Annotated in this window: 45 protein-coding genes and 2 tRNA genes; 28 read left to right on the top strand and 19 right to left on the bottom strand. The window is 64.8% G+C overall.

What is annotated here, in order from left to right:
- Positions 1-317 precede the first annotated feature (317 nt).
- The 4 genes from yjgA to mdh form a co-directional block, all read right to left on the bottom strand.
- Entirely contained in the window at positions 318-911 is a 594-nt protein-coding gene (yjgA, locus tag EA346_RS09865; protein ID WP_296758100.1) for a ribosome biogenesis factor YjgA, read from the bottom strand.
- Positions 889-1,359, bottom strand: coding sequence for a hemerythrin domain-containing protein (locus EA346_RS09860; RefSeq protein ID WP_296758098.1), 471 nt, complete (start codon positions 1,357-1,359; stop codon positions 889-891). Before EA346_RS09860 ends, yjgA begins: the two co-directional genes overlap by 23 nt.
- A 166-nt stretch (positions 1,360-1,525) precedes the next feature.
- A complete protein-coding gene (locus EA346_RS09855; RefSeq protein ID WP_296748938.1) occupies positions 1,526-1,729 on the bottom strand; it encodes a cold-shock protein in 204 nt (67 codons plus the stop codon).
- Positions 1,730-2,059: 330 nt separating this feature from the next.
- Complete coding sequence (gene mdh, locus EA346_RS09850) at positions 2,060-3,016, bottom strand: malate dehydrogenase (RefSeq protein ID WP_296758096.1); 957 nt, start codon at positions 3,014-3,016, stop codon at positions 2,060-2,062.
- A gap of 270 nt (positions 3,017-3,286) precedes the next feature.
- Here mdh and EA346_RS09845 point away from each other — a divergent pair, with 270 nt between their 5' ends.
- Positions 3,287-4,273: a serine/threonine protein kinase gene (locus EA346_RS09845; protein ID WP_296758093.1), complete on the top strand. Its 987-nt coding sequence runs from the start codon at positions 3,287-3,289 to the stop codon at positions 4,271-4,273.
- Here EA346_RS09845 and EA346_RS09840 read toward each other — a convergent pair.
- The 3 genes from EA346_RS09840 to EA346_RS09830 all read right to left on the bottom strand — a co-directional run bounded on the left by EA346_RS09840 (position 4,258) and on the right by EA346_RS09830 (position 7,452).
- The gene (locus EA346_RS09840) at positions 4,258-5,193 is read right to left on the bottom strand and encodes a DUF3179 domain-containing protein (protein ID WP_296758091.1); all 936 of its coding nucleotides are present in this window, start codon (positions 5,191-5,193) and stop codon (positions 4,258-4,260) included. The two genes, EA346_RS09845 and EA346_RS09840, sit on opposite strands and share 16 nt — an antisense overlap.
- 422 nt (positions 5,194-5,615) lie before the next feature.
- Positions 5,616-6,380, bottom strand: a complete 765-nt coding sequence (locus tag EA346_RS09835; protein ID WP_296758090.1) for a rhomboid family intramembrane serine protease — start codon at positions 6,378-6,380, stop codon at positions 5,616-5,618.
- Between the two features lie 217 nt (positions 6,381-6,597).
- Complete coding sequence (locus EA346_RS09830) at positions 6,598-7,452, bottom strand: dihydrofolate reductase family protein (RefSeq protein ID WP_296758089.1); 855 nt, start codon at positions 7,450-7,452, stop codon at positions 6,598-6,600.
- A gap of 142 nt (positions 7,453-7,594) precedes the next feature.
- Between EA346_RS09830 and EA346_RS09825 the strand changes: the two genes are divergently transcribed.
- On the top strand, positions 7,595-8,575 hold the full coding sequence (locus EA346_RS09825) for a glutathione S-transferase family protein (protein WP_296758088.1): 981 nt from the start codon (positions 7,595-7,597) through the stop codon (positions 8,573-8,575).
- A 13-nt stretch (positions 8,576-8,588) separates the two neighbouring features.
- Here the strand turns inward: EA346_RS09825 and EA346_RS09820 are convergent, their stop codons facing one another.
- Complete coding sequence (locus EA346_RS09820) at positions 8,589-9,473, bottom strand: TIGR01777 family oxidoreductase (protein ID WP_296758086.1); 885 nt, start codon at positions 9,471-9,473, stop codon at positions 8,589-8,591.
- Between the two features lie 221 nt (positions 9,474-9,694).
- On the opposite strand from EA346_RS09820, the gene EA346_RS09815 reads away from it, so the two are divergent.
- Positions 9,695-9,771 (top strand) — tRNA-Val (locus EA346_RS09815).
- Between the two features lie 142 nt (positions 9,772-9,913).
- Here EA346_RS09815 and EA346_RS09810 read toward each other — a convergent pair.
- A complete protein-coding gene (locus EA346_RS09810) occupies positions 9,914-10,381 on the bottom strand; it encodes a NapC/NirT family cytochrome c (RefSeq protein ID WP_296758083.1) in 468 nt (155 codons plus the stop codon).
- 64 nt (positions 10,382-10,445) lie between these two features.
- Positions 10,446-11,936 (bottom strand): ammonia-forming cytochrome c nitrite reductase subunit c552, encoded by a 1,491-nt coding sequence (locus EA346_RS09805; RefSeq protein WP_296758081.1) that lies wholly within the window; start codon positions 11,934-11,936, stop codon positions 10,446-10,448.
- Positions 11,937-12,388: 452 nt separating this feature from the next.
- Here EA346_RS09805 and ppk2 point away from each other — a divergent pair, with 452 nt between their 5' ends.
- The 3 genes from ppk2 (at position 12,389) to EA346_RS09790 (ending at position 15,677) form a co-directional block, all read left to right on the top strand.
- Complete coding sequence (gene ppk2, locus EA346_RS09800; protein ID WP_296758079.1) at positions 12,389-13,477, top strand: polyphosphate kinase 2; 1,089 nt, start codon at positions 12,389-12,391, stop codon at positions 13,475-13,477.
- 248 nt (positions 13,478-13,725) lie between these two features.
- Positions 13,726-15,063, top strand: coding sequence for an MFS transporter (locus EA346_RS09795; RefSeq protein WP_296758076.1), 1,338 nt, complete (start codon positions 13,726-13,728; stop codon positions 15,061-15,063).
- Between the two features lie 200 nt (positions 15,064-15,263).
- Positions 15,264-15,677: a phosphate-starvation-inducible PsiE family protein gene (locus tag EA346_RS09790; RefSeq protein ID WP_296758072.1), complete on the top strand. Its 414-nt coding sequence runs from the start codon at positions 15,264-15,266 to the stop codon at positions 15,675-15,677.
- A 16-nt stretch (positions 15,678-15,693) separates the two neighbouring features.
- Here EA346_RS09790 and moaB read toward each other — a convergent pair whose 3' ends face one another.
- Entirely contained in the window at positions 15,694-16,206 is a 513-nt protein-coding gene (gene moaB / locus EA346_RS09785) for a molybdenum cofactor biosynthesis protein B (RefSeq protein WP_296758071.1), read from the bottom strand.
- 61 nt (positions 16,207-16,267) lie between these two features.
- Between moaB and rluB the strand changes: the two genes are divergently transcribed.
- From rluB to EA346_RS09755, 6 genes are all read left to right on the top strand, one after another.
- Positions 16,268-17,080 carry a 23S rRNA pseudouridine(2605) synthase RluB gene (rluB, locus tag EA346_RS09780; RefSeq protein ID WP_296758069.1) on the top strand — a complete coding sequence of 271 codons (813 nt, stop codon included), beginning with the start codon at positions 16,268-16,270 and terminating at the stop codon, positions 17,078-17,080.
- 231 nt (positions 17,081-17,311) lie between these two features.
- Positions 17,312-17,740, top strand: coding sequence for a phosphate-starvation-inducible PsiE family protein (locus EA346_RS09775; RefSeq protein WP_296758067.1), 429 nt, complete (start codon positions 17,312-17,314; stop codon positions 17,738-17,740).
- Positions 17,737-18,675, top strand: a complete 939-nt coding sequence (locus EA346_RS09770) for a hypothetical protein (protein WP_296758065.1) — start codon at positions 17,737-17,739, stop codon at positions 18,673-18,675. The genes EA346_RS09775 and EA346_RS09770 overlap by 4 nt, the downstream gene beginning before the upstream one ends.
- 100 nt (positions 18,676-18,775) lie before the next feature.
- Positions 18,776-19,871, top strand: a protein-coding gene (prfB, locus tag EA346_RS09765) for a peptide chain release factor 2 (RefSeq protein WP_296758064.1) whose coding sequence is annotated in 2 segments (ribosomal slippage) — positions 18,776-18,847 and positions 18,849-19,871 — 1,095 coding nt in all. Because the reading frame shifts where the segments join, the coding sequence is not laid out codon by codon here.
- A 6-nt stretch (positions 19,872-19,877) separates the two neighbouring features.
- A complete protein-coding gene (lysS, locus tag EA346_RS09760; protein WP_296758062.1) occupies positions 19,878-21,371 on the top strand; it encodes a lysine--tRNA ligase in 1,494 nt (497 codons plus the stop codon).
- A gap of 473 nt (positions 21,372-21,844) precedes the next feature.
- Positions 21,845-22,582 carry an HAD-IA family hydrolase gene (locus EA346_RS09755; RefSeq protein WP_296758060.1) on the top strand — a complete coding sequence of 246 codons (738 nt, stop codon included), beginning with the start codon at positions 21,845-21,847 and terminating at the stop codon, positions 22,580-22,582.
- A 136-nt stretch (positions 22,583-22,718) separates the two neighbouring features.
- Here the strand turns inward: EA346_RS09755 and fusA are convergent, their stop codons facing one another.
- The 3 genes from fusA to EA346_RS09740 all read right to left on the bottom strand — a co-directional run bounded on the left by fusA (position 22,719) and on the right by EA346_RS09740 (position 26,143).
- A complete protein-coding gene (gene fusA, locus EA346_RS09750; protein ID WP_296758059.1) occupies positions 22,719-24,767 on the bottom strand; it encodes an elongation factor G in 2,049 nt (682 codons plus the stop codon).
- 156 nt (positions 24,768-24,923) lie between these two features.
- Entirely contained in the window at positions 24,924-25,088 is a 165-nt protein-coding gene (locus tag EA346_RS09745; protein WP_296758057.1) for a hypothetical protein, read from the bottom strand.
- Positions 25,089-25,093: 5 nt separating this feature from the next.
- Positions 25,094-26,143, bottom strand: coding sequence for a folate-binding protein (locus EA346_RS09740; protein ID WP_296758055.1), 1,050 nt, complete (start codon positions 26,141-26,143; stop codon positions 25,094-25,096).
- A gap of 114 nt (positions 26,144-26,257) precedes the next feature.
- On the opposite strand from EA346_RS09740, the gene sdhC reads away from it, so the two are divergent.
- From sdhC to EA346_RS09710, 6 genes are all read left to right on the top strand, one after another.
- Positions 26,258-26,635, top strand: a complete 378-nt coding sequence (gene sdhC, locus EA346_RS09735) for a succinate dehydrogenase, cytochrome b556 subunit (RefSeq protein ID WP_296758054.1) — start codon at positions 26,258-26,260, stop codon at positions 26,633-26,635.
- Positions 26,632-26,970 (top strand): succinate dehydrogenase, hydrophobic membrane anchor protein, encoded by a 339-nt coding sequence (sdhD, locus tag EA346_RS09730; RefSeq protein ID WP_296758052.1) that lies wholly within the window; start codon positions 26,632-26,634, stop codon positions 26,968-26,970. Before sdhC ends, sdhD begins: the two co-directional genes overlap by 4 nt.
- Entirely contained in the window at positions 26,967-28,730 is a 1,764-nt protein-coding gene (gene sdhA / locus EA346_RS09725; protein ID WP_296758049.1) for a succinate dehydrogenase flavoprotein subunit, read from the top strand. The genes sdhD and sdhA overlap by 4 nt, the downstream gene beginning before the upstream one ends.
- Positions 28,731-28,803: 73 nt before the next feature.
- Entirely contained in the window at positions 28,804-29,505 is a 702-nt protein-coding gene (locus EA346_RS09720) for a succinate dehydrogenase iron-sulfur subunit (RefSeq protein ID WP_296758045.1), read from the top strand.
- A 31-nt stretch (positions 29,506-29,536) separates the two neighbouring features.
- Positions 29,537-29,791 (top strand): succinate dehydrogenase assembly factor 2, encoded by a 255-nt coding sequence (locus tag EA346_RS09715; RefSeq protein ID WP_296758103.1) that lies wholly within the window; start codon positions 29,537-29,539, stop codon positions 29,789-29,791.
- Positions 29,745-30,689, top strand: a complete 945-nt coding sequence (locus EA346_RS09710; RefSeq protein WP_296758043.1) for a NifU family protein — start codon at positions 29,745-29,747, stop codon at positions 30,687-30,689. The genes EA346_RS09715 and EA346_RS09710 overlap by 47 nt, the downstream gene beginning before the upstream one ends.
- 10 nt (positions 30,690-30,699) lie before the next feature.
- On the opposite strand, the gene EA346_RS09705 is transcribed toward EA346_RS09710, so the two are convergent.
- Complete coding sequence (locus tag EA346_RS09705) at positions 30,700-32,334, bottom strand: alpha-D-glucose phosphate-specific phosphoglucomutase (protein WP_296758040.1); 1,635 nt, start codon at positions 32,332-32,334, stop codon at positions 30,700-30,702.
- Positions 32,335-32,518: 184 nt separating this feature from the next.
- On the opposite strand from EA346_RS09705, the gene EA346_RS09700 reads away from it, so the two are divergent.
- Complete coding sequence (locus EA346_RS09700) at positions 32,519-33,013, top strand: DUF1249 domain-containing protein (RefSeq protein WP_296758101.1); 495 nt, start codon at positions 32,519-32,521, stop codon at positions 33,011-33,013.
- A 108-nt stretch (positions 33,014-33,121) separates the two neighbouring features.
- On the opposite strand, the gene fdxA is transcribed toward EA346_RS09700, so the two are convergent.
- The gene (gene fdxA, locus EA346_RS09695; protein WP_296758038.1) at positions 33,122-33,445 is read right to left on the bottom strand and encodes a ferredoxin FdxA; all 324 of its coding nucleotides are present in this window, start codon (positions 33,443-33,445) and stop codon (positions 33,122-33,124) included.
- Between the two features lie 130 nt (positions 33,446-33,575).
- Positions 33,576-36,146, bottom strand: coding sequence for a DNA mismatch repair protein MutS (gene mutS, locus EA346_RS09690; RefSeq protein ID WP_296758035.1), 2,571 nt, complete (start codon positions 36,144-36,146; stop codon positions 33,576-33,578).
- A 169-nt stretch (positions 36,147-36,315) separates the two neighbouring features.
- On the opposite strand from mutS, the gene EA346_RS09685 reads away from it, so the two are divergent.
- From EA346_RS09685 to EA346_RS09655, 7 genes are all read left to right on the top strand, one after another.
- Entirely contained in the window at positions 36,316-36,813 is a 498-nt protein-coding gene (locus EA346_RS09685) for a CinA family protein (protein ID WP_296758032.1), read from the top strand.
- A gap of 135 nt (positions 36,814-36,948) precedes the next feature.
- The gene (gene recA / locus EA346_RS09680) at positions 36,949-37,980 is read left to right on the top strand and encodes a recombinase RecA (protein WP_296758029.1); all 1,032 of its coding nucleotides are present in this window, start codon (positions 36,949-36,951) and stop codon (positions 37,978-37,980) included.
- A complete protein-coding gene (locus EA346_RS09675) occupies positions 37,952-38,428 on the top strand; it encodes a regulatory protein RecX (RefSeq protein ID WP_296758028.1) in 477 nt (158 codons plus the stop codon). Before recA ends, EA346_RS09675 begins: the two co-directional genes overlap by 29 nt.
- A gap of 75 nt (positions 38,429-38,503) precedes the next feature.
- A complete protein-coding gene (gene alaS / locus EA346_RS09670; RefSeq protein ID WP_296758026.1) occupies positions 38,504-41,119 on the top strand; it encodes an alanine--tRNA ligase in 2,616 nt (871 codons plus the stop codon).
- A gap of 124 nt (positions 41,120-41,243) precedes the next feature.
- Positions 41,244-42,482 (top strand): aspartate kinase, encoded by a 1,239-nt coding sequence (locus tag EA346_RS09665; protein ID WP_296758025.1) that lies wholly within the window; start codon positions 41,244-41,246, stop codon positions 42,480-42,482.
- Between the two features lie 77 nt (positions 42,483-42,559).
- Entirely contained in the window at positions 42,560-42,772 is a 213-nt protein-coding gene (gene csrA, locus EA346_RS09660) for a carbon storage regulator CsrA (RefSeq protein WP_296758023.1), read from the top strand.
- A gap of 130 nt (positions 42,773-42,902) precedes the next feature.
- Positions 42,903-42,993 (top strand) — tRNA-Ser (locus EA346_RS09655).
- 137 nt (positions 42,994-43,130) lie between these two features.
- Here the strand turns inward: EA346_RS09655 and EA346_RS09650 are convergent.
- The gene (locus EA346_RS09650; protein ID WP_296758022.1) at positions 43,131-43,439 is read right to left on the bottom strand and encodes a chaperone modulator CbpM; all 309 of its coding nucleotides are present in this window, start codon (positions 43,437-43,439) and stop codon (positions 43,131-43,133) included.
- Between the two features lie 2 nt (positions 43,440-43,441).
- Positions 43,442-44,395 (bottom strand): DnaJ C-terminal domain-containing protein, encoded by a 954-nt coding sequence (locus EA346_RS09645; RefSeq protein WP_296757990.1) that lies wholly within the window; start codon positions 44,393-44,395, stop codon positions 43,442-43,444.
- A gap of 312 nt (positions 44,396-44,707) precedes the next feature.
- Between EA346_RS09645 and EA346_RS09640 the strand changes: the two genes are divergently transcribed.
- Positions 44,708-45,145, top strand: a complete 438-nt coding sequence (locus tag EA346_RS09640) for an Hsp20/alpha crystallin family protein (protein ID WP_296757989.1) — start codon at positions 44,708-44,710, stop codon at positions 45,143-45,145.
- Positions 45,146-45,159: 14 nt separating this feature from the next.
- Complete coding sequence (locus tag EA346_RS09635) at positions 45,160-45,567, top strand: Hsp20/alpha crystallin family protein (protein ID WP_296757987.1); 408 nt, start codon at positions 45,160-45,162, stop codon at positions 45,565-45,567.
- Positions 45,568-45,742: the final 175 nt, after the last annotated feature.

The raw sequence follows: 45,742 nt of genomic DNA, 5'->3' as shown, positions 1-45,742 counted from the left end.
TTGCGGGATTCCGTGGCCTTTGGAACAGAAAAGCCTACCGAGGAAGCCGTTTAATGCCCATGGCCGCGGAGCGCGGTGTCGCGAGTGATGAAAGCGCAAGCGCCTGTCGAGTGCGGCGGCTTGCCGCCGCTGTGGGCACTGGATCATCGCCGAAGCCGCATAGCGGGAGGAAGCTCCCGCACTCCATGAGTCCTTCCCGGCTCGTCGGGTTACGCTACGCTAACCCGACCTACAGCCTCGCACCCCACCCATGGGCGCAAAATAGCGTCGTCCCCGGCACGTCGTCGGGTTACGCTGCGCTAACCCGACCTACAGGACTATCCCGATTCCGTATCGTCGCCCTGAGACGCGTCGCTGGCCTGCGCCAGCATGCGGAACAGTGCGCGGCTGGAACGCGGGGGATTGCCCTGGGCAGCCTCCTTGCGGGCGTTCCGTATCAATTGACGCAGTTGCTGGATGTCACATTCCGGGTGGCGGGCCAGCCACTCGGTGAGTGCCTGATCATCGGCCAGCAGTCGGTCCCGCCAGTGTTCCAGCGCGTGAAACGCCGCCTTGGCGCGATCGGATGTGCCGCGGATCTCTGCGAGCTGACCGGCAATCGGATCGGCATCGACATCGCGCATCAGCTTCCCGATGTATTGCATCTGCCGACGCAATGCGCCGTGGCTCTGGATGCGCTGGGCCTCCAGCACGGCAACGCGCAGCGCGTCGGGTAGGTCCAGCCGCCTGACGCGCTCCTCGGGAAGTTTCACCAGCGCCCGGCCGAGATCCTGCAGCGCGTTGCTTTCCCGCTTGCGCTGGGACTTGCTGGGGAGCGCCGGGGCGTCGTCGATGTCGTGATCGTCCATGTCCTGGAAGGTGGCTCTCGTGTCGAGGTGCCGGGGTCGCTCAGTTGGCCGGGCCGCGGCCATGCGGGGTTCCGGGCAGAGGCGTGAAATGCATCACGGCATCGAGTTGCTCGGGCGTGAACAGCGATTCGACCAGAGGCAACAGCTCCTCCTCCTCGGCCACGGTGTGCTTCCTCAGGATGTCGGCGAAGGCCGGCAGATCCCTTTGCGCGGTCTCGAGGCGCATGCCCGTGGCCATGGTCCGCAAGAGTCCGTGCTCGGTGCCCAATCGGACGCAAAGGGAAAAATGCTCCCGATGAAACTGCACGATCGGCGCGAAGATCGTCTGCTCCTCGTGCTGCAGATGCTGTTCCAGTTCTTCCTGGTAGTACGCCTGGACCAGCCTGACTCCCTCCGCAAGGCTCTCCTCGCTGCCATCGCTGGCCAGCTCGGAGATCCGGTCCGCAAAGGCCATCCCCTCGTCGTGCTCGCGGGACAGTTGCTCCATCTGCCTGCAGCGTTCGTTGGGCATCGTATACCTCGTTGATCGGTGGTGACTTTTGGCGTGAGGGTCAGGACGGGGACCCGGACTCATGCACCCGGCAACGTGCATGAAAGCAGACGCAAGGGCTGCATAAAAAAGTCCCGCACAGGGCGGGACTTTCCACTCCAGGCGTCATGCGCCCGGACTGCCCGGTTTACTCGGGCTTGACGTTGGCAGCGCTGGGACCCTTGGGACCCTGCTCGACGTCGAAGGACACGGTCTGGCCTTCCGCCAGCGACTTGAAGCCGCTGCCCTGGATGGCGCTATGGTGAACAAAGACGTCTTTCGAACCATCGGACGGGGAGATGAAACCAAAACCCTTTTCGTCACTGAACCACTTCACTGTACCTGTAGCCATTTCTTTTACCTGTGCTGTGTAATTGTTGTCGATCGATTGCGAGGAAATACTGAAGGGCTACCAGGTCGACAAGGGCTGTATGCCCTCATTCCGTAATGCCTGGAACAGACGAAGGATTGGAATCTGCAAGACCATGCCTGAACTGTCGCCTAACGCGATATAGCGCCCGATACTGTTACCTCGCCCCCATTATCAACCGGAATTCACCCAAACTACCAGTTTTTTCTGCGTTTTCCTCCAGGACGGGGTCTGCCGACCCTGCCCTGAACGGGTAATCGAGGCGTTTTTCGGTCCCTGGAGACGACCTGAAGAGCCCCGGCACCGCGGCCGTCAGAACTGCATCAAGCGTCCGAGGTCCTCGAATGAGCGGCGCACGTCCTGGGCCGACGTCTCGAGCAGCGCCTTCTCGTCCGCGTCGAGCTCCAGTTCCAGTATCTGCTTGATTCCGCCCTTGCCCAGCTTGACCGGCACACCCACGAACAGGTCTTTCAGGCCGTACTGTCCGGTCAACCAGGCGGCGCAGGGGAAGATCCGGTTCTGGTCCAGGGCGATCGCTTCCGCCATCTGCGCCGCCGCCGCGCCGGGTGCGTACCAGGCGGAGGTGCCCATGATGCCGACGAATTCCCCACCGCCGAACTTTGTCCGTTCGATGATGGCGTCCAGTTTCTCCCCGCTGATCAGTTGCGTGACCGGGATGCCGGCCACGGTCGTGTAACGGGGCAGGGGCACCATCGTGTCACCGTGGCCACCCAGGATCTGCGTCTGGATGTCTTTCGGCGAGACCGCGAGTTCTTCGGCGAGAAAGGCGCGGAAGCGGGCCGTATCCAGCAGACCGGCCATGCCCATGACCCGCTCCGCCGGCAGACCGCTCGCCCTGTAGGCGACATAGGTCATGGCATCGAGCGGGTTCGACACCACAATGAGGATGGTCCCGGGTGAGTAATGGGCCAGTTTTTCCGCCACCGGTCTGACGATTTCGGCATTGGTGCTGAGCAGGTCGTCGCGGCTCATCCCGGGCCGGCGCGGCACGCCGGCGGTAATGATGCAGATGTCGGAATCGCTGGTGGCGGCGTAGTCGGTCGTGCCATGGACCCGGGTGTCGAAGAGGTGGATTGGTGACGTGTGCCACTGGTCCAGGGCGCGGCCTTTGGCGGGATTGAAGGTTCGGTCCTCCCGCTTTATTTCGAGATCGATGGCCACGACCTCCTGGGCGAAATCGCGTTGGGCAATGGTCAGCGCCGCGGCTGCGCCGACGTTGCCCCCGGCTCCTACGACTGAAATCTTCATGATCTCTTCCCCGTTGAATGGTTCGTGGGCAGCAGGCGTGGCGCCTTTGCGCTGCCGTCTCCGGTTGCGGCACGCGAAGGGGGCGACGACGCAAGGCTGGGTAATTCCTGTTGCGCTGTTGGGGTAGTGTATGCGTATCGCCGGCCTGGGTGAATCCGGAGGCGCGGCTCCGCCCGACCCGGATCGAGGCAGCGTCCACTGTGGGCACGGGTCAGCGGAGCGGGGTGAGTATTTCGCGCACCTGGGGGGCGCGCAACGTAGACTGTGCGTATGAGCGTCCATCCCTATGCCCGTCTGAAGCCGGAAGTCATTCTGGACGCCGTGGAGTCCACCGGGCTGCGCGCAGACGGTCGGTTGCTGGCGCTCAACAGCTACGAGAACCGGGTCTATCAGGTCGGCATCGAGGATGCCGCGCCGGTGGTCGTAAAGTTCTATCGACCGGGGCGCTGGTCCGAGGCGGCCATCCGTGAGGAACACGCCTTCGCGCTGGAACTCGCGGCCCAGGAGGTTCCTGTCGTCGCGCCGATGGCCGATGCCGTGGGGGAGACGCTGCACCCCCACCAGGGCTTTCTGTTCGCCCTATATCCCCGGCAGGGCGGGCGTACTCCCGACCTGGAGCAGCGCGAGAACCTCGTGCGCATCGGACGCTTCATCGCGCGCATCCATGCGGTTGGCCGCGCCGGACACTTCGAGGCTCGTGAGCGCCTGGACGCCGATGAACTGGGCGAAATCGCACGCGAAGACGTTCTCGCCAGCGAGCGTCTCCCCGTCGAGCTGGAATCGGTCTACGACGACCTCAGTGCGGACGTCCTCGATCGCATCGTGCGCCGGATTGCCGAGGCAGGCCCCGTGCCGCAGATCCGCCTCCATGGCGACACGCACCCCGGTAACATCCTGTGGACCGAGACCGGCCCCCACTTCGTGGACCTCGATGACGCCTGTACCGGGCCTGCGGTACAGGATCTCTGGATGTTTCTGTCCGGCGACGCGATGGAGATGTCCTCCCAGATGCTGGCGCTGCTGGAGGGTTACGAGACCTTCGTGCGATTTGACCGCCGCGAGCTGGCGCTGATCACGCCGCTGCGTACACTGCGCATCCTGCGCCACGCAGCCTGGCTTGCACGCCGCGCCGACGATCCCGCTTTCGTCCAGGCGTTTCCGGTCTTCTACACCACGCGGTATTGGGAGGACCATATCCTGACCCTGCGTGAACAGGCCGCCGCCCTTGACGAGCCCCCCATTTACCTCGACGTCTGATCCGTATCGGGGAGCGACGGGGCGCGGGTGACGTCGGGCAGCGGCAGCGGTGCCGGGTCGCCAGTGTAGCGTTCGGTGTGCGGGTGAAAAGCGAACCAGGCGAACCAGTAGGCGATCATGCTCGGCATCTCCTCGCCCCGGGCATCGAGGACCCGACCGCTCTGCGCATCGGCGTCGATCAGCAGCGTGATTTCCTGGCCAGCCAGGGTGTCCTCCAGGCGGTGGCGTCCGGTTTCGGGGAAGGCGGGGAAGGGGTAGGCGCGGGCCTGGTCTTCGATGCGCACGCCCAGCACCGGGGTCTTCGGATGCTTGCCCTGCATGCGGAATGCCACCGGGAACATCAGGGCATCGTCCTCCGCGTAGGCGGCATAGGGATCGCGGTCGTAGTTGCGTGCGTAATTGGTGTTCCGGGACAGCACCTGGGTGTCCGGGTGTTCGCGCCGCCACGCACTCCAGGTGGTGTTGTCCACCGGAACCATCGTCAGTTGCTCACCGATCCTGGGGCCGGTCACGGCCGTTGCGGAGATCTGGGACCAGAGAGACTCGCTGTCGCGGTCGTAGAGCAGGACCGCGGAGTTGTACAGTAGCCCGGATACACCGAACAGGCGCCGCGAGCCGTCGTCGGTCCTTGCCTCGAAGGCCACTCCGGTGAAGCAAAGCGGGCAATAGGTCACGGTGATCGCCTCGCCGGCGACGAAATCGTTCACGACCTCATGGTAGTTCATGATGCCAAGCGGGTAGGCCTTGCTGACGCCGTTTCGGTGGAGTCCCAGGATGCGATCGTCCGGTTGCAGGCCATGGGCGGACGTGGCCGCCACGAATTCGGGGTCGGTCAGGGCGGGGATGCCGTCGCGCGGCGGCCCGCCGCGATGGATTTCAGCCAGCGGAATGTCCCGCTGGGAGACGTCGAAACCGTTCATCGTCTGTCCTGTCGCCACCGGTGAGCACCCGGCGAGACCGAGCGCGAGCAGGAGTGTGCAGCCCGCGATGGTTCTACAAAGGATTCTCCCGCGGAGGCGCGGGCCGGGTGGCCCGGCCAGGGGCCATCGACAGGCCGGGATCCGGTGAGCGGGTCGGATGGGAGTGGGCCGGGTACCGAAGGTATTCATGATGATCCCCATGGTGACGGGCGGTTGGGGTCTTCCGGTTGGAGGTCGGAATGCGGGTCCTGGCGCAGTGCCGAGACCGGGTCGCCAGCGAATGGACTGACCATGAGTACAGCACGCGGTAGCGGGAAACGCCCTACGTGAGAATGCGTAGGTGCGACGCGGATTGTTTCCCCCTGCTGCTCTGGCGGGCGCGGGAACCGCGACCCAGCCCGGTTCCAACTGCGGTCGGCCCACTAGCCTCGGTCTGGGGGGTCTTCGGGTGATTCGAGCCCTCGCCGCGGTGTCTCCTGCGCCTGGCCGCCGGCTCCAGCGTCGAGGTCGATGACCCGCCCGCCACTCAGCGTGTGCGAATCCGGGCCGTCCTCCTCCTCGTCTTCCCAGTCATAGCGCCTGTAGACCGGGAACGGATCCTGGCGGTAGAGGAACCAGCCGCACAGCGCACCGGTGACGGCGCCGGCCAGGTGGGCCTCGAAGGAGATGCCGGGGCTGCTGGGGATCACGCCCCAGAGCATGCTCCCGTACAGAAACAGCACAATGAGCGCCAGTGCGATCGACAGGGCGTCGCGGCGCCGGATCCCGATCACGACTGCGAAGAACATCAGCCCGTGGGTCAGGCCGCTGGCACCGATGTGGAAGGCTTCGCGCGCGAACAGCCAGACGCCGAGGCCGCCCATCACCCAGATCAACGGCAGCGCGATGCGGGTTGCTTTGGGAAAGCCATACAGGCTGAGGGCAGCAAGAACCCACAGGGCGGGTACGTTGGCCATCAGGTGGCCCCATGAGCCGTGGATCAGGGGCGAGGTGATGATGCCCAGCACGCCGGTAGGGTCGCGCGGCAGGATGCCCAGGCGCAGGAAGTCCCCACTCAGCAGGCCCTGAAGCAATTGGATGGCCACCAGGATGCCGACGCCGACCAGGGGCAGTACCAGCGCTCGCCGGATACGCTCGCGTTCCTCTTCCGGATCCCTCGGGAGCGCGGGTCGTCGCAGATTGAACATGGCTCTACCTTGCCACGGCAGCTGGGTCCGTCCAATTGCCCGGAATCCTGACCGTGAAAGTCCTGGTCACGCCTGTGCTATGGCCCACGCCGCCGGGGCGGATGACGGCTTGCACCTCAGCTTATGGAGTGCGGAAGCTTGCTCCCGCTATTCGATGCCGGATCATCCAGCTCCCCACAGCGGCGGCGAGCCCCCGCACTCCCCAGGCGCTTCCGCGTCAACGCAGGTCGGAATCTTCAGGGAGCAGGTCATACGTGGCGAAGAACTGGCCGACGTCCTTCTCAGCTACGGGATCGTAGTACAGGGATCCGACGGCGAACGATGCCGGTGTCGCCAGCGGATCGCCTTCCAGCAGGGTGTCGAAGGAACGGCCGCCCAGCACGCGATGGAAATGCGTGAGGTACAGGCGGTGGAGGACCCGGTCCCGCAGCAGCGTGTGCAGGACCCTGGGTCCCGCCATGGAATAGATGCGCCGAAACCCTGCGTTGCCCAGTGCATCGATCAGGGCCTTGCCCTCGACCGTGTCACCGGACCCGGCAGTCAGGACACGGAGTCCGGTTTTCTCAGCCGCCTTCAGATCCTGCTGGTCCACCCGTTGTCCGACCGCGAGATAGACCGGACGGTCGGTGATCCTGCCGAGTTCCGCGAGCGGCACGTCCAGGCTGCGGCTGAGAATCACCAATGCCGGTTGCGGCGTCATGCCCTGGTTCCTGCGCCAGTCGTGGAGGTCGGCAAAGATCGGATCGTCGCTCAGCGGCAGCTTGTCCTGGGCGGTGCCTGCGGCCAGGTTGCGCAGGAAGCTGGCGCTCACGATCAGTGCGTCGGCACGCGCGGCGAGTTCCTGGAACAGGCGCCAATCCCGGGCATTGGTGATGGCCTTCGGCGCCGCGAGACGCCGCTCTCTTGGGTGCTCCACGGCGATTCTGCCATCCAGGCTGGAGACGAAGTTGGTGTAGACAAAGGGCTCGTCACGCTGGTCCGGGTGGCCCATCGGATGCTCGAGATACAGTCCTTCGAGCGCGCACTCGCGGTGCGGGGGCGGGTAGAGTTGCAGTACCGTTGGAGTGGTCATCAATTTTCTCCGGCAGAGTTCATGGGGATCTTAGATGATCGTCCCACCGGGGCGCGGCCCGGGGCTTGAACCAGCGCGCAGGCATGCGGGTCCGTAAAGAGTAGGCGCAGCAGCTGCGCCGCGAGTACAAAGGGGAGAGGACATGAGCCTGATGATCGACGGACGTCTTCAAAGCAACTGGTTGGACGAGGAGAGCGAAGCGGGGGAGTTCGTTCGCAAGGACTCGCAGTTCCGCCACTGGGTCACCCCCGACGGTTCCCCCGGGCCCAGCGGGGCGGGCGGGTTTCCGGCACAGGCCGGGCGCTATCACCTGTACGTGTCCCTGGCCTGCCCCTGGGCGCATCGTACGCTGGTTTTCCGGGCGCTGAAGGGGCTGGAGGATCTGATCACGGTCTCCGTGGTCAGTCCGTACATGCTGGAGCCCGGCTGGAGCTTCCACCCCTACCCGGGCAGTACGGAAGACCACCTCCATGGCTTCGAATACCTGCACCAGGCCTACACGCTCGCCGACCCCGAATACACCGGGATCGTCACGGTGCCGGTGCTGTGGGACCGTGAGCGGCGCACCATCGTGAACAACGAGTCCGCCGAGATCATCCGCATGTTCAACAGCGCCTTCGACGACCTGACCGACCGGCGGGAGGATTACTACCCCGAGACGCTGCGCGGGGAGATCGACGCGGTGAACGAACGCGTCTACGAAACCCTGAACAACGGGGTCTATCGCGCCGGGTTCGCCAGCGAGCAGGCGGCGTACGATCGCGCCTACGAGCGTCTGTTCGAAACCATGGACTGGCTGGAGGAACGCCTGGAATACCAACGTTATCTGGTGGGCGACCGGCTTACCGAGGCCGACTGGCGCCTGTTCACCACACTGGTGCGCTTCGACGCCGTGTATTACAGCCACTTCAAGTGCAACCGGCGACGGCTGGTCGACTACCCGAACCTGTGGGCCTACACGCGTGAGCTTTACCAGGTGCCGGGGATTGCGCAGACGCTGAATCTGGAGCACATCAAGACGCACTACTTCGGGAGCCACGAGCACCTCAACCCGAGCGGCATCATCCCCCGTGGTCCGGATCTCGATTTCAACGCGCCGCACGGCCGCGGTGCCCGACACTAGCGGGCTATGCGGCTCACCCCAAAATGGCGTGAAGCGCCTGTTTCAGTTCCGGGTAACGGAACTCGAAACCTTCATCCAGCAGGCGTTTCGGCATCATGCGGTTGCTGACGAGCAGCAGTTCGGACATCTCGCCGAACAGGAGGCGCAGTACCGGTTCGGGCATCGGGAGCAGGGTGGGGCGTTTCAGCGCCCTGCCCAGCGCGCGGGTGAATTCGGCGTTGGTCACCGGCTTCGGGGCGCTCGCATTGTAGGCCCCCGAGGCCTGTTCGTTCTCCACCAGCCACTGGTAGATGCCGACGATGTCTGCCCGGTGGATCCACGGGAAATAGTGTTCCCCGGAACCCAGGCGCCCTCCGGTGCCCAGTTTGAAGGGAAGCAGCATCTTCGCCAGGGCTCCGCCGTCGCGGTCGAGCACAACGCCGGTCCGTACCAGGCAGACGCGTACGCCCAGTGCCTCCGCCTTGAGCGCCTCGTTCTCCCACTGATCGCAGAGATCATGCGTGAAACCGGACGTCGGTGGCGTGTCCTCGGTGATCACGCGGTCACCCTGCTCGCCGTAGTAGCCGACGGCAGAGGCAGAAATCAGAGCCTTGGGTGGGCTCTCCATTGCGCGCATCCATTCCACCAGCTTTCCGGTCGTTTCCAAGCGTGAGTCCACCAGGAGGCGCTTGCGTGCCTCCGTCCAGCGGCCGTCCGCGATCGACGCCCCGGCCAGATTGATGACCGCATCCGGATCCGGGCCCGATAGTTCGTCGAGCCGCTGAATGGCGGAGACGCCTTCGGCGACATCCGGGTTCGCCTGACGACTCCAGACAACGACGTCGTGGCCTTCTTGTGCCAGTTGCGGACACAAGGCCTGCCCGATGAAACCCGTGCCGCCGGAAACCAGAATACGCATAGAACCACCTGTCGATTGGAAGGAAAGAGCCAGGGACACGCAGAATCCGGCTGCATAGCAACTCCAGGACCCGCGGGGCCGGGGGTCAACGCATCCCTGCCCGCTGACGGAAGCCATTGTCAGGCTTTCTGCCGTGTTTGGGAAAATGGACGAAGATCATAAGCTTATAAAATCTTTGACAGCGCAGGCCAAGACTGTAGAATACGCCCTTCGAACGATCCAGGCGCGTAGCTCAGCTGGTTAGAGCACCACCTTGACATGGTGGGGGTCGTTGGTTCGAGTCCAATCGCGCCTACCAGATGCCATCAGACAAAAACGGCCGCACGGGGAGACTCGGCGGCCGTTTCTGTTTCCGATACAGACAGGTCGCATGCGCGAGTGCGACGGTCGACCTTGCTTCCCGGGCCCACGAAGGATATTCGTGGGCCCAGGCGGCGCCGTCACTGCTCCCCGCGCCGGACGGCCAGGTAGCGCTTGTCCCGGATCTCCTGCACATGGCCTCCCTCGTGGCACGCGATGCAGTTCTCGGCAGCCACGAGATACTCCGAGTGACGTTCCATGTAGATCGGGTTTTTCTCGGCGACCTCCTCGGTCATATGGCAGCCGATGCAGTTGGACATGGTCTTGTCCGGGTAGCTGGGCAGTCTGTCGTGGTGGGGGTCCACTTGCCCGGTGAAGACCAGGTAGACCTTGCGCGAACCTTGGGTCTTGTCGCGAACGAACCCGCCGGTGTGGCAGTCCAGGCAGCCGACACTGTGGTGGACGCCATGGTCCCAGGATGCCTTTTCGTAGGCATGGCAGGAACTGCAGAACGCGTCCGTGGTGGTCACTTGGTGTCCGGCCGTTCCGCCCAGCGCCAAAAGCGCCAGCACGGCGGCAATGAGGACAACGATCCAGATCTTTTTCATTTCCTCTTACTCCCCGAATGGACTTTGACGACGCCCCGGCGGGCGTGGCGCCCGCCGGGAATCCTCAACGCAGCCGCTCGTTGCCGTCCCAGACCAATTCGGCCTCGGGCAGCAGGGGCAGATACTGCAGCCAAACATGGGAGTCGAGGTGCTCCTGGCTTTGCTGGAGCTTGCGGCTGTGTTCGCGGATCGGGGGCACGAGCTCCTTGATGGGCTTGTCCATCGACTCGGCGATCTCGTAGTTGGTCGAGCGGATGGCGAGCTGCACGGCCTCGTCGCTGTACTGCTGCGAGGCGGCGAGCGTGTCCAGCGCTTTGACCGGGTTGTGCGCGCCCGCGCTGTTCTCGGCCGATACGTAGTCCCAGAACCACTGTCCCTTGCGCACCTTCTCCCGGGCCTGGTCCAGGATCTCCTCGTCCGCGAAGCCGTGCTCCATCGCCTGGCGCACCGCCTCGTGGGCGCGGACCGACTTCTCCTGCGCGATGTTGAGCTGTTTCCAGACACGTTCCTGGTTGTACACGGTCCGATCGCGAAGATCAGCAGGGGAGCGATCGGCATGGCAGCCCATGCACGCGTTGCGGATCATCTGGTCGGTCTTCAGCGGGGAGGTCCAATGGTGTGAACTGGTCCGGATGGGTCCTTCCGTGACGCGGGCCATGTGGCAGTCGGCGCAACTCACCCCGGCCTGGGCATGGACACTGTCATGGAACATCTCGTATTCCGGGTGCTGGACCTTGATCATCGGGGTCTTCGACACGGCGTGCACCCAGTCGGTGAACTGGCCCTCGAAGCCGTCGCGCTCGGGGTCTCCATCCGCCTTGAAGCGATAGATGTCCTCGGCGTTCATGCCCTTGTCCCAGGGGAAGTGCGGTTTGGCCGCGACACCATGCTCAGCCGTCTCGAAGTAATACTCGACGTGGCACTGGGCGCAGACCAGGGAACGCATCTCGTCTCGCGAGGCGTTGCGCCAGTCCTTTCCCTGCCGCTCGAGGGCCTCGGCGAGCGGGACGCTGGTGATCGCCAGGCGCATCTGATTGGCGGGATCGTGGCAGTTGGTGCAGCCGATGCTGTGTCGCGCCGGATCGTGCATCTTCCGGAAGTCATGGAAGTTCATGGACCACAGGGCGTCGCCGTGCTCCTCCAGCAATTGGGGCATCGTGTTGGTCTTGCAATTCCAGCAGGTGGTCGGCAAGTCGGCCTGCTCGCTGTATCGGTTGATGCGGTCAATGTGGGTCACGTCCTCGATCGAGTACACGTGGCCGCGTGCCCGGTCGTACTCGTAGCTGAAGGGGTACCCGAGCCAGAGGTTCTTCAGGTAAGGCTGCGCGTGTTTGTACCCCTTCGGCAACGGATTGAAGTCGTCATGCTTGCGGTGCGGTACGGATCCACCGTATTCCGTCATCTGCGTATCGTCGTAATTCTTCAGATACGATTGATACTGCGGCAGATGCTGGAAGGCCTTGTTGCCTTCACCCAGTTCCCACTCCTCGGCACCTGCAGTCAGCACAGTCCCGAAGAGGATCGCGCTTGCGGCAAGAACAACGATGTGGCGCATGATTCGCTCCTTGTTTTCGCGTCCGGGCCCGTCAGGGGCCCGGAGCCTGGTTGAGTCCTGGTAAACCCCGGCGCCGCGGGAAAGACGACCGGTCGGGAAGGGATTTTTTTGGAGGCGGTGGGCGCGGCAACCATGGGTCATGGGGCCAAAGGCACAGTAAAACAGGCAATCCCGATCCTTAAAATAAAGGATAGGGAATCCGGAAAGTGTCAGCCAATCAAAGCTGGTTATTCGCAGCCATTAGTGGAGTTTCTATACAGCAGGGATGGTAGAAGCATGCCCAAAACGGAGTACATGGGTCTGCACGCAGCGCGCGAATCCCCCGCCAAGTTGCTCTGGTGGCCTTTCCCGTGGTTTGAGAAGGAGTCCCGTGGCCGGCGGATGGCCGTACTTTCGTCTATAATCGAATGTTTATTCTTTCAGCATGTGTGCCTCAATTCGAGGGGGAGACGATGGCCAAGATCGATAAGGAAGGTGACCGTACCAAGGACGACAGCACGCTCGCCGCCAGCAGCGTGGAGGCGTACACCGTGACCCAGCAGAGTTCCGAGGCGCAGGACGCGCAGTTCAGCGCCGCCGAGGATATCCTGGAGCATTCAGACCCGAAGCCGGCCGATTACGATGCCGCGCTGAAGACCCTCGAGGCCATCCTCGAAGGCGCGTCGCCCGATGATGCCGCCGCCCTGAAGTCGGCCCTGATGCGCTGGCAGAAATTCGAAACCAGGCTGCCGGTGAGTCCGGATGACGAGCTCGTGGATGACTGGCGCAGCGCGGTCTATCCGTACAAGAACCGCCTCTCGCGCAAGAACTATGAGCGCCAGAAATACCACCTGCAGGTGGAACTGCTGAAGCTGCAGGCCTGGGTCAAGGAGACCGGGCAACGGGTGGTGATCCTGTTCGAAGGCCGCGATGCGGCGGGCAAGGGCGGGACGATCAAGCGTTTCATGGAGCATCTGAACCCACGCGGAGCGCGGGTGGTGGCGCTGGAGAAACCCACCACGGAGGAACTGGGTCAGTGGTATTTCCAGCGCTATCTGAAGCATCTGCCGACCAGTGGTGAGATCGTGCTGTTCGACCGCTCCTGGTACAACCGGTCCGGGGTCGAACGGGTGATGGGATTCTGCACCGACGAGGAATACGCGACCTTCATGCACCAGGCGCCGGAAATGGAGCGCCACCTGGTGAACAGCGGGATCCACCTGATCAAGCTGTGGTTCTCGGTCAGCCAGACCGAGCAGCGGCGCCGATTCAAGGAGCGCAAGCTGCACCCGCTGAAGCAGTGGAAGCTGAGCCCGATCGACCTTGCATCGCTGGACAAGTGGGACGAGTACACCACGGCCAAAGAGGCGATGTTCTTCCACACCGATCACTCGGAATGTCCGTGGATCGTGGTCAAATCCGACTGCAAGAAGCGTGCGCGACTCAATGCGATGCGCTACGTTCTCAACTCGATGGATTACACGGACAAGGACTTGCGCAACGTGGGGCAGACCGACCCGCTGATCGTGGGACGGGCGAGCTTCACCGGCAACATGGGCTAGCAGCCTGTCGGACTTGGGTGCCCGTAGCGAGCCGGGTGGGAGAGCGAGCGCAGTTTTTCATGATTTCGAGGCGCATAGTGGTTCTATGTAACGAGAAATCAGGGAAAAATGCACCGCTCCCTCCGCCGGCGCAGTAGGGGCAGCCCAAGTCCGACAGGCTGCTAGGCCGCGCGCCCCGTTCCAGGGGGAGAAGGGGCGTCGGCTGAACGCGGAGCCCCGTCCCGCCGTCGCCCGCAAGCCTTGTTTCTTTGCAGGAGTTCGCCATTACCAAGGCCAGGCGTGTGCGCAAGCGGGAGGTGTTCGGGTGGGCGATGTTCGACTTCGCCAACCAGGCCTACACGCTGCTGATCATCACCGTCATCTTCGGTGACCTGTTCACCCGAGTGATCGTCGGTGACGGGCCGGACTACCGCCTGGGCAACCTGCTGTGGAGCATTGCGCTGGCCATCAGCTATCTGCTGGTGCTGGTCGCCGCGCCGGTCGCCGGGTCGATCATGGATGCGACGCGTTCGCGCAAACGCTTCCTGATGGCCTCCTGGCTCCTCACCGTCTTCACGACCGCAACGCTGTACTGGGTGGAACCGGGTCTGATCATCCTGGGGATGGTGCTGATCGTGATCTCGAATTTCGGGTATGCGATTGGCGAGTCCTTCATCGCGAGTTTCCTGCCGGATCTGGGTCCGCCCGAGCGTTTGGGGTGGATCTCGGGTCTCGGGTGGGCGCTGGGCTACGTGGGCGGACTCGTGGCCACGGCCTTTGCGCTGGGTCTCCTGGGCGACGTCTCGGCCGAGAACTTCGAGCGCATCCGCTGGGTGGGGCCCTTCGCTGCCGCCTTCTTCCTGCTCTCGGCGCTTCCCACCTTCCTGTTCCTGCGGGAGCGGGGCCCGCGCCGGAACGTGGCCGGCCGACTGCAGTTGAGCATGGGCTTCCGGCGCGTGGCCAAGAGCCTCGTCACCCTGCGTCAGCGACCGGAACTCCGGGACCTGTTCGTGTCGATCTTCTTCTTGATGGCGGGCATCTACATCGTCATCTCGTTCACCTTCATCTACGGATCCCAGGTCATCCAGTGGGACGAGTCGACCCGTGTCGCCATGTTCATCGTCACGCAGATCATGGCCGCGATCGGAGCACTGGGATTCGGCTGGCTGCAGGACCGGATTGGTGCTGTGCCCGTGTACCGGTTCACCCTGCTGTTCTGGACCTTGGCGGTATTGGGGATCTTCCTGACACCCTGGCTGGCGGAGCGACTGACGGGAATCCTCGGGCGCCCGGTGGAGGCGCAGCAGGTATTTCTGTTCGTGGGAGCCCTGGCCGGTCTGTGCCTCGGTTCAGCCCAGTCGGCGGGCCGTGCACTGGTCGCGATGATGGTACCCGTCGGCGAGGCAGGGCGCTGGTTTGGCTTCTGGGGTCTGTCCGGTCGTGCGGCCGCCATCTTTGGGCTGATGGGGATCGGTCTGCTGCAGATGTGGCTGGGGCTGGCCAACGCCATCCTGTTCTGCCTGCTCCTGTTTTTCGCCGCGTTCGTGGCGACCTGGCGCGTGCGTCTGCCTGATCGGTCCGGCACCCCGAGGTCTCTTGTTCCGTAACAGTCCTGGCTTCGGGGGGGGCGGTGGCACCGGCTGCGGGATCGCGAATTCGCGTTCTGTCTCAAAACCCGCCATCTTCAACTATATTCACCGCATTGTGCAGCGTGCCTGCGCAAGGGTTCGTGAGCGGTACCGCGCTCAGGGGGTTGCCTTGAGTCGCGCGCCATTTCCAGTCGATGTCTCCGGAGGATGCCAAGGGCATGTCGGACAAGATCTTCGCAGTGAGCAAGATGGCCGGGGTCAAGATGGCCGAGACTTTCCAGCTGCTGCTGCTGTTCCTGGCCGGGTTCGGCATCCTCTGGGCGACCGTCATCGAGGTGTTCGCGGTCGTGGGCAAGGGTGGCCCGAACCTCGGCGACGTGCTGATGCTGTTCCTGCTGATCGAGCTGGCGGCGATGGTGGCGATCTATTTCAAGACGAACCGTCTGTCGGTCCGGTTCCTGGTCTACATCGCGATCACTGCCCTGACCCGGGTGCTCGTGGTGGATGCCAAGACGATGGAAAACACTACGGTCCTTACCCTGGTGGGTGCGATCTTCGTCCTGACCCTGGGCGTGCTGATTCTCCGCTGGTGCGAGGTCTGGTTCGGCGAGGACGACGAACAGAAGGAGTAGTGGACCGCGGACGTGCTCATTCCTTCAGGCGTGGCATCAGCATGGTCAGGTTGCAGGGCTGCGTGCGCGAGTCGAGCTGGGCCTCGATGACGCGGGTCCATGCCGTGCGACAGGCGTTGCTCGAGCCGGGCAGGACAAAGATGAAAGTGCGGTTGGCGACGCCGGACAGTGCCCGCGACTGCAGGCTGGACGTCCCGATTTCCTCGTACGAAAGATATCGAAAGAGTTCGCCAAAGCCACTGATTTCCTTGTCTAGAAGTGGCGCTACCGCCTCGGGTGTCCCGTCCCGCCCCGTGATCCCCGTGCCCCCCGTCGTGAGGACGCAGTCCACGGCTGGGTCGGCGATCCAGCGTGAGACCTCTGCCCGGATCTGGTAGATGTCGTCCTTCACGATCCGGCGCTCGGCGAGCCGGTGACCGGCAGCCTCCAGAAGTGCGACCAAGGCGGCCCCCGAGCTGTCCTCGCTCAGCGAGCGGCTGTCGGAAACGGTAAGTACGGCGATGTTGAGGGGTGTGGCCTGATCGGTCATGTAGGCATCCTTTTGGTGTATCGTCGGCAGCCATCATAGACAGCCCAAGCGAGCCTTGAAAATGGCAGATCGTCTGCAGAAATACCTGGCGGCCCGCGGCCTTGGTTCCCGGCGTGAGATCGAGGGCTGGATCGAACGAGGCGAGATCCAGGTAAATGGCCGGGTTGCGAAGCTCGGTGACCAGGTGGATTCCGGGGACACGATCCTCGTGCGGGGCAAGCCGGTGAAGAGCGACGAGCGCGCTCACCGCTGGGTGGCCTACCACAAGCCCGAGGGCGAGATCTGCACCCGCTCGGATCCCGAGGGCCGCAGCAGCGTTTTTGCGAGTCTCCCGCGGCTGCGCGGCCAGCGTTGGGTCTCCGTGGGGCGCCTGGACCTCAATACCTCGGGGCTGCTGCTGTTCACGACCGATGGCGGGCTCGCGCACGGATTGATGCACCCCTCGCGGGGGCTCGAGCGCGAGTATGCCGTGCGTGTGCTCGGGGAGGTGCCGGAGGAGATTCAGCACAGCCTGCTGCGGGGTGTCGAACTCGAGGATGGACTGGCCCGCTTCGAGTCCCTGGCCGAGGCCGGTGGCGAGGGTGCCAATCACTGGTTTCACGTCACCGTCAGCGAGGGCAGGAACCGCCTGGTCCGCCGCCTTTGGGACGCCGTTGGTGTCACGGTGAGCCGCCTGATCCGAATCCGCTACGGGCCGGTCGATCTTGGCCGCGGGCTGAAGGCCGGCCACTTCCGCGACCTCGATCCACGTGAGGTGCGGGCGCTGTATACCGCGGCGGAGATGAGCCCACCCCGGTCGGCACGGCCCACCGGCAAGCGGCCCGGGCGGGGCGGTTCCCGGCCCGCCCCCGGCAAACCGCGCCGGACCCGCTGAGGCGGGGGTGGGCGCGCCACGGAAGAGCACGGACACCACGGAAAACGAAGGGCTTTCAAACTTTTTTCCGTGTGTTTCTGTGTTCTTCCGTGGCCATATTTCCGCGTTAACGAGTAGCGGCCTGCGGCGGGCGGGCGGCGAGAAGGATACACTAGCAACCCTTATGTCCGGCGCCATTTCCCTGCCTGTGCCGGTCTGGCCGGTGCAATTCTTGACAGTGATGGGGGCTACATGAATTTCGACAAGGCGAGCAGAAAGGCGCTGCACGGCACGGAGATCGCTGTTTTGATCGTGATCGCGATCGCGACCGTGGTGGCGATTCTTCAGGAGATCGCTTTGATGATCGCCAACCTGGAGGTCACGCTCGCGGATCTGCTGCTGCTGTTCATTTTCCTGGAGGTGCTGGCCATGGTCGGCATCTACTACAAGTCGGGCCGATTGCCGGTGCGCCTGCCGCTGTATATCGCCATCGTGGCCCTGGCGCGTTACATCATCATCGACATGAAGGCGATGGACTTCTGGGTCATGGTCGGTATCGCGATTGCCATTCTCTTGATCACGATTTCCATTCTCATCCTGCGCTTTGGGCATATCCGCTTCCCGTACACCGACGAAGCAGGGCATGCCGAGGGTCCGAAGCGGGGGCCCGGGCCCGCGTGACGAGCGCCATTTTCGAGGTGCTGGTGCCGGGTCTCTGGCGGATCCCCGGGCAGGACCCCGATCCCGCCACCCCCGCGCTGCTGGCCCGCATGCTGGGCCGCGGTCACCTCGTCGGCAGCACAAGCCCGGGTTGGGAGGCGGCCGCTGCCGATCTCCTCGGCTTTCAACGCGTGAGCTCGGGGCGTCGACGCTGGCTGGCTTTGCCGGTCTCCCTGGCGGCTGGCATGACCGACCTGGTCGCCACCCGGGTCGAGGACGTGGCTCCGGACGAGTGGGAATCCCTGCGGGCAGCCATTCTGCCGGAACTCGAGCAGGCCGGCGCGACTTGGCATACTGAGGTCGGGGGCTTGCCCACGCTGGACCTCGAAGGCGAGGGCGATTGGGAAGGGCCGCCGCCCTCGGTCGCTCTTGGAAGACCCATGCGCGTGCCCAAGCTGGACAGCCCGGTTGCCCGGCGCCTGCAGGTACTGGGCAACATGGTCCAGATGCTCTGGTTCGAGCACCCGGTGAACCGGGAACGGTTGCGCTTGGGTCGCATGCCCGTGCAGGGGCTCTGGTTCTGGTCGCCCGGCGTGCCGGCCGCAGCCCCCTCGGTGCAACGGATCGCCGGGGGGGGAAGCCTTGCACGGTGGCTCGCCGAAGGCGCGGGGGTTTCGTGGTCTGCCGATCCCTTCGATTCCGAGGCCGAATTGGCGGTGATCGATGTCTTTTCCCGCGCAGAGCATGAGGATCGGCGCGATGTGCTGCTCGAGTCGTTTTGCAGCGACGTGCTCGCGCCTCGGATTGCGCGTCTTCGCAGCGGGCAGTTGGCGGAGGTCCGCCTCCATGATCCCGGTGCGGCCCGGTTGCGGCTGCGACGGGCGGACTGGCGCCGCTTCTGGCGCCGAGGCCGCCCACTGGTGCCGAGGGGCGGCGGCACCGCCTCTCCTCGCTGAGAAGAGGGAAGCGGGCGCACACTCTGGCGTTCGTAGGCCGGTGGCTTTGGCTGGCGGACCCTTAGTATACTGTCGGGCTTTGCCGTCGGGATGCATCGCCATGGAACTCAACCCCTACTACTCCAATATTACCGACCTCCAAGGCCGCCTCGAAGGCCTTAGGGGGTATCTTTGACTTCGCTGCCCGGGAAGAGCGGCTGGAAGAGATCCTGCGTGAACTCGAGGCACCCGACGTCTGGAACGACCCGGAGCGTGCGCAGGCGCTAGGACGGGAGCGCGCACAGCTGGAGGCCGTGGTCCTCAACATTCGCGAGATCGAGGGCCAGCTCAATGACAGCCTGGGTCTGCTGGAACTCGCCGAGGCCGATGACGACAGCGAGACCGTGGCCGCGATCGATACCGACCTGGCCAGGCTGAACGCGCGCGTCGAGGAGCTCGAGTTTCGGCGCATGTTCGCCGGCGAGATGGATCCGGCGAACGCCTTTCTGGACATCCAGGCAGGCTCCGGCGGCACCGAGGCACAGGACTGGGCGAACATTCTGCTGCGCATGTACCTGCGCTGGGGCGAGCGCCGCGGTTTCAAGACCGAAGTGATCGAGCTCTCCGAGGGTGAGGTGGCCGGGATCAAGAGTGCGACCGTGCGCTTCGAGGGTGAATACGCCTTCGGCTGGCTGCGCACCGAGACCGGCGTACACCGCCTGGTGCGCAAGTCGCCTTTCGATTCGGGTAATCGGCGCCATACTTCTTTTGCCGCGGTCTTCGTTTCGCCCGAGGTCGACGATTCCTTCGAGATCGAGATCAACCCGGCGGACCTGAAGGTGGACACCTACCGCGCGAGCGGCGCTGGCGGCCAGCACGTGAACCGCACCGAGTCCGCGATCCGGATCACGCACATGCCGTCGGGCGTCGTTGTTGCGTGTCAGAACGACCGCTCCCAGCACAAGAACCGCGACACGGCGATGAAGCAGCTCAAGGCCAAGCTCTACGAGCTGGAGATCCAGAAGCGCAACGCCGAGAAGCAGGCGGAGGAAGATGCCAAATCGGATATCGGTTGGGGCAGCCAGATCCGTTCCTACGTGTTGGACCAATCAAGAATCAAGGACCTACGCACGGGTATTGAAGTGGGAAATACACAGGCGGTGCTGGATGGCGACCTCGACCAGTTCATCGAAGCCAGCCTCAAGAGCGGACTCTGACACAGAATGAATGCGCCGGAACTTGACGAGAATCGGCTGATCGCGCAACGGCGCGACAAGCTCTCCGCGCTACGCCAGGAGGGGTCTGCGTATCCAAACGACTTCCGTCGGGACGCACTGGCCGCCGATCTGCATGGCAAACATGACGATACGGAACCCGGTGAACTGCAGGCGGCGGGGATCGAGGTCGCGGTGGCCGGGCGCATGCTCGGCAAACGCGTGATGGGCAAGGCCAGCTTCGCAACCCTGCGCGACATGTCCGGGGACATCCAGCTGTTCGTGCAGCGCGATGCCCTGCCGGAGGGCGTGTACCCCGCGTTCAAGCAGTGGGATCTCGGCGACGTGCTCGGCGCGCGGGGAACGCTGTTCAAAACCCGCACCGGGGAGTTGTCGATCCAGGTGCAGGAGTTGCGGCTGCTGACCAAGAGTTTGCGTCCGCTGCCGGAGAAATTCCACGGCCTGTCCGACCTGGAGACACGCTACCGTCAGCGCTATGTCGATCTGATCACTTCCGAGGAGACCCGGGCGCTGTTCCGCAGGCGCACCCGGATCATCGACTACATCCGCGACTACTTCACCGACGCCGGATTCCTGGAGGTCGAGACGCCAATGATGCAGGCGATCCCCGGGGGCGCCACGGCACGTCCGTTCGTGACCCACCACAACGCCCTGGGGATGGATCTGTTTCTGCGCATCGCCCCGGAGCTGTACCTGAAAAGGCTCGTCGTCGGCGGCTTCGAGAAGGTCTTCGAGATCAACCGCAACTTCCGGAACGAGGGTCTCTCCACCCGGCACAATCCCGAGTTCACGATGCTCGAATTCTACGAGGCCTTCGTGACCCATCACGAACTGATGGACCGCACGGAGGAACTGGTGCGCGGTCTGTGCGCGGACGTGCTCGGAACCACGGTGATCGAATACCAGGGTGAGAGCCACGATTTCGGGCGGCCGTTCACGCGCATGACCGTGCGCGAGGCCATCGTCGCCTTCAACCCGGAGATCGCGGATGCGGAGCTGGACGATGCGGAGCGTATGCGCGCCCACTGCGAACGACTCGGCATCCCGCTGAAGCCGGGTTACGGTCTCGGCAAGCTGTGGATCGAGGTCTTCGAGAAGACCGTGGAGACGGGGCTGCGGGATCCGACCTTCATCACCGCCTATCCCACCGAGGTTTCACCGCTGGCCCGGCGCAGTGACGCCGATCCCTTCGTGACCGACCGGTTCGAGTTCTTCGTCGGCGGACGCGAGATCGCCAACGGCTTCTCCGAATTGAACGACCCGGAAGATCAGGCGGAGCGTTTCCGCAGCCAGGTCGTGGAGAAGGAAGCCGGCGACCTGGAGGCGATGCATTACGATGCCGACTACATCCGGGCGCTGGAATACGGATTGCCCCCGACGGCGGGCGAGGGTATCGGCATCGACCGCCTCGTGATGCTGCTCACCGATTCCCCGTCGATCCGCGACGTTCTGCTGTTCCCGCATCTGCGTCCCGAGACCTGACGCTCCATCGCGGCTCCGTGCTTGAGTCCGGGGTTGCTTTGCTTGTCGGAGCACGGTGGCTTGTCAGCGCTTTGGGAACGAGGTCGGGTCGCAGGGTGAAAAGCGGGAGCATGCTCCCGCAGTCCAGATGAGCGCCCTTGTTTTCACGGTAAACTGGGCGGCAAATCCTCTCGGGAGTCGAGGCATGGGTGGGTGGGGGTGTCCGCACGAAGTTCGTGGTGAATGCCAGCGGGTGCTGGGCAGGACCTGCGAGCCCGGAATGAAGGGGTGCGTACTGGCGGGCCGCTTCCTGTTCAGCGATGCGGCGAGGAACACGCCGCGGGTGTTGCGGGAGAAGGACGGTTCACAGGGGCCGCGGGATCCCGTTCCGGGCCGTAAGCGCCACCGGCAATGACAGGTGGGACAGGTTCGATTGGAGGCGGGTTGCCGAGCGAGATTTCCCGTTTTGGCCAACCAATGCGGCAGCGGCAATCATGAACATTCTCGCCGATCGTCCCCCGCGGTTGATCTGCCTCGATGCGGCAGGGACGCTGTTCCGCGTGCGGGGATCGGTAGGCGCCATCTATGCCGAGATCGCCGTGGCCTATGGGCTGCCCGATCGGGAAGACCTCGCGCAGGTACTTGAGGAACGGTTCAGGACCGCATTTCCGGCCATGCCTGCGCCCGTCTATCGGTTCGGTGACCGGACTTATAATGACAGCGTCGATCGCGAGTGGTGGCGCCTGCTGGTGGCCCGCGTGCTGGAGGGGCTGGGACCCCTGTCGTTCACGGACTTCTTCGATCAGGTCTACGCCGTCTTTGCCGATCCGTCAGTCTGGGAGACTTATCCGGAGGCGGCAGGGGTCCTGGAGGATCTGCGGCGAAGGGGGCTGCGGCTCGCCATCGTCTCGAACTTCGATGCCCGGCTGCTCCCGGTTTGTGAGGGACTGGGGCTGACTGCAGCGGTGGACGCCATCGTGATCGCAGCCGAGGTGGGGGTGGCCAAGCCTGGGGCGGGGATCTTCCATGCCGCAGTACAGCGGTTCGGGCTGTCGCCGTCAGCGGCCCTGCATGTGGGTGACTCGCTCAGCGAGGATGCGGAGGGGGCGCTGTCCGCCGGCCTGCTTGCGGTGCATCTGCAGCGGGACGGGGACGACGGTTCCGGAGCGCTTCCGCCCGGCGTCAAGGTGATCCGGGATCTGCGCGAGCTACCCGCCATGACCGGGGTGTGACCCGCGCCGCGCCCCGCTCCCGGCAGCGGCAGCGCTGGCTCTGGAGTGCGGTGGCTTGCCACCGCTTTGGATCTGGGCCGGGATCGGTGCCGAAAGCGGGAGCAAGCTCCCGCACTCCATATGGCGGGGGTGCTCGTCAATGCGCCTCGGCACGTCCATTGTAGGCCTGTGCAAGCCGGGTCTGGACATCGTGGGGTGCCGGCTCGTAGTCGCCTCCCGACACCACGAACTCGCTGTCCCCGGCGCAGATCGACTTCAGCCGGGCCTCGAAGCCGTCCATTTCGGCCAGCGGCACCAGCGCATGGATCTCGGTCCAGCCGGGACTCGGGCTGTCCGTTCCGGTGACACGGCCGCGTCGGCTGGAGAATTCCGCGCTGATCTCGCCGAAGTGACGGTCGGCCGCCTTGACGCTGACGTTCACGAGCGGTTCCAGCACCACCGGCCGGGCGCCTCGCGCAGCCTCGAGCGTGGCGTGCTTCGCGGCGAGAGAGAACGAGATTTCGTTGGAATCCACCGCATGGTGCTTGCCGTCGAAGACGGTCACGCGCAGATCCTGGATCGGGTAACCGGCCAGGGCACCGTCTTCCAGCGCCTGAATCACCCCTTTCTGCACCGCGCTCATGAAGTTTCCGGGGATCGCGCCGCCTTTGACCTCGTCCTGGAAATCGAAACCCGCACCACGCGGTAACGGTTCCACGCGCAGCGCGACCTCGCCGAACTGCCCGGAACCGCCACTCTGCTTCTTGTGACGGTAACGGGCTTCGGCGGAGCCGATGATCGTCTCGCGGTACGGCACCTCGGGCGCCGCGGTGTCGAGCTGAAGGTTCCAGCGCCCCGAGAGCTGATCCAGCAGCAGCTTCAGGTGCAGTTCCCCCAGGCCGCGGACCACAGTCTGGCGCGTCTGGGGCTCGAAACCCACCTCCAGGCAGGGATCCTCGTCGAGCATGCGCGGCAGGGCTTCGGAGAGCTTCTGCTCGTCACCGTGCTTGCGCGGCAGCAGCGCCAGCCCGAAGACGGGTTTCGGAAAGGGCGGCGGGACCAGATGGAAGTAGTCCTCGTCATGGGAATCATGCAATACCGCATCCCGGTGGAGTTCGTCGACCCGGGCCACCGCGCAGATGTCTCCGGGAACGCCGCGCGCCGTCTCGTTCTGGTTGCGTCCCTGCAGGCGCAGCAGGTGGGAAACCTTGAACGGCTTTCTGGCATCTCCGATCAACAGCTGGGTGTTCGGGGTCACGGTGCCCTGGTGAATGCGAAACAGCGCGAGGTGGCCGCGGAAGGGGTCGTTCTGCACCTGGAACACGTGGGCGATGACGTGCCGGTCCGGGTCCGGGACGACCTCGACGGGCTTGGCGGCTGCGCCCTCGCCCTTGACGAAGTGCGGCAGGTTGCCCTCGGTGGGGTCGGGCATCAGGCGCCCGAGGATATCCAGCAGCTCGCGGATTCCGGCACCGGTCTGCGCGGACACGAAGCAGACCGGGATCAGGTGACCCTCGCGCAGCGCCTGTTCGAAGGGGTCGTGCAGCTGTTCAGGATCCAGGGACTGCCCCTGTTCCAGGTAGCGCGCCATCAGATCCTCGTCCAGCTCGACGACCTGGTCCACGATCGCTTCGTGGGCATCCGCGACGCTCGAAAATGCGGTGGCGGCGGATTCGTCGGGATTGAAGAAGCAGTCGATCACGCCGGCACCACCCGGGGCCGGCAGGTTGATCGGCAGGCACACCGGACCGAAGCTGTCGGTGATGCTGCGCATGAGTTCGCCGAGATCCTCGCCGGCGGCGTCGATGCGGTTGACGATGATCATGCGGCATTTGTCGTCGGCAGCGTCCATCACCTTGCGGCTGACGGCCTCGATCCCGGCCGAGGCGTTGATCACCAGGGCCGCGGTTTCCACGGCGGGCAGGGCGAGCAGGGCCCGGCCGAGCAGATCCGGCAGTCCGGGGGTGTCCAGGAGATTGATCCAATGCCCGGCCCATTCCATGTGGGCGAGGGTGGTGCTCAGCGAATGCCCCATGGCCTTTTCCAGGGGATCCTGGTCGCTCAGCGTGTCGCCCCGCTCGACCTGCCCGGGGGTCTTGATTTCCCCGGTGGCCGCGAGAAGGGCCTCCAGCAGGGTGGTCTTGCCGCTGCCGGCGTGGCCTAGGAGGGCGACATTACGAATGTCGTGTACTGCGGTCGGAGTCATCAGACGCTTCCGTTTGGATGAATGAGGCGAATTCTGGCGTGTCGCTCATGCGCTGACAACGGGAACGGCGCTTCCCCGGTACATCGATGGGGAGAAAGCGCCGATGGAGAGCCCCGGAGCCGGACCGATGGCGCGGGCTAACCGCACGCCCGCACGTCAGAAATAGCCGTCGAGGCGCAGGTAGCCGATCACGAACAGCAGGGAGAGCACGCCGGCGATCACGTAAAGGATATTCGAGAGCTTCCGGTTGTTGGGTCGGCTGAAGAAGGCGGCCCAAAGCGACAGAAGGATCAATACGACAAAGAAGAACAGGAAACGCATGGTTCTCAGGCACTCCCGGGGATCGTGTAGGGAAGGGGAATCACGTGCGCGGCGGAGCCGTCGGGGCTGCTCCAGCGAAGCGGTTCCTCGGATGCGGCGATCTGCACCACCGCCAGCGCGGCGTAGAGGCCGTCAGGGTGCATGACCGCATCCACGATTTCGCCGTCGGGCTGGCCCGGCTCGCCACTGGCGCGGTAGACGGGGCTGCCCGGCAGCGGGCGCTCCTGCCCCTCGATGGCCAACCGGAACATCCGCCGCTTCAGCTTGCCGAGATAATGCATGCGCGCCACCACCTCCTGCCCCGGGTAACAGCCCTTTTTGAAACTGATCCCGTTCAGGGCGTGCAGGTTGACCATCTGCGGGACGAACGTCTCGCTGGTCTCCGGGTAGATGGTCGGCACCCCCGCGAGGATGTCCAGCAGGCGCCAGCCCTCGGGTCCCACCGGCGCACTGTGCACGTTCAGGTCGTTCCAGAGCGACCGGCAGGCATCGATCTCGCCGGCGAACTCGAAGCGCGGGTGCACCATGTGCTGCACCCGAACCACGCTGACGCCCTTGCGGCTCAGTACGTCGTTGACTTCCTTGGGAAAGGCGCCGAGGGTATCGGCGAGTTGCTGCTCCGCCGTGGGCCCGGACAGGCCGAAGCGGATGCGGGAGTCTTCCGCGTTCTCGATCACCACCTCGGCCCGCATCACGAACATCGCCAGCCGCTTGCGCACGGTTTCCACCGGCTCCGGATTCATCTCCAGCAAGTAGGCGTCGCGGTCCAGCATGACCCGGAAAACGGCGTAGGCACGCCCCTTCGGGCTGGAGAAGCTGGAGAGCTGGGAGCGGGTCTCACTGACCTCGCGGATGTCATTGCCGAATTGTCCCTGCAGAAAGGACTGCGCATCCTTGCCCCGTACCTCGAGCAGGCCCCGGTGCGAAAGATCGCAGATCACATCGCCATTGACCGCCACGCGCCGTTCGCGCTCGGCGTTGCCGAAATCCCGCAGCAGGTCGCCTTCGAACTCGGCGCCTACATCGATCAGGTGTCTTTTCCAGTCGTCGCGCATCGCTTGCTTCCTCGCGGTGTGGCTATACTGTGGAACCAACCCCGGCCATAGTAGACGAACAGATCAACGGGCGTCAGTTAGTCCCACGGCACCCGTGACGAAGAGGAGAAATGCATGCCCAGTCAGGCGCGTCCGGTCTTCCTGGATCTAACCAAGATCAGCCTTCCCGTCAATGCCTTGGTTTCCATTCTCCACCGTGTCACCGGGGTTCTGCTCATTCTTTCAATCCCTCTGGTTTTGTGGCTTTTCGGTCGTTCGCTTGCGGATCCCGGGGGGTTCGCCCAGGCCGTGGACGTGCTTCGACACCCGATTGGATTGTTCCTGCTGCTCGTCTGGCTGTGGCTTCTGATGCATCATTTCTTCGTGGGAATCCGGTTCCTGCTTGTGGAGATCGGCATCGGCGAGACGCGTGAGGGCGGGCGGCAGACGGCCTGGTCTGCGTTGATCGCCGGGGTGGTCGCCGCGGTCCTGCTCTGGGTGATGTTCCTATGAGTTTGCTGAGCGGGCAGCGCGCCTGGTTGCTGCAACGGGTTACCGCGATCTATGCCGGACTCTACGTCTTCCTCGCAATCGCGGTCCTGCTGGCGAGGCCCCCCGCCGATCACGGTGCCTGGGTTGCCCTGGTCACGCATCCGGTGGTCTGGCTGGCGACCGTGGCGTTCATCCTTCTGATGCTGCTGCACGCCTGGATCGGGCTGCGCGACGTGATCATCGATTACGTGCGACCCGTGTCCGTGCGGCTGACGGCCCTGGTGGCCGTGGCAGTGGCGTTTCTGCTGCTCGGCTTCTGGGCACTGTGGATCCTGATCGAGGCGGCACTGACATGAAACTCACCACGCGGAAGTTCGATGCCCTGATCATCGGGGCCGGCGGCGCCGGTCTGCGCGCCGCACTGCAGTTGTCCAACGCCGACGCCCGTGTCGCGGTCGTCTCCAAGGTGTTTCCGACGCGCTCGCACACTGTCGCCGCGCAGGGCGGTGTGAATGCCGCGCTGGCCAACGTTCTGCCGGACTCCTGGCACTGGCACATGTTCGACACCATCAAGGGCTCCGACTATCTCGGGGACCAGGATGCGATCGAGTACATGTGCCGGGCCGCCCCGAAGGTCGTCTACGAACTGGAGCACTTCGGTGTGCCGTTCTCACGGCTGGACAATGGCGGGATCTACCAGCGGGCCTTCGGTGGACAGAGCCAGAATTTCGGCAAGGAACAGGCGGCACGGACCTGTGCCGCCGCGGACCGGACCGGTCATGCGATCCTGCACTCGCTGTACCAGCAGAACCTTCGCGCGCGCACACATTTCTTCGACGAGTACTTCGCGATCGACCTGATCAAGGACGAAGCAGGCTATGTGCTTGGCGTGGTGGCCTTCGAGATCCTGAGCGGTGAGCCGATCGTGATCGAGGCCAAGACGACGCTGATCGCCACCGGCGGCGCGGGGCAGATCTTTCGCACCAACACCAACGCCCTGAGCAACACCGGCGATGGCATGGCCATGGCCCTGCGCGCGGGTGTGCCGCTGGAAGACATGGAATTCGTGCAGTTTCACCCGACCGGAATCGCCGGTCGCGGGATGCTGATCACCGAGGGCGTGCGCGGCGAGGGCGGCTTCCTGATCAACGGTGAGGGTGAGCGCTTCATGGAGCGCTACGCGCCGCAGGCAAAGGACCTCGCATCCCGCGACGTGGTCAGCCGTGCGATCGCAATCGAAATACGCGAGGGTCGGGGCTGCGGCAAGAACAAGGATCACGTCCTTCTGGATATGCGCCACCTCGGCACCGACACGATCATGAAGAAGCTCCCGGGCATCCGCGAGATGAGCATGACCTTTCTCGGCGTCGATCCCATCGAGAAACCCATTGCCGTCTTTCCGACGTGTCACTACAGCATGGGTGGCATCCCCACCAACCGCGATGGCCAGGTCGTGGTTCCGGTCAAGGATACGCCGGAGGACCCGGTGCCAGGGCTCTACGCCGCGGGCGAGGCCGCCTGCGTCTCGGTGCACGGCGCGAACCGGCTGGGTGGCAATTCCCTGCTCGACATCCTGGTGTTCGGCCGTGCGGCGGCCAACCACATCCTCGATTTCCTGAAGGAAAACCGCTATCACCGTCCATTGCCCCAGGCGTCGGTGGACCAGGCCCTGGAACGCCTTTCGCGCTGGGAGCGCAAGGGCGACGGGGAGGCGGTGGAGCCGCTGCGGCGGGAGTTGCGCAAGGTCATGGAGGACCACTGCGGCGTATTCCGCACCGCCGAGGTGATGCAGGAGGGTGTGGACAAGCTGCGCGTGCTTCGCGAACGGATCGAAAACGCGGTGATCCGGGACCACACGCAGACCTTCAACACCGCGCGGATCGAGGCGATGGAACTCGAGAACCTGATGGACTGTGCAATGGCCACGATGTGCTCGGCACTGGGCCGGGAAGAGAGCCGTGGCGCACACAGCCGGGTCGACTTTCCCGAACGGGACGACGAGCGCTGGCTGAAACACTCGCTTTATTCGCTGCTCGACGATTCGATGGACTACAAGCCGGTGCGTACTCAGCCGGTGACGGTCGAATCCTTCCCGCCGAAAAAGCGGGTTTACTGACAGGTTTGGGTTTTAGCTTTTAGTTTTTGGCTTTTAGCCAGTCGTTGGTTGCGTGCCCCCAGGAGGCTTGCGGATGGAATTTTCGATCTACCGGTTCAATCCCGACACCGACAGCGCACCCTACATGCAGTCGTTCACGCTGCCCGACGACCAGGTCGAACCCGGCATGATGCTGCTGGACGCCCTGCTGCTGCTGAAGGAGCAGGACGACAGCCTCGGCTTCCGGCGCTCGTGTCAGCACGGTGTCTGTGGCAGCGACGGGATGAACGTCAACGGTACCAATGGGCTTGCCTGCATCATGCCGCTTGCGAATCTGAAGGCGCCCGTGGTGCTGCGCCCGTTCCCGGGCATGCCGGTGATCCGTGACCTGATCGTCGATATGGACAACTTCTACCGCCAGTACCGTGAGGCGGAGCCCTGGCTGATCAACGACTCGCCGGAGCCCGAGGTCGAGCGCCTGCAGTCCCCGGAGGATCGCGACCGCCTCGACGGGCTGTACGAGTGCATCCTCTGCGGCTGCTGCTCGGCGTCCTGCCCCTCCTATTGGTGGAACCCGGACCGCTTCCTGGGACCGGCGGCGCTGCTGCAGGCCGCGCGCTTTATCGAGGACAGCCGCGACCAGGCCACCGAGCACCGGCTCGAGCGTCTCGACGACGCCTACCGTCTCTATCGCTGCCACGGCATCATGAACTGCACGCAGGTGTGTCCGAAGGGCCTGAATCCCTCGAAGGCGATCGGCGACATCCGCAGGACCATGATCAAGCGCTCGGTGTGATCGCGGTCGAACACGGAGGCGGGCTGCGATGGTGATGCCCGACACCCGCACGCGCTGGCGCTGTCGTCGGGGCATGCTGGAAAATGACCTGCTGCTGGGCCGTTTTCTCGATCATGGATATGACAGTCTTGACCAGGAGGGTCGCGATGCCTTCGAACGCTTGCTGGGCTACCCCGACAATCTTTTGCTGGACCTGGTGCTGGGGCGCCAGGCGACGGTGGATTCGGGCATAGCCCGCCTTGTCCCGCTCATCCGCGCCGCCACTGCGGATCGCCCTGAGGCATGACCCCTTCCTGCCGCCGCTGGCGGCGCTGGGGCTGTTCGCGGTGGCGGCCGGCGTGGTGCTCTACGCACTGGCGTACAGCGGCTGGATCCCCGCGCTGCTGACGCTGATCCTCTCCCTTTTTGCCGTGGCCTGGTCCGTGCGTCTGCGCGGCCCCCGTTGGGACTGGCTGGGCTGTGATACCGAGGGACAGTGGTGGCTGGCGACGCGCGAGGGGCTGCGTCATGAACAGCGGACCGGCATCCGGGTCTCGGGAGACAGCCGCGTGGGGGCCCGGATGGTCGTGCTGGTCTGCGGCGTCGCGGACACGGGAACGGTCCAGGTGCTGTGGCTGCCCTGGTGGCGGCTGGACCCGGAGGACTTCCGCCGCCTGCGGGTGCGCCTGCGCTGGCCGCCGGAGGCAGACGACAAACCCGGCCTGACCGCGCGGCTTCAGGAGGGCGCGCAGCGGGCCGTTGGTATACTCGCCGCCCTGACCAAGCGCGGAGCGCAGCCCATGAATACGCCCCGGGACATGGCCGCGGTCGATCATCTGCTCAGTGACGATCCGGAACACGTCTACACCGAGGATGAACTGGACGCGATCGAGGCCGTCGATCCCGAGTTGGCCCTGCGCCTGGACCGCGCACAGACCTTCGCGCAGCGCCAGGCGCTCGATGAGCCCGCCGAGGGTCCGATCGACGAGGCGGCGGTGCGTCAGGCGGTGGAGGAGGCGCGCCGGATCCTGCAGCAGGACGGCGGTGACATCGAATACGTGGGCCTCGATGGACGCACGGTGCAGGTGCGTCTGAAGGGTGCCTGCGTGGGCTGTCCGCGTTCCACGCTGGACCTCAAGAACGTCGTCGAGCGTCTGGTCCGTGCGCGGGCCCCCGGCGTGGAACGCGTTGCGAACACGTTCTGACCGGTCGGACTCAGGTGATCACGTCCGGCGCGTCCTTGCCGGTCTGGTTCCGGATGTCGGCAATTTCTTCCGCCAGCTCGATCAGCGGGGCCAAGGCCGCCTGCGTGTCTTCGTCGAGCTGATCGGGCCGGGTCTCGTGACGTTCCAGATACACCCGCAGGGTCGCGCCGTGGGTTCCGGTGCCCGAGAGCCGGAACACGATGCGCGCGCCGTCCTCGAACAGAATGCGCAGTCCCTGGCCGGAACTCACGCTGCCGTCCACCGGGTCGCTGTAGCTGAAGTCGTCGGCGGCGCGCACCTGCAGGGCGCCGAACTGCTGCCCCGGCAGTGACGGCAGGGCTGCGCGCAGGCGGTCCATCAGGGCCTCGGCACGCTCGCTCTCGATCTCCTCGAAGTCGTGCCGGGTGTAGTAATGGCGTCCGAAGCGCTGCCAGTGATCCCGGACGATCTCGGTGACCGGCTGGCCCCGCGCCGCGATCAGGTTCAGCCAGAAGAGAACGGCCCACAGACCGTCCTTCTCGCGCACGTGATCGGAGCTGGTGCCGAAGCTCTCCTCGCCGCAGAGCGTGATGCGTCCGTCGTCGAGCAGGTTGCCGAAGAATTTCCAGCCGGTGGGGGTCTCGTAGCAGGGGATGCCCAGGGCCTCCGCCACGGCGTCGATCGCCTGGCTGGTCGGCATGCTGCGGGCAACGCCCTTGAGCCCGTCGCGGTAGGCCGGGATCAGGTGGGCATTTGCGGCCATCACCGCCAGGCTGTCGCTGGGGCTGACGAAGAAGCCGCGGCCGAGGATCATGTTGCGGTCCCCGTCGCCGTCCGACGCAGCGCCGAAGTCAGGCGCATCGCGCCCGAACATGAGCTCGCCGAGTTCGCGGGCGTGGCTCAGGTTGGGGTCGGGATGGCGCCCACCGAAATCGGCGAGGGGTTCCTTGCGCATCACGGTGCCGGGCGCTGCGCCGAGGCGTTCCTCGAGGATCTGGATGGCGTAGGGCCCGGTGACGGCGTGCATGGCGTCGAAGCGCATGCTGAATCCGCCCGACCCGACCAGTGCGCGCATGGCCGCGAAATCGAACAGCGATTCCATCAGGTTGGCGTAGTCGGTGACCGGGTCCACGACCTCGACCTCCATCTCGCCCAGCTTCTGGTGCCCGACATGATCGATATCGACGTGCGGCGCCCGCGCGATCCGGTAGTGTGTGATCTCGAGACTGGCCGCGTGGATGGCACTGGTGACCGATTCCGGTGCCGGCCCGCCATTGGCGACGTTGAACTTGATGCCGAAATCGCCTTTCGGACCGCCCGGGTTGTGGCTGGCCGAGAGAACGATGCCGCCCCCCGCACGGCGGGTGCGGATCAGGTGGCTCGCGGCGGGCGTGGACAGGATGCCGCCACAGCCGACGGTGACCTTGCGGACCTGGTTCGCCATCGCCATGCGCAGGATGATCTGGACCGCTTCCCGATTGAAGAACCGTCCGTCTCCGCCGAGGATCAGTTCGGCACCGGCAAGAGCCTTCTGGCTGTCGAAGATGCTCTGGACGAAATTCTCGAGATAGTGGGGCTTTCGGAAGCGGGAAACCTGCTTGCGTACTCCCGAGGTGCCGGGCTTCTGATCCGTGAACGGGCGGGTCGAGACGACGCTGATTTCCATGTTCGCTTCAAGTCCCTGGCCTGGGCGGGCGGTGAGGAAGGCGGGCAACCGTTGTGGCTGAAGGTAGCAGAATCCGATCGGAGTGTCTCGTCGGAAATGTACGATCCGGCTCGCTGCAAGTTGACCGGATACGAATCAGGGACTCATTGTGCCTGTACCGGTTGGACGCAGTACACTGCGCGCCATGATCCTGGAACGCCCATTGCCGACCCACCTGAATCCGCGCTACGTCACGTTTGCGGCGCTGATGGAACTGTACGAGAGCAACTACCTGCGTCTGCGGCGCCTGTGTCCCGACCTGGATGCGATGAAGGGGGAGCAGGTCTCCCGCGTGGCGGGTGCTTCCGATCTGCACCTGACGGTCGTCGAACGTACGCCCTACACGACCAGACTGCGCCTGAGCTACGCGTTTGGGTTCGGCGAGCGGGTACGGCGTCAGCCGGACATGATCATCCGGATGTTTCACGATGCCCGCCAGGCGGAGGTCGTGGGCCGGTATTGCCGGCGCCGCGGCGAAGACCTGACGGTGGACGCCATGGCGGGCGTCTCCGGACTGGCCTGCCGCTGGCGCCACAACCGGTTCCTGTTCAAGTGGCTGGGTTTCTGCCTGACGCAGGGCCACCAGTTTCGGGTCCGGGACACGACGGCGAGTCTGCCGCTGGTCGACCCCCTGGTTTGATGCGCGTCAGCCGCAAGGGCGAGTGACTGGCGGTGCCAGTCTGGGGATACGCGTCCCCGCAGCCACACAGTCCCTCCCCATGAGCGCTCGCAACGGTATCGCGCGCCGTCAGCGCTCGAGATATTGAAGCTTGTCGGGTTTGCCGTCCCACTCGTCGGCGTCCGGCGGCGCCTCCTTGCGCGTCGTGATCACCGGCCAGGAGCGCGACAGTTCGGCATTCAGTTCGATGAAAGCCTCCTGTCCCTCCGGGACATCGTCTTCCGGAACGATGGCCTCCGCGGGACATTCCGGTTCGCACAGCGTGCAATCGATGCATTCATCGGGATCGATCACCAGGAAGTTCGGGCCCTCGTGGAAACAGTCCACCGGGCAGACTTCGACGCAGTCCGTGTATTTGCACTTGATGCAGTTTTCAAGAACGACGTAGGTCATCTGATTCTCCGTTTCGGCAATCCATCGGTGAAATTCGCCGCTGCATTCTAACGCCAAGGGGGTTGGTGGGCGCTAACACTTACGCGCTTTGGCGCAAAGCCGACCCCGGATGCGTCGATACGAGCACTCTTCACAGCTTTTCCCGGAGCCGGTAGAGGGCGTCGAGGGCCTCGCGCGGAGTCAATTCGTCCGGGTTGAGCTCGCGCAGTTCGGCTAGCAACGACTCGCCGGGTCCCGGGTCGGGAGGCGGCGGCGCCTGCGTGAACAGTCCGAGTTGCGGCTGCTCCCCGGCCGCGAGCGCGCGGGCCTCGAGTTCGGCCAGGTGCGCGCGGGCGCGCTTCAGGACCGCCGCCGGGACACCGGCGAGTGCGGCCACCTGCAGCCCGTAGCTCTGGTTGGCCGGCCCTTCCTGGACCTGGTGGAGAAAGACGACGGTATCCCGGTGCTCGATGGCATCGGTATGTACGTTGGCCACCCCGCGCTGGCGTTCGGCCAATGTGGTCAGCTCGAAATAATGGGTGGCGAACAGGGTCAGCGAGCGATTGTGTCGCGCCAACCGTTCCGCGCAGGCCAGAGCCAGCGCCAGCCCGTCGAAGGTACTGGTGCCGCGCCCGATCTCGTCCATCAGCACCAGGCTTTCCGGCCCGGCGTTGTGCAGGATGTTCGCAGCCTCGGTCATCTCGACCATGAAGGTCGAGCGGCCCGATGCCAGATCGTCCGACGCGCCGATGCGGGTGAAGATGCGGTCCACCGGGCCGATCCGGGCATTGCGTGCGGGAATGAAGCTGCCCATGCAGGCCAGGATCACGATCAGCGCCGTCTGGCGCATGTAGGTGGACTTGCCGCCCATGTTCGGGCCGGTGATCACCAGCAGCCGCCTCGTCTCGGGATCCAGGCGAACGTCGTTGGGAACGAAGGGCTCCCGCAGGGCGGCCTCCACCACCGGATGCCGTCCTGCTTCGATCAGGATGCCCGGTTCCGCAGGCATCACCGGGCAGGCCCAGTCCAGGCGTTCGGCGCTATCGGCCAGCGCGCAGAAGACATCGAGTTCGGCGACCGCATCGGAGAATTCACGCAACGTTGCGATCGTCTCGCGCAGACTGCCCAGGAGCCGTTCGAAGAGCTCGCGCTCCAGGTTCAGGGCGCGGTCACGGGCCGAGAGGATCTCGTCCTCGAACTGCTTCAGTTCCTCGGTGGTGTAGCGTTCTGCGTTCTTCAGGGTCTGGCGCCGGACAAAGCGTGCCGGAACACGGTCGGACAGGCTGCGGGCGATCTCGATGTAGTAACCGTGGACACGGTTGTAGGCGACGCGCAGCTGCGCAAGCCCCGTGGCCTCGCGTTCGCGGACCTCCAGTTCACGCAGGAACTGGTCGGCGTCAGCCTGCAGGCCGCGCAGGCGGTCCAGTTCCGGGTCGAAGCCCGGGCGGATCACGCCGCCGTCGCTGAGGCGCAGCGGCGGTTGCTCCTCCAGGGCCCGGTCGAGGAGGTGGGCCAGTTCGGCACGCGGGGCCAGCCGGTCGCGGATCTCGGCAAGCAGGGCTGACGTGTCCTCCCCGGGGAGACCGGCATGGAGTTCCGGAAGCCGCTGCAGGCCGTGGAGCAGGGCAGCCAGATCCCGGGGCCGCGCACTGCCGAGCGCGATGCGGCTGATGATGCGCTCGCAGTCCGCGAATCCGGAGAGATGCCGGCGCAGTCCGCGGTGCTGGCCGCCGTCCAGGAGTTCCTGCACCACGCCGTGGCGTCGACGGATGCCTTCGCGGTCACGTAGCGGCTGGTTCAGCCAGCGGCTGAGCAGGCGCGAGCCCATGGCGGTGCGGCTGCAGTCGAGCAGAGCGATCAGACTGCCCTCGCGCCGGCCTGACAGCGTCCGGTTCAATTCCAGGTTCTGCCGGGTTGCGGCATCGAGCTGCAGGGTATCGCCACGCATCTCCCGGCGGAGGCCGGTGATGTGCCCCAGTTCGCCGCGATAACGGGTCTGTACGTAGGCCAGCAGCGCGCCGGCCGCCGCCAGCCCCAGGGGGAGGTCGTCACAGCCGAAGCCTGCGAGGTCCCGGGTCCCGAAGTGCGCGGTCAGCACCCGTCGGGCGGACACCGGGTCGAAATGCCAGTCCGGGAACCGCTGACCGTCCGGAAGCCCGGCACCGAGACCCTCGGGGACCAGGCACTCCACCGGGCTCAGACGGGCGAGTTCGGCGGCGAGCGGTTCGCCTGCCGCGACCTCGGTCACGCTGAAGCGGCCGCTGGCAAACTCGAGGATGCCGAGGCCGACCGCACCCGGGTCGGAATTGCTGGCGCCGGGGCACAGGGCAACGATCAGGTTGACCTCGCGGGCGTCAAGCAGCGCCTCCTCGGAGATCGTGCCTGGCGTGACGATGCGCACGACCTCGCGCTGCACCGGCCCTTTGCCGACACCGACCTCGCCGGTCTGCTCGCAGATCGCCACGGCCTCGCCCTTCTTCAACAGCCGCGCGAGGTAACTCTCGAGAGTGTGCACCGGAATGCCGGCCATCGGGATCGGCTGGCCCGCGGACTCCCCACGCCGTGTCAACGTGATGTCGAGCAGCTGCGCGGCGCGCTGGGCGTCGGCGTAAAACAGCTCGTAGAAATCGCCCATGCGGTACAGCAGCAGGGTATCCGGATGCTCCGCCTTGATCCGGAGGTATTGCTGCATCATCGGGGTGTGAGCTGACAAGGGGTCCATGGCGCTCGCGGTGGGCAAAACGGGGAGTATAGGGCAGCGGCCGGGCTCGCACGGGCCTGCGGTGATCTGCTTGTTGCGACCGGAGGGGAATGCGTATCCTGCCTGAAGCGCGCGGTCAGCGTCGGGGGCATGTCGGCCCGTTTCAGGATCTCGGGGTTCGGAGGGATGGATGATGACGGAACCATTGGACGATCTTGTCGCTGCACTCCGGCAGCGTTTGCTGGAACGGAGCCGGCGGCTGTGTACCGCCGAGTCCTGTACCGGCGGCGGCATGGCGCATGCCCTGACCGAGGTCGCTGGCAGTTCGGAGTGGTACGAGTGCGGTTGGGTGACCTACAGCAACGCGTCCAAGACGCGCCTGCTGAGCGTTCCGTCCGATCTGATCCATCGTTGGGGCGCGGTCAGCGAGGCTGTGGCTGCAGCGATGGCCCGTGGCGCCCTGGAGCACAGTGGGGCGGATCTGGCGGTTGCCGTCACCGGGATCGCCGGTCCAGGCGGCGGCACCGCGGACAAGCCGGTCGGGCTGGTCTGGTTTGCCTGGGCGGAACGCGAGCGCGATTGCCGCACGGCACGCCAGATGTTCTCGGGAGACCGCGCCGAGATCCGGCGTGCCGCCGTGCGCTGGGGGCTGCAGCAGCTGCTCGATCACGAGCTCGCGTCGGATTGATCGCCGCCGGCATCGAGGGAGTCCCACCCCTGCCGGCAGGGACCGGACGCTCCGTACGCCTGCTTGGGCTGGACGCGCCCGTTATGGGATACTCCGGCGCGATTGGACCGGCTGAAGAACACCAAGGAGGATAGTGTGGACGAGAATCGCAAGAAGGCGCTTGCCGCTGCGTTGGGGCAGATCGAAAGGCAGTTCGGCAAGGGCGCGGTGATGCGCATGGGCGACGGAACCGCCGTACGGGATGTCGAGGTCATTTCCACCGGTTCACTGGCGCTGGACGTGGCCTTGGGGATCGGCGGGGTACCGCGCGGGCGGGTCGTCGAGATCTACGGGCCGGAGTCCTCGGGCAAGACCACGCTGACCCTGCACGTGGTCGCCGAGTGCCAGAAACTGGGTGGCACCGCGGCCTTCATCGACGCCGAGCACGCACTGGATCCGGGTTACGCCCAGAAGCTCGGGGTCAAGGTCGATGAACTGCTGATCTCGCAGCCGGATACCGGCGAACAGGCTCTGGAAATCGCTGACATGCTGGTCCGCAGCGGGGCGGTGGATGTGGTCGTGGTGGATTCCGTGGCCGCCCTGACCCCCAAGGCCGAGATCGAGGGCGAGATGGGCGACACTCACGTCGGACTGCAGGCGCGCCTGATGTCGCAGGCCCTGAGGAAATTGACCGCGAACATCCAGCGTTCAAACACTTTGGTGATCTTCATCAACCAGATTCGCATGAAGATCGGCGTCATGTTCGGAAGCCCCGAGACGACCACCGGCGGCAATGCGCTGAAATTCTACGCCTCGGTTCGGATGGACATTCGCCGCATCGGCGCGATCAAGCGCGGCGACGAGGTCATCGGCAACGAGACCCGGGTCAAGGTGGTGAAGAACAAGATGGCGCCGCCGTTCAAGGAGGCCCACTTCGAGATCCTGTATGGCGAGGGAATCTCGCGGCTTGGCGAGGTGATCGAACTCGGGGTCAAGGAAGGGCTGATCGACAAGGCTGGTGCGTGGTACAGCTACAACGGCGAACGCATCGGTCAGGGCAGGGAAAACGCCCGACAGTTCCTGAAGGAACATCCGGACCTTGCGGCGGAAATCGAGCAGAAGCTGCGGGCCCACTACATGCCTTCGCGTCAGAAAGCCAGTGCAGAGCCGGTCAGCGCCGAGGGATGAACCGGAGGAGGCGTACGCGGCCGGCCTCCGGCTGCTCGCACGCCGTGAGCACAGTGGGCTCGAACTCACACGCAAACTGGAACAGCGTGGTTTCACCAGAGCGTCGATCGGACCCGCGCTGGAGCGGCTGCGCGTTGCGGGATATCTGAGCGACGCACGGTTTGCCGGTTCCCTCGCGCGGCATCGTGCCGGCCAGGGCTACGGCGACCTGCGCATCCGCGCCGAACTCAAGCAGCACGGTATGGAGCGCGCGGTGGTCGATCAGGCACTGGCGGATCTTGGTGTCGACTGGTGCGTTCAGGCACTCGCACAGGCCCGCCGGCACTTCGCCGAAGCACCGGCAACTTCCGCCGCAAGGGCACGCATGATGCGCCATCTGACCCAGCGCGGTTTTGCCTCCGGCGTGGCCAGTGCGGCTGTCGCGGAATGGAGCAAAAGCGTGCAGTAACCGGGGTGAAATGCGCGCAGGTGTTACATGTGCGTGGTATTCTGTGCTTTTCCGCAACACATGTATCAGGCCTCAATGAAAAGCGCCGACATCCGCCGGAGTTTTCTCGATTTCTTTGTCCGCAAGGGGCATGTCGAGGTGCCGTCCAGCCCACTGGTCCCCGGCAACGACCCCACCCTGCTGTTCACCAATTCGGGCATGGTGCAGTTCAAGGATGTGTTCCTTGGACGCGAGAAGCGGCCGTACACCCGCGCTGCGAGCAGCCAGCGTTGCGTGCGCGCCGGCGGTAAACACAATGATCTCGAGAACGTGGGGTATACGGCACGTCACCACACCTTCTTCGAGATGCTTGGCAACTTCAGTTTCGGCGACTATTTCAAGCAGGACGCGATCGCCTATGCCTGGGAGTTCCTGACCAAGACCATCGAAATTCCGACGGACAAGTTGTGGGTCACCGTGTACGAAACGGACGACGACGCCTACGCGATCTGGGTGAACGAGATCGGCCTTGCGCCGGAGCGTGTGATCCGGATCGGTGACAAGGCCGGCGGCGGGTCCGACAACTTCTGGCAGATGGGTGACACCGGCCCCTGCGGGCCGAGCACCGAGATCTTTTACGACCACGGTCCCGGCGTGCCGGGCGGGCTCCCGGGCACGCCCGAGGAGGACGGTGACCGTTACATCGAGATCTGGAATCTCGTCTTCATGCAGTACGATCGTGACAGCGAAGGCGTTCTGACCCCCTTGCCACATCCCTCGGTGGACACCGGCATGGGGCTGGAACGTCTTGCGGCGGTGCTGCAGGGCGTGCATTCGAACTACGAGATCGACCTGTTCCAGGACCTCATCCAGGCCGCCGCCGACATCGTCGGCACGAAGGATCTGGAGTCGGCGTCGCTGCGGGTCATTGCGGATCACATCCGCGCGATCGCGTTCCTGATCAATGACGGGGTGATGCCGGGCAACGAAGGCCGCGGTTACGTACTGCGGCGGGTCATCCGGCGTGCCGCGCGTCACGGCCACAAGCTCGGCTGCGATGAGGCCTTTCTCTACCGCCTGATCCCTGCGCTGGTTTCGGTTATGGGAGATGCCTACCCGGAGCTTGGCGAGGCGCAGGGGAATCTGCAGCATGTCCTCAGAAAAGAGGAGATGAAGTTTCTGGAAACCCTTGAAAAAGGCGTCCGTATCCTCGAAGACGACCTGGCCCGGCTGGAGGGTTCCACGATTCCCGGGGATACCATCTTCCTGCTCTACGATACCTACGGTTTCCCGGTCGACCTGACGGGCGACATCGCCCGGGAACGCGGCCTGACGCTGGATCTCGAAGGCTTCGATGCGGCGATGGACGCGCAGCGCAGTCGCGCGCGTGCGGCCAGCCACTTCAGCGCGGGGACGGTCGGCAGCCAGGAACTGGAAGTCGTTACGGAATTTTGCGGCTATGACCGGCTGGAGGAAGAGGGCGAGGTCGTCGCGCTGTTGCGGGATGGTGAATTGGTCGATGCGCTGGACCTGGGCGAGACGGGCGTGGTGGTCCTGGACCGCACACCCTTTTACGCCGAGTCCGGCGGTCAGGTGGGCGACGTGGGTTCGTTGATGGCCTCGGGCATCCGCTTCGACGTTCAGGACACGCGCAAGCAGGGTGAAGCCCATCTGCACGTGGGCCAGGTGCGGGCCGGCCGGATCGAGAAGGGCTTGCGCGTCCGCGCCTCCGTTGCCGGACCCCGGCGGGATGCGATCCGGCGTCATCACTCGGCGACGCACCTGCTGCACAAGGCGCTGCGGGACCAGCTGGGTTCCCATATCCAACAGAAGGGATCGCTGGTGGACGCCGAACGGCTGCGTTTCGATTTTGCGCATTTCGAACCGGTCACGCAGGAACAGCTGCGCAGCATCGAGGCACAGGTGAACGCGGAGATCCTTGCCAACCAGGCGACCGACACGCGCCTGATGGACATCGAAACCGCGCTTTCTTCTGGAGCGGTCGCACTTTTCGGCGAAAAGTACGGTGCGCAGGTGCGCGTGCTGAACATCGGTTCCTCCACCGAACTCTGCGGCGGTACCCACGTCGACCGCACCGGTGACATCGGCGCCTTCCGCATCGTGTCCGAGGGTGGGGTGGCGGCGGGCATCCGCCGGATCGAAGCCGTGGCCGGGGCTGTCGCGCTGGCATGGATGGATCGCCAGGTCGAGACGCTGGACGCCGTCGCCGGGCTTGTTCGTGGCAGCCGGAGCGAGGTTCCCGAAAAGGTCCAGACACTGCTGGAACGTAACCGCGAACTGGAAAAGGAACTGTCCGCGCTCCGGGGGCGGCTCGCGAGCCAGGCAGGGAGCGACCTCGCGAGCCAGGCGGTGGCGGTGGGACCGCTGAAGGTACTGGCTGGAGAGGTTCCCGGCGTGGAACCCAAGGCCCTGCGTGACATGGTCGATCAGTTGAAGCAGAAGCTCGGTGCCGGCGTCGTGGTGCTGGGTACCACGACGCCCGAAGGCAAGGTGAGTCTGGTCGCGGGTGTGACCAAGGGCGAGGTTGGCCTGGTCAAGGCGGGTGATCTCGTGGGCTTTGTCGCCGCCCAGGTCGGTGGTCGCGGCGGCGGCCGCCCGGACATGGCGATGGCCGGGGGGCAGGAGGCGGAGAAACTGCAGGCCGCGCTGGCCTCGGTGGAGGATTGGGTGCGCGAGCGCATTCAAGGATGATTTCGAGGCGCATGGGCAGACGGCAAAGAATCCAATGGGTATGATTACCCAGATCGAGCCCGACATGTCGTTCCCCGCGCACACCCTGTCCCCCATCCGCGCTTAACGGAGTTTCGAGATAGTCATGTCCCTGCTGGTACTGAAATTCGGTGGCACTTCCGTCGGGAGTCCCGAGCGCATCAAGAACGTCGCTGAGCGCGTGCTGCGCCTGCGCGGCGAGGGCCACGCGCTGATCGTCGTGGTCTCCGCGATGAGTGGCGAGACCGATCGGCTGATGGGCCTCGCCCGTGAAATACAGCCGCGGTCGGAGGGGCGCGAGCTCGATGTGCTGTTGTCCACCGGCGAACAGGTCACCATCGCCCTGCTGTCGATGGCCCTGGAGTCGCGCGGCTGCCCCGCGCGTTCCTACACGGGTGGGCAGGTCCGGATCCTGACCGACAGCATGCACAACAAGGCGCGGATCCGCAGCATCGACGACGTGCGTATCCGTGGCGATCTGGACGCCGGGCGCGTCGTGGTGGTCGCCGGATTCCAGGGTGTCGACGAGGAAGGCGCGATCACCACACTCGGACGTGGCGGATCGGACACGACGGCGGTGGCATTGGCCGCGGCCCTGAAGGCCGACGAGTGTCGGATCTACACCGACGTGGACGGTGTCTATACGACCGATCCTCGGGTGGTCAAGCACGCCCGGCGCCTGGAGCGCATCACCTTCGAGGAGATGCTGGAAATGGCCAGCCTGGGTTCCAAGGTGTTGCAGATCCGGTCGGTGGAGTTCGCCGGCAAATACAATGTGCCCCTGCGGGTTCTGTCCTCGTTCGAGGAAGGCCCGGGGACGCTCATCACAACCGAGGAGGGACGCGTGGAGCAGGCGTTGGTGGCAGGTATCGCGTTCACGCAGAACGAGGCCCAGTTGACGATCCAGGGGGTGCCGGACCAGCCCGGCGTCGCCTACGGCATCCTTGGCCCGATCGCGGACGCAAACATCGAAGTGGACATGATCGTTCAGAACATCGGCGGTGACGGTACCACCGACTTCACTTTCACCGTGAACAGGAACGATTACGAGAAGGCCATGGAGGTTCTGCAGAAAGTGGCCCAAGGCGTGGGCGCGCGGCAGGTCTCCGGTGACACCAAGATTGCGAAGATCTCGGTGGTCGGGGTCGGGATGCGCTCGCATGCGGGTATCGCCAGCCGCATGTTCAAGGCCCTGGCGAAGGAATCGATCAACATCCGGATGATTTCGACCTCGGAGATCAAGATTTCGGTGGTGGTGGACGAGAAGTACATGGAGCTGGGAGTCCGCACATTGCACGATACCTTTGAACTTGAGCGAGAACCGGCAGGTCCATCAGCAAGCTGAGCGATTTACGCATACAGCGGGAAGCAACGGCAACCGGGCGACCGATACCGTCCGACACAGGTACTGTGGAGAAAGGCATGCTCATTTTGACTCGACGCGTGGGCGAGACCCTGATGATCGGTGAGGAGATTTCCGTCACCGTGCTGGGTGTGAAGGGGAACCAGGTGCGCATTGGCATCAACGCCCCCCAGGATGTCGCCGTGCATCGTGAGGAGATCTACGAGCGCATCCAGCGCGAAAACCGGGCCCCGGGATCGGCGGACCAGGACCCCGAGCCCAGTAACAGTTAAAAGGTACGGCCGGGAAGGGCGCACCGGCGTCCGGCTTCCTTCATCGGAAAATCCACGGGGTTCCGGCTCATGCGAGCCGACACGGTCTTCCCATTTGCCCCTGGACCCCGTATTCTTTGCGACCTGTTTCGGAGAGATGGCCGAGTGGTCGAAGGCGCTCCCCTGCTAAGGGAGTATGGGTCAAAAGCCCATCGAGGGTTCGAATCCCTCTCTCTCCGCCAGTCATGAAAAAGGGGCCACAAAGGGCCCCTTTTTCATGTCCGATGAAGCCAGGTTCGAACCCTCGATATCCAACACGATGGTTCGACTGCACCGGCGCGCAGTGCCTGTGGAGCGACGCGGCTTGCCGCCACGGGTGTCACTCCAGTCCCGCTCGACGCAGCCGGGAATGCAGCTCGTCCATCTCCTCCAGCAGATCCGCGACCAGGGCAGCCAGTTCCGGTTCGGCGTCGAACACCCGCTCGATCTCCCGCATGCGCCGCGCGCGACGCAGATGGAGGGCGGTGATGCGCCAGGTCCCGGCCACGCACTCGGTGTGGGGGAAGAGTCCTTCCTTGATATGGCGTTCCAGCCACCGTGGCTCCACGGTGCAGGCCGCGGCGATCTGTTCGAGGGTCAGCCAGCTTTCGTCGAGCAGGCTGCCGGTCAGGATGTCGTCGTCGCGCATGATCATGCCCTCTGGTTGCGGCGCGGATCGAAGGGGATTTCGCGCGCCATCTGCTCATAGAGCCTTCGCGCCTTCGGGTCGTCGGGGGAAGGCAGCACCACCTGGATCTCCAGCAGCAGGTCACCGGACGGGCTTCCCGGGATGCCCTTGCCGCGTACGCGCAACTGGCGCCCACTCTGGGCGTTTTCGGGGATGCGGACCTTGACGCTGCCGCTGGGAAGATCCACCGGGATCACCGCGCCCAAAGCCGCCTCCCAGGGGGTGACCGGCAGGGTCATGTGCAGATCGCGGCCATCGGGGCGGAAACGGGGGTGCGGACGGAAATGGACCTCCAGCAGCAGATCGCCCGCGGGGCCGCCGCCAATCCCGGGCGAGCCCTGGCCGGCGAGGCGAATGATCTGTCCTTCGTGCACGCCTTTCGGGATCCGCACGTTCAGGGTGCGGGTATCGACGACGACACGGCCTTCGGAATCCAGCCGGGGTACGCGCAGCGAAATCTGCCGCGTGGCGCCCTCGAAGGCATCCTCGAGTGCCAGCAACACCTTGGCGTGGTGATCCTCGCCTCGCGCACGGAACTCGGCGCCCCCGGTGTGGTAGCGACCCCGGGCGCCACCCATGTGTCCGAACAGTTCGGAGAAGAAATCGCTGAAGGCGGCCTCCTCGGAGGGAGAGAAGCCGCGGCCCGAAAACTCGTAGCCGGCATCCCAGTCCGGTGGCGGCCGGAATTCCTCGCCGGGCTGATGGCCGCGCCCGAGCTGGTCATAGGCGGCACGTTTCTCGGGGTCGGAGAGCACCGCGTAGGCCTCGTTCAACTCCTGCATCCGGGCCTCGGCATCGGGTTCCTTCGATACGTCCGGGTGGTACTTGCGGGCGAGCTTGCGGAAGGCCTTCTTGATGTCCTGCACCGTGGCGTCCCGCGCCACGCCGAGGGTCTTGTAATAGTCCTTGAATTCCATGCGGACTCCTTCGCTGCAGGCGCTGGACGCGCCCTGGAATCGTGATAGTAGCGCCGGTCGCGGATTTCAAGGTATTGAACGGGCCGACCGAACCCCCATGATAGTACCTGCAGGACCCGAATGCGGGGCAGCGCGGCCATGCAGGGCAGGGTACTTACACGCCTTGTCTATGCTGGCGAAGGGGGATTGAATCAGTCCTGCCAGCTGTACACATCCTGCGGCGTGCTCCGCATCGAGATCTTGCCAGTCAGATCGCCACGTATTAGGGCGTCGTGCAGCTGATGCCCTGTGCAACCAATGGAGGAACCCATCATGTACCGTGCATTGTTTTCGCCCGATATGTTCTCGGAGCTCGATCGCCTGCAGCGGGAGATGAACCAGGCCTTTGCTTTCTCACCCAGCATACGTGGGCTCGCCCGCGGCGGCTTTCCGGCGATGAACGTCGGGGGTACGCCGCAGTCCGTCGAGATCTACGCTTTTGCACCGGGCATTGATCCGGCCAGTATCGAAGTGACACTGGAGAAGGGGGTGCTGACCGTAGCCGGCGCACGCACATCCGATCTGCCAGGGCAGGACGTCAAGGCCAACGTGCATATCGAAGAGCGGTTCACAGGGGCATTCCGCCGGGTCGTGACGCTGCCCGAGGATGCAGACCCGGAAAAGGTTTCCGCCCGCTATCGTGACGGTGTGCTGCACATCAGCATCCAGCGCCGCGAGACCGCGCAGCCACGACGCATCAGCATTCAGTGACGGAGGATCGCGCCATGAACGAACAGACCAAAGTTGCCAAACAGGAAGGCTCAAAAGTCGCCCGGCAGGAAGACGCACCCGCCCGCACCGAGGCCGCGTTGACGCCCCCGGTCGATGTGATCGAGGATGCCACCGGAATCATCCTGTATGCGGATCTGCCGGGTGTGCCCAAAGACAAGCTGCAACTCCACGTCGAGGCCGAGACCCTGACCATCGAGGGCGAGCTGGACGTCGAGATGCCTGAGGGCATGGAGGCCACGCATGCCGAGGTGAGCCTGGGCCGGTACCGGCGGGTGTTCACCCTTTCCAGGGAACTGGACACCGAGAAGGTCAGCGCCGAATTTCGCAACGGCGTGTTGACCCTGCGCATACCGAAGGCCGAGCACGCCCAGCCCAAGCGTATCGAGGTGGAGGTGGCGTAGCCAGGACCGGCCCAAAGGGCCGTATGGAGTGCGGCGGCTTGCCGCCGCTATCGGGGCCCCGGCTGGCAGGGAAGCCAGGGGGGCCGCGATTCACTGACCCCCGCATTCCGCATGGCCCACTAGGACGCCAGGCGCTTGTATTTCACCCGGTGCGGCTGGTCGGCGGCGGCACCGA

Origin of the sequence: Thioalkalivibrio sp., from assembly GCF_007692535.1 — a bacterium.
Lineage (GTDB): Bacteria > Pseudomonadota > Gammaproteobacteria > Ectothiorhodospirales > Ectothiorhodospiraceae > Thioalkalivibrio.
Note: the sequence above shows the minus strand (reverse complement) of the source record. Positions and strands in the feature narration are given on the sequence as shown.

Excerpts from the sequence above, each read along its gene's own strand:
- EA346_RS09645 (WP_296757990.1), bottom strand. The coding sequence starts at position 44,395 with ATGGAATTCAAGGACTATTACAAGACCCTCGGCGTGGCGCGGGACGCC.
- sdhC (WP_296758054.1), top strand. The coding sequence starts at position 26,258 with ATGCCCAGTCAGGCGCGTCCGGTCTTCCTGGATCTAACCAAGATCAGC.
- sdhA (WP_296758049.1), top strand. The coding sequence starts at position 26,967 with ATGAAACTCACCACGCGGAAGTTCGATGCCCTGATCATCGGGGCCGGC.
- EA346_RS09775 (WP_296758067.1), top strand. The coding sequence starts at position 17,312 with ATGAATTTCGACAAGGCGAGCAGAAAGGCGCTGCACGGCACGGAGATC.
- rluB (WP_296758069.1), top strand. The coding sequence starts at position 16,268 with ATGGCAGATCGTCTGCAGAAATACCTGGCGGCCCGCGGCCTTGGTTCC.
- mutS (WP_296758035.1), bottom strand. The coding sequence starts at position 36,146 with ATGGACCCCTTGTCAGCTCACACCCCGATGATGCAGCAATACCTCCGG.
- EA346_RS09810 (WP_296758083.1), bottom strand. The coding sequence starts at position 10,381 with ATGAAAAAGATCTGGATCGTTGTCCTCATTGCCGCCGTGCTGGCGCTT.
- EA346_RS09840 (WP_296758091.1), bottom strand. The coding sequence starts at position 5,193 with ATGAACGGTTTCGACGTCTCCCAGCGGGACATTCCGCTGGCTGAAATC.
- EA346_RS09640 (WP_296757989.1), top strand. The coding sequence starts at position 44,708 with ATGTACCGTGCATTGTTTTCGCCCGATATGTTCTCGGAGCTCGATCGC.
- moaB (WP_296758071.1), bottom strand. The coding sequence starts at position 16,206 with ATGACCGATCAGGCCACACCCCTCAACATCGCCGTACTTACCGTTTCC.
- EA346_RS09830 (WP_296758089.1), bottom strand. The coding sequence starts at position 7,452 with ATGACCACTCCAACGGTACTGCAACTCTACCCGCCCCCGCACCGCGAG.
- yjgA (WP_296758100.1), bottom strand. The coding sequence starts at position 911 with ATGGCCGCGGCCCGGCCAACTGAGCGACCCCGGCACCTCGACACGAGA.
- fdxA (WP_296758038.1), bottom strand. The coding sequence starts at position 33,445 with ATGACCTACGTCGTTCTTGAAAACTGCATCAAGTGCAAATACACGGAC.
- EA346_RS09720 (WP_296758045.1), top strand. The coding sequence starts at position 28,804 with ATGGAATTTTCGATCTACCGGTTCAATCCCGACACCGACAGCGCACCC.
- EA346_RS09825 (WP_296758088.1), top strand. The coding sequence starts at position 7,595 with ATGAGCCTGATGATCGACGGACGTCTTCAAAGCAACTGGTTGGACGAG.
- EA346_RS09685 (WP_296758032.1), top strand. The coding sequence starts at position 36,316 with ATGATGACGGAACCATTGGACGATCTTGTCGCTGCACTCCGGCAGCGT.
- EA346_RS09845 (WP_296758093.1), top strand. The coding sequence starts at position 3,287 with ATGAGCGTCCATCCCTATGCCCGTCTGAAGCCGGAAGTCATTCTGGAC.
- EA346_RS09820 (WP_296758086.1), bottom strand. The coding sequence starts at position 9,473 with ATGCGTATTCTGGTTTCCGGCGGCACGGGTTTCATCGGGCAGGCCTTG.
- csrA (WP_296758023.1), top strand. The coding sequence starts at position 42,560 with ATGCTCATTTTGACTCGACGCGTGGGCGAGACCCTGATGATCGGTGAG.
- fusA (WP_296758059.1), bottom strand. The coding sequence starts at position 24,767 with ATGACTCCGACCGCAGTACACGACATTCGTAATGTCGCCCTCCTAGGC.
- EA346_RS09805 (WP_296758081.1), bottom strand. The coding sequence starts at position 11,936 with ATGCGCCACATCGTTGTTCTTGCCGCAAGCGCGATCCTCTTCGGGACT.
- mdh (WP_296758096.1), bottom strand. The coding sequence starts at position 3,016 with ATGAAGATTTCAGTCGTAGGAGCCGGGGGCAACGTCGGCGCAGCCGCG.
- EA346_RS09755 (WP_296758060.1), top strand. The coding sequence starts at position 21,845 with ATGAACATTCTCGCCGATCGTCCCCCGCGGTTGATCTGCCTCGATGCG.
- EA346_RS09650 (WP_296758022.1), bottom strand. The coding sequence starts at position 43,439 with ATGCGCGACGACGACATCCTGACCGGCAGCCTGCTCGACGAAAGCTGG.
- EA346_RS09745 (WP_296758057.1), bottom strand. The coding sequence starts at position 25,088 with ATGCGTTTCCTGTTCTTCTTTGTCGTATTGATCCTTCTGTCGCTTTGG.
- EA346_RS09635 (WP_296757987.1), top strand. The coding sequence starts at position 45,160 with ATGAACGAACAGACCAAAGTTGCCAAACAGGAAGGCTCAAAAGTCGCC.
- EA346_RS09705 (WP_296758040.1), bottom strand. The coding sequence starts at position 32,334 with ATGGAAATCAGCGTCGTCTCGACCCGCCCGTTCACGGATCAGAAGCCC.
- EA346_RS09700 (WP_296758101.1), top strand. The coding sequence starts at position 32,519 with ATGATCCTGGAACGCCCATTGCCGACCCACCTGAATCCGCGCTACGTC.
- lysS (WP_296758062.1), top strand. The coding sequence starts at position 19,878 with ATGAATGCGCCGGAACTTGACGAGAATCGGCTGATCGCGCAACGGCGC.
- sdhD (WP_296758052.1), top strand. The coding sequence starts at position 26,632 with ATGAGTTTGCTGAGCGGGCAGCGCGCCTGGTTGCTGCAACGGGTTACC.
- EA346_RS09790 (WP_296758072.1), top strand. The coding sequence starts at position 15,264 with ATGTCGGACAAGATCTTCGCAGTGAGCAAGATGGCCGGGGTCAAGATG.
- EA346_RS09835 (WP_296758090.1), bottom strand. The coding sequence starts at position 6,380 with ATGTTCAATCTGCGACGACCCGCGCTCCCGAGGGATCCGGAAGAGGAA.
- alaS (WP_296758026.1), top strand. The coding sequence starts at position 38,504 with ATGAAAAGCGCCGACATCCGCCGGAGTTTTCTCGATTTCTTTGTCCGC.
- EA346_RS09860 (WP_296758098.1), bottom strand. The coding sequence starts at position 1,359 with ATGCCCAACGAACGCTGCAGGCAGATGGAGCAACTGTCCCGCGAGCAC.
- EA346_RS09855 (WP_296748938.1), bottom strand. The coding sequence starts at position 1,729 with ATGGCTACAGGTACAGTGAAGTGGTTCAGTGACGAAAAGGGTTTTGGT.
- EA346_RS09740 (WP_296758055.1), bottom strand. The coding sequence starts at position 26,143 with ATGCGCGACGACTGGAAAAGACACCTGATCGATGTAGGCGCCGAGTTC.
- ppk2 (WP_296758079.1), top strand. The coding sequence starts at position 12,389 with ATGGCCAAGATCGATAAGGAAGGTGACCGTACCAAGGACGACAGCACG.
- EA346_RS09665 (WP_296758025.1), top strand. The coding sequence starts at position 41,244 with ATGTCCCTGCTGGTACTGAAATTCGGTGGCACTTCCGTCGGGAGTCCC.